This window comes from Cupriavidus sp. 01T418 (assembly GCF_056398885.1).
This window is the reverse complement of sequence record NZ_JBFTQG010000033.1, coordinates 1-55,548: the sequence shown is the minus strand read 5'-3', so window position 1 is coordinate 55,548 and position 55,548 is coordinate 1. Positions and strand designations below refer to the sequence as shown.

52 protein-coding genes, 2 tRNA genes and 1 pseudogene (1 of these 55 only partly in view) are annotated in these 55,548 nt (G+C 65.4%); 32 read left to right on the top strand and 23 right to left on the bottom strand.

The window, feature by feature from the left end:
• The 6 genes and pseudogenes from AC1DQ3_RS25775 to AC1DQ3_RS25750 all read right to left on the bottom strand — a co-directional run.
• On the bottom strand, positions 1 to 105 hold the 5' end (the start) of the coding sequence (locus tag AC1DQ3_RS25775; protein WP_477122991.1) for a polysaccharide deacetylase family protein. The gene continues 756 nt to the left of window position 1, outside the view; the window shows 105 of its 861 coding nt (coding positions 1-105); it begins with the start codon at positions 103 to 105; its stop codon lies beyond the left edge, outside the window.
• Positions 102 to 2,555, bottom strand: coding sequence for an MMPL family transporter (locus AC1DQ3_RS25770; RefSeq protein ID WP_477122990.1), 2,454 nt, complete (start codon positions 2,553 to 2,555; stop codon positions 102 to 104). The genes AC1DQ3_RS25775 and AC1DQ3_RS25770 overlap by 4 nt, the downstream gene beginning before the upstream one ends.
• Positions 2,552 to 3,133 carry a LolA-related protein gene (locus AC1DQ3_RS25765; protein WP_477123013.1) on the bottom strand — a complete coding sequence of 194 codons (582 nt, stop codon included), beginning with the start codon at positions 3,131 to 3,133 and terminating at the stop codon, positions 2,552 to 2,554. The genes AC1DQ3_RS25770 and AC1DQ3_RS25765 overlap by 4 nt, the downstream gene beginning before the upstream one ends.
• Positions 3,134 to 3,226: 93 nt before the next feature.
• On the bottom strand, positions 3,227 to 4,198 hold the full coding sequence (locus AC1DQ3_RS25760) for an LpxL/LpxP family acyltransferase (protein WP_477122989.1): 972 nt from the start codon (positions 4,196 to 4,198) through the stop codon (positions 3,227 to 3,229).
• Positions 4,195 to 5,969 (bottom strand): annotated as a pseudogene (locus AC1DQ3_RS25755) (AMP-binding protein). The gene AC1DQ3_RS25760 and the pseudogene AC1DQ3_RS25755 overlap by 4 nt, the downstream one beginning before the upstream one ends.
• A 35-nt stretch (positions 5,970 to 6,004) precedes the next feature.
• The gene (locus tag AC1DQ3_RS25750) at positions 6,005 to 6,787 is read right to left on the bottom strand and encodes a COG4648 family protein (protein WP_477122988.1); all 783 of its coding nucleotides are present in this window, start codon (positions 6,785 to 6,787) and stop codon (positions 6,005 to 6,007) included.
• Positions 6,788 to 7,162: 375 nt separating this feature from the next.
• Between AC1DQ3_RS25750 and AC1DQ3_RS25745 the strand changes: the two genes are divergently transcribed.
• From AC1DQ3_RS25745 to AC1DQ3_RS25710, 8 genes are all read left to right on the top strand, one after another.
• Positions 7,163 to 7,423 carry a phosphopantetheine-binding protein gene (locus AC1DQ3_RS25745; RefSeq protein WP_477123012.1) on the top strand — a complete coding sequence of 87 codons (261 nt, stop codon included), beginning with the start codon at positions 7,163 to 7,165 and terminating at the stop codon, positions 7,421 to 7,423.
• A gap of 136 nt (positions 7,424 to 7,559) precedes the next feature.
• The gene (fabG, locus tag AC1DQ3_RS25740) at positions 7,560 to 8,297 is read left to right on the top strand and encodes a 3-oxoacyl-ACP reductase FabG (RefSeq protein ID WP_477122987.1); all 738 of its coding nucleotides are present in this window, start codon (positions 7,560 to 7,562) and stop codon (positions 8,295 to 8,297) included.
• A gap of 24 nt (positions 8,298 to 8,321) precedes the next feature.
• Positions 8,322 to 9,698 carry an NAD(P)/FAD-dependent oxidoreductase gene (locus AC1DQ3_RS25735; RefSeq protein ID WP_477122986.1) on the top strand — a complete coding sequence of 459 codons (1,377 nt, stop codon included), beginning with the start codon at positions 8,322 to 8,324 and terminating at the stop codon, positions 9,696 to 9,698.
• 11 nt (positions 9,699 to 9,709) lie between these two features.
• A complete protein-coding gene (locus AC1DQ3_RS25730; RefSeq protein WP_477122985.1) occupies positions 9,710 to 10,804 on the top strand; it encodes a chorismate transformation FkbO/Hyg5 family protein in 1,095 nt (364 codons plus the stop codon).
• Between the two features lie 22 nt (positions 10,805 to 10,826).
• Positions 10,827 to 11,639, top strand: a complete 813-nt coding sequence (locus AC1DQ3_RS25725) for a lysophospholipid acyltransferase family protein (RefSeq protein WP_477122984.1) — start codon at positions 10,827 to 10,829, stop codon at positions 11,637 to 11,639.
• A gap of 114 nt (positions 11,640 to 11,753) precedes the next feature.
• Entirely contained in the window at positions 11,754 to 12,545 is a 792-nt protein-coding gene (locus tag AC1DQ3_RS25720) for a glycosyltransferase family 2 protein (RefSeq protein ID WP_477122983.1), read from the top strand.
• Positions 12,546 to 12,715: 170 nt separating this feature from the next.
• On the top strand, positions 12,716 to 13,807 hold the full coding sequence (locus tag AC1DQ3_RS25715; RefSeq protein ID WP_477122982.1) for a Rieske 2Fe-2S domain-containing protein: 1,092 nt from the start codon (positions 12,716 to 12,718) through the stop codon (positions 13,805 to 13,807).
• A gap of 7 nt (positions 13,808 to 13,814) precedes the next feature.
• Complete coding sequence (locus AC1DQ3_RS25710; protein ID WP_477122981.1) at positions 13,815 to 14,987, top strand: acyl-CoA dehydrogenase family protein; 1,173 nt, start codon at positions 13,815 to 13,817, stop codon at positions 14,985 to 14,987.
• A 184-nt stretch (positions 14,988 to 15,171) separates the two neighbouring features.
• On the opposite strand, the gene AC1DQ3_RS25705 is transcribed toward AC1DQ3_RS25710, so the two are convergent.
• From AC1DQ3_RS25705 to AC1DQ3_RS25695, 3 genes are all read right to left on the bottom strand, one after another.
• Positions 15,172 to 15,354 carry a glycine zipper 2TM domain-containing protein gene (locus AC1DQ3_RS25705; RefSeq protein ID WP_477122980.1) on the bottom strand — a complete coding sequence of 61 codons (183 nt, stop codon included), beginning with the start codon at positions 15,352 to 15,354 and terminating at the stop codon, positions 15,172 to 15,174.
• 215 nt (positions 15,355 to 15,569) lie between these two features.
• The gene (locus tag AC1DQ3_RS25700) at positions 15,570 to 16,430 is read right to left on the bottom strand and encodes an NAD(P)-dependent oxidoreductase (RefSeq protein ID WP_477122979.1); all 861 of its coding nucleotides are present in this window, start codon (positions 16,428 to 16,430) and stop codon (positions 15,570 to 15,572) included.
• Positions 16,431 to 16,735: 305 nt separating this feature from the next.
• Positions 16,736 to 17,488, bottom strand: a complete 753-nt coding sequence (locus tag AC1DQ3_RS25695; RefSeq protein WP_477122978.1) for a head GIN domain-containing protein — start codon at positions 17,486 to 17,488, stop codon at positions 16,736 to 16,738.
• Positions 17,489 to 17,829: 341 nt separating this feature from the next.
• On the opposite strand from AC1DQ3_RS25695, the gene AC1DQ3_RS25690 reads away from it, so the two are divergent.
• On the top strand, positions 17,830 to 18,285 hold the full coding sequence (locus AC1DQ3_RS25690; RefSeq protein ID WP_477122977.1) for a YccF domain-containing protein: 456 nt from the start codon (positions 17,830 to 17,832) through the stop codon (positions 18,283 to 18,285).
• Positions 18,286 to 18,485: 200 nt separating this feature from the next.
• Positions 18,486 to 18,908 (top strand): hypothetical protein, encoded by a 423-nt coding sequence (locus AC1DQ3_RS25685; RefSeq protein WP_477122976.1) that lies wholly within the window; start codon positions 18,486 to 18,488, stop codon positions 18,906 to 18,908.
• An 84-nt stretch (positions 18,909 to 18,992) separates the two neighbouring features.
• Here the strand turns inward: AC1DQ3_RS25685 and AC1DQ3_RS25680 are convergent, their stop codons facing one another.
• Positions 18,993 to 19,532, bottom strand: coding sequence for a hypothetical protein (locus tag AC1DQ3_RS25680; protein WP_477122975.1), 540 nt, complete (start codon positions 19,530 to 19,532; stop codon positions 18,993 to 18,995).
• 318 nt (positions 19,533 to 19,850) lie between these two features.
• Between AC1DQ3_RS25680 and AC1DQ3_RS25675 the strand changes: the two genes are divergently transcribed.
• The 6 genes from AC1DQ3_RS25675 to AC1DQ3_RS25650 all read left to right on the top strand — a co-directional run bounded on the left by AC1DQ3_RS25675 (position 19,851) and on the right by AC1DQ3_RS25650 (position 25,929).
• Positions 19,851 to 20,825, top strand: a complete 975-nt coding sequence (locus AC1DQ3_RS25675; RefSeq protein ID WP_477122974.1) for a 3-hydroxyacyl-CoA dehydrogenase family protein — start codon at positions 19,851 to 19,853, stop codon at positions 20,823 to 20,825.
• 17 nt (positions 20,826 to 20,842) lie between these two features.
• Positions 20,843 to 21,685: a beta-keto acid cleavage family enzyme gene (locus AC1DQ3_RS25670; protein ID WP_477122973.1), complete on the top strand. Its 843-nt coding sequence runs from the start codon at positions 20,843 to 20,845 to the stop codon at positions 21,683 to 21,685.
• A 463-nt stretch (positions 21,686 to 22,148) separates the two neighbouring features.
• The gene (locus tag AC1DQ3_RS25665; protein ID WP_477122972.1) at positions 22,149 to 22,628 is read left to right on the top strand and encodes a hypothetical protein; all 480 of its coding nucleotides are present in this window, start codon (positions 22,149 to 22,151) and stop codon (positions 22,626 to 22,628) included.
• Positions 22,629 to 22,634: 6 nt separating this feature from the next.
• Positions 22,635 to 23,030, top strand: a complete 396-nt coding sequence (locus AC1DQ3_RS25660) for a hypothetical protein (RefSeq protein ID WP_477122971.1) — start codon at positions 22,635 to 22,637, stop codon at positions 23,028 to 23,030.
• Positions 23,017 to 23,322 (top strand): H-NS family nucleoid-associated regulatory protein, encoded by a 306-nt coding sequence (locus tag AC1DQ3_RS25655; protein ID WP_477122970.1) that lies wholly within the window; start codon positions 23,017 to 23,019, stop codon positions 23,320 to 23,322. Before AC1DQ3_RS25660 ends, AC1DQ3_RS25655 begins: the two co-directional genes overlap by 14 nt.
• Before the next feature lie 222 nt (positions 23,323 to 23,544).
• Positions 23,545 to 25,929 (top strand): heavy metal translocating P-type ATPase, encoded by a 2,385-nt coding sequence (locus tag AC1DQ3_RS25650; RefSeq protein WP_477122969.1) that lies wholly within the window; start codon positions 23,545 to 23,547, stop codon positions 25,927 to 25,929.
• Positions 25,930 to 25,980: 51 nt separating this feature from the next.
• Here the strand turns inward: AC1DQ3_RS25650 and AC1DQ3_RS25645 are convergent, their stop codons facing one another.
• The 8 genes from AC1DQ3_RS25645 to AC1DQ3_RS25610 form a co-directional block, all read right to left on the bottom strand.
• On the bottom strand, positions 25,981 to 26,871 hold the full coding sequence (locus AC1DQ3_RS25645; protein WP_477122968.1) for a polysaccharide deacetylase family protein: 891 nt from the start codon (positions 26,869 to 26,871) through the stop codon (positions 25,981 to 25,983).
• Positions 26,872 to 26,884: 13 nt separating this feature from the next.
• Positions 26,885 to 27,937 (bottom strand): bifunctional UDP-4-keto-pentose/UDP-xylose synthase, encoded by a 1,053-nt coding sequence (locus AC1DQ3_RS25640; protein WP_477122967.1) that lies wholly within the window; start codon positions 27,935 to 27,937, stop codon positions 26,885 to 26,887.
• Complete coding sequence (locus AC1DQ3_RS25635; RefSeq protein WP_477122966.1) at positions 27,934 to 28,878, bottom strand: formyltransferase; 945 nt, start codon at positions 28,876 to 28,878, stop codon at positions 27,934 to 27,936. The genes AC1DQ3_RS25640 and AC1DQ3_RS25635 overlap by 4 nt, the downstream gene beginning before the upstream one ends.
• The gene (locus AC1DQ3_RS25630; protein ID WP_477122965.1) at positions 28,869 to 29,858 is read right to left on the bottom strand and encodes a glycosyltransferase; all 990 of its coding nucleotides are present in this window, start codon (positions 29,856 to 29,858) and stop codon (positions 28,869 to 28,871) included. Before AC1DQ3_RS25630 ends, AC1DQ3_RS25635 begins: the two co-directional genes overlap by 10 nt.
• Positions 29,837 to 31,000, bottom strand: a complete 1,164-nt coding sequence (locus AC1DQ3_RS25625; RefSeq protein ID WP_477122964.1) for a DegT/DnrJ/EryC1/StrS family aminotransferase — start codon at positions 30,998 to 31,000, stop codon at positions 29,837 to 29,839. The genes AC1DQ3_RS25630 and AC1DQ3_RS25625 overlap by 22 nt, the downstream gene beginning before the upstream one ends.
• Positions 31,001 to 31,032: 32 nt before the next feature.
• Complete coding sequence (locus tag AC1DQ3_RS25620) at positions 31,033 to 31,404, bottom strand: DMT family transporter (protein WP_035862867.1); 372 nt, start codon at positions 31,402 to 31,404, stop codon at positions 31,033 to 31,035.
• Positions 31,401 to 33,173 carry a glycosyltransferase family 39 protein gene (locus AC1DQ3_RS25615; RefSeq protein ID WP_477122963.1) on the bottom strand — a complete coding sequence of 591 codons (1,773 nt, stop codon included), beginning with the start codon at positions 33,171 to 33,173 and terminating at the stop codon, positions 31,401 to 31,403. The genes AC1DQ3_RS25620 and AC1DQ3_RS25615 overlap by 4 nt, the downstream gene beginning before the upstream one ends.
• A 476-nt stretch (positions 33,174 to 33,649) precedes the next feature.
• Positions 33,650 to 34,213: an HdeD family acid-resistance protein gene (locus tag AC1DQ3_RS25610; RefSeq protein WP_477123011.1), complete on the bottom strand. Its 564-nt coding sequence runs from the start codon at positions 34,211 to 34,213 to the stop codon at positions 33,650 to 33,652.
• Positions 34,214 to 34,412: 199 nt separating this feature from the next.
• Between AC1DQ3_RS25610 and AC1DQ3_RS25605 the strand changes: the two genes are divergently transcribed.
• Positions 34,413 to 35,237 (top strand): hypothetical protein, encoded by an 825-nt coding sequence (locus tag AC1DQ3_RS25605; RefSeq protein WP_477122962.1) that lies wholly within the window; start codon positions 34,413 to 34,415, stop codon positions 35,235 to 35,237.
• 109 nt (positions 35,238 to 35,346) lie between these two features.
• Here AC1DQ3_RS25605 and AC1DQ3_RS25600 read toward each other — a convergent pair whose 3' ends face one another.
• Together AC1DQ3_RS25600 and AC1DQ3_RS25595 are read right to left on the bottom strand one after the other, a co-directional pair.
• Entirely contained in the window at positions 35,347 to 35,655 is a 309-nt protein-coding gene (locus AC1DQ3_RS25600; protein ID WP_477122961.1) for an amino acid ABC transporter permease, read from the bottom strand.
• Positions 35,656 to 36,039: 384 nt separating this feature from the next.
• Complete coding sequence (locus tag AC1DQ3_RS25595) at positions 36,040 to 36,978, bottom strand: amino acid ABC transporter substrate-binding protein (protein ID WP_477122960.1); 939 nt, start codon at positions 36,976 to 36,978, stop codon at positions 36,040 to 36,042.
• A gap of 375 nt (positions 36,979 to 37,353) precedes the next feature.
• Here AC1DQ3_RS25595 and AC1DQ3_RS25590 point away from each other — a divergent pair, with 375 nt between their 5' ends.
• Entirely contained in the window at positions 37,354 to 38,535 is a 1,182-nt protein-coding gene (locus AC1DQ3_RS25590) for an MGDG synthase family glycosyltransferase (protein WP_477122959.1), read from the top strand.
• A 1-nt stretch (position 38,536) separates the two neighbouring features.
• Complete coding sequence (locus tag AC1DQ3_RS25585) at positions 38,537 to 39,061, top strand: hypothetical protein (RefSeq protein WP_477122958.1); 525 nt, start codon at positions 38,537 to 38,539, stop codon at positions 39,059 to 39,061.
• A 124-nt stretch (positions 39,062 to 39,185) separates the two neighbouring features.
• Here AC1DQ3_RS25585 and AC1DQ3_RS25580 read toward each other — a convergent pair whose 3' ends face one another.
• Together AC1DQ3_RS25580 and AC1DQ3_RS25575 are read right to left on the bottom strand one after the other, a co-directional pair.
• The gene (locus AC1DQ3_RS25580; protein ID WP_477122957.1) at positions 39,186 to 39,467 is read right to left on the bottom strand and encodes a ribbon-helix-helix protein, CopG family; all 282 of its coding nucleotides are present in this window, start codon (positions 39,465 to 39,467) and stop codon (positions 39,186 to 39,188) included.
• A gap of 72 nt (positions 39,468 to 39,539) precedes the next feature.
• The gene (locus AC1DQ3_RS25575; protein WP_477122956.1) at positions 39,540 to 39,743 is read right to left on the bottom strand and encodes a CopG family transcriptional regulator; all 204 of its coding nucleotides are present in this window, start codon (positions 39,741 to 39,743) and stop codon (positions 39,540 to 39,542) included.
• A 60-nt stretch (positions 39,744 to 39,803) separates the two neighbouring features.
• Between AC1DQ3_RS25575 and AC1DQ3_RS25570 the strand changes: the two genes are divergently transcribed.
• Positions 39,804 to 40,211 (top strand): HPr family phosphocarrier protein, encoded by a 408-nt coding sequence (locus AC1DQ3_RS25570; RefSeq protein WP_477122955.1) that lies wholly within the window; start codon positions 39,804 to 39,806, stop codon positions 40,209 to 40,211.
• Positions 40,212 to 40,400: 189 nt separating this feature from the next.
• Positions 40,401 to 41,537, top strand: a complete 1,137-nt coding sequence (locus AC1DQ3_RS25565; protein ID WP_477122954.1) for a DUF1275 domain-containing transporter — start codon at positions 40,401 to 40,403, stop codon at positions 41,535 to 41,537.
• Positions 41,538 to 41,632: 95 nt separating this feature from the next.
• Here AC1DQ3_RS25565 and AC1DQ3_RS25560 read toward each other — a convergent pair whose 3' ends face one another.
• Entirely contained in the window at positions 41,633 to 43,759 is a 2,127-nt protein-coding gene (locus AC1DQ3_RS25560; protein WP_477122953.1) for a putative bifunctional diguanylate cyclase/phosphodiesterase, read from the bottom strand.
• Positions 43,760 to 44,271: 512 nt separating this feature from the next.
• On the opposite strand from AC1DQ3_RS25560, the gene AC1DQ3_RS25555 reads away from it, so the two are divergent.
• The 11 genes from AC1DQ3_RS25555 (at position 44,272) to AC1DQ3_RS25505 (ending at position 55,122) form a co-directional block, all read left to right on the top strand.
• The gene (locus AC1DQ3_RS25555) at positions 44,272 to 46,089 is read left to right on the top strand and encodes a glycoside hydrolase family 15 protein (protein ID WP_477123010.1); all 1,818 of its coding nucleotides are present in this window, start codon (positions 44,272 to 44,274) and stop codon (positions 46,087 to 46,089) included.
• Between the two features lie 197 nt (positions 46,090 to 46,286).
• Positions 46,287 to 47,405, top strand: coding sequence for an acyltransferase family protein (locus AC1DQ3_RS25550; RefSeq protein ID WP_477122952.1), 1,119 nt, complete (start codon positions 46,287 to 46,289; stop codon positions 47,403 to 47,405).
• 242 nt (positions 47,406 to 47,647) lie between these two features.
• Complete coding sequence (locus AC1DQ3_RS25545) at positions 47,648 to 48,886, top strand: GTP cyclohydrolase II (RefSeq protein WP_477122951.1); 1,239 nt, start codon at positions 47,648 to 47,650, stop codon at positions 48,884 to 48,886.
• Positions 48,883 to 50,205, top strand: coding sequence for a URC4/urg3 family protein (locus tag AC1DQ3_RS25540; RefSeq protein ID WP_477122950.1), 1,323 nt, complete (start codon positions 48,883 to 48,885; stop codon positions 50,203 to 50,205). Before AC1DQ3_RS25545 ends, AC1DQ3_RS25540 begins: the two co-directional genes overlap by 4 nt.
• Positions 50,206 to 50,271: 66 nt before the next feature.
• Positions 50,272 to 50,931: a uracil phosphoribosyltransferase gene (gene upp / locus AC1DQ3_RS25535; protein ID WP_477122949.1), complete on the top strand. Its 660-nt coding sequence runs from the start codon at positions 50,272 to 50,274 to the stop codon at positions 50,929 to 50,931.
• Positions 50,931 to 51,611 (top strand): TetR family transcriptional regulator C-terminal domain-containing protein, encoded by a 681-nt coding sequence (locus AC1DQ3_RS25530; RefSeq protein ID WP_477122948.1) that lies wholly within the window; start codon positions 50,931 to 50,933, stop codon positions 51,609 to 51,611. Before upp ends, AC1DQ3_RS25530 begins: the two co-directional genes overlap by 1 nt.
• Positions 51,612 to 51,645: 34 nt before the next feature.
• On the top strand, positions 51,646 to 52,917 hold the full coding sequence (locus AC1DQ3_RS25525) for an amidohydrolase family protein (protein WP_477122947.1): 1,272 nt from the start codon (positions 51,646 to 51,648) through the stop codon (positions 52,915 to 52,917).
• 100 nt (positions 52,918 to 53,017) lie between these two features.
• Positions 53,018 to 53,104: transfer RNA gene (locus AC1DQ3_RS25520), tRNA-Leu, on the top strand.
• A 450-nt stretch (positions 53,105 to 53,554) separates the two neighbouring features.
• A complete protein-coding gene (locus AC1DQ3_RS25515) occupies positions 53,555 to 54,400 on the top strand; it encodes a hypothetical protein (protein WP_477122946.1) in 846 nt (281 codons plus the stop codon).
• A gap of 152 nt (positions 54,401 to 54,552) precedes the next feature.
• Positions 54,553 to 54,629: transfer RNA gene (locus AC1DQ3_RS25510), tRNA-Arg, on the top strand.
• A gap of 244 nt (positions 54,630 to 54,873) precedes the next feature.
• Complete coding sequence (locus AC1DQ3_RS25505; protein WP_477122945.1) at positions 54,874 to 55,122, top strand: H-NS histone family protein; 249 nt, start codon at positions 54,874 to 54,876, stop codon at positions 55,120 to 55,122.
• Positions 55,123 to 55,548 lie beyond the last annotated feature (426 nt).

Below are 55,548 nucleotides of genomic sequence, written 5' to 3'. Positions count from 1 at the left end.
GGCCGCGGCGGCGCCGGCATGTAGCGCCAGCGTACCGCTGACCAGGGCGCCGGGACGCCACGGACGGGCGTGCTGCATGCCAGGGGACTGGGTCATGGGGCTCATGGTTGGTTTCCAGCCGGCGCGGAAAGCAGCGCCGGCGGCGCAAGGATAGCCGAGAACAACAGTGCCAGCACCGCGCCGGGACCCACGGTCATGCCGAATGCCTGCAGCAATGGCAGGTTCGAGAAGGCGAGCAGGCCAAAGGCCGCCACCGTGGTCATGTTGGCCAGCACCAGGGACACCAGCGTATGGGGCGAAATGGCGGCAGCCTGCCGGCCGCCGCCATTGAAGAACAGGGCGTAGTTCGAGCCTACCGCGATCAGCAGCAACATGCCGACCAGATGCAGGATGGTGAGCTGCCGTCCGCTGGCGGCCAGTCCCGCCACCACCACGAGCGTGGCGGCGGCCAGCGGCAGCAAGGTGCCCAGCACGCGCCGCGGCGAGCGCAGCGCGATCGCCAGCAGCGCGGCAATGGCGGCCAGCCCGCCAAGCGACAGGCGCAACGCTTCGTGCATATAGCTGGCGTAGAGATGGTCGGATTCGTTTTTCAGATCGACAAAGAGCGTGTCCTGCAAGCCGGCGCGCGCAATGGCCGCGCGGATCGGCGTTGCGTCGAGGCTCGGTTTGCCCTGCGGCGACGCGGCGGGCGCGCGCAGCGGCAGCGTGGCGCTCCAGTGCCCGTCATGGCGGGCCAGCAGCCCGTCTATGGCTAGGGCCATGGAGGTGCCGCGCAGGTCTTCGCGGCGCAGCGGCGCCGCGCTGCGCGCCTGCTCGGCTTCGTCCAGGAACGGCGCGAACAGGCCAGGCTTCACGGGTTGATCGGCTACCGCCGCCTGCAGCCGTTGCGCCAGTTCCTGCCGCGGCGGCAGGCTGGCCTGCCGGGCGCGCTGGGTGGCCAGGCTGGGCAGGTAGCGCGCCGGGCTCTCATAGCCCGCGATGACGCCTTGCGCCACCAGCGGGTCCAGCTCTCGCGCGACCCGTTCGGCACCCTGCAGCACGCGCTCCTGGTCGGGGCCGGACAGCACCACCAGGTAGCGTACGTCCGGTGCGCCAAGGTCGGCGCGCAGCGAGGCGTCGAGTGCCTGCTCACGCTCGGGCACCGGGCTTAGCGAGGCGAGTTCCTGGCTCCACAGCGGGCCGCGCTGCATCAGCAGCAGCGCGCCGGCTGCCAGCAGCAACACGGCCATCGGCCAGCGCAGCCGGTGGGCCTGCGCGGCGATGCGGGCCAGGCGGGTGCCCTGCGGCGTGACGTCGCGCATGCGCAGGTTGGCTGGCGCCAGGCGCGGCAGCACGAAGCGCGTGACCAGGGCGGCCGTGGTCAGCCCGGCAATGGAATAAAGCCCCAACTGTGCCAGCCCCGGGAAGCCCGATAGCAGCAGCGAGGCAAAGCCGCAGATCGAGGTCAGCACGCCCAGCCGCACCGTGGGCCAGAACGCGCTGACCCAGGCCCGCTCGTCGCGCCGGCCGGCATGCGTGTACTGGGCGGATTGCACGAACAGGTAAATGGAATAGTCGACCGCCTCGCCGATCAGCGTGGTGCCGAAGCCCAGCGTCAGCCCGTGCACCGCGCCGCCAAAACCCAGGCTGACCGCAGCCACGCCGGCCAGGGCGCCCGATAACACCGGCACCAGCCCGAGCAGCAGCGTGGGCACCGAGCGGTACACCAGCAACAGCAGCGTGACGATCAGGCAGATGCCCAGCGTGGACAGGCGCTCCACTTCGCGCTTGATGGTGTCGCGGGTGCTCACCGAGAACACGCCAGGGCCGGTCATCACGAGGCGGTAGGCCTCGGCACCAGGCTGTGCTTGCCGGGCTTGCCGGGCCTGCTCAAAGGCCTGGCGGATGGCATTGATGGCGTTTGCCTGGCCGTCGGTGTCGGAGCCTGCGCTGGCGGTCTGCGCCAGCAGCACGGCACGCCGGCCGTCGCGCGAGATCCATGCGCCGTCGCGCAGCGGCACGCGCTGGCTGCTGTCGAGCTGGCTCAGCACGGCAGTGATTTCGCCGGTGGGGTCGCGTGGCAACAGCGTCTTGGTGAAGAGTCCGGCCGGCGAGGCGAGCAGGTCGAAGCTTTCGCCTACCGCCGCCTTCAGCCCGTCCGGCGAAAAGCGCTCGGGCGTGACCGTGGGACTGAGCAGGTAGCGATGTGCGTAGAGGAAACGCTGGTCGCTGGCCTGGTTGACCGGCTCGCCATTGTTGACCGAGGAAAAACGCGGGTCGGCACGCAGCTTTGCCGCCACGGCCTTGGAAAGCGCGGCGCGCCCGGCGGCGTCGCCGCCTTCGATGCCAAGCAGGATCAGCCGGGACACCAGTCCTTCGCGCAGCTGGTCCACCAGCAATTGCTGCTCCGCGCTGGGCGCGCGCGGCAGGAAGGCGGACAGGTCCGCGGTGAAGCTGGTGCGGCAAACCACCGCCGCGCAGGCCAGCAGGAACAGCAGCCACAGGCCGACCGCCACGCGCGCCGGCCGCCCGCACAGGCGCTGGCGCCAGCTGTCGCCGCGGGCCTGCCCGTTCATGGCGCGCCGGCCGTCTTGATCTGCATCACCGAGCGGTCGCCGTCGGCCTGCACGATCTCCACGCTGTCGAGCGTGTCCAGCGTGCCGTCGATGCGGATCCGCTTGACGATGCCCGCCATGCGCGCATCGGCCGGCGTCAGGGTCAGGGTCCAGCGCGCCGCGCGGCCCTCGATGCCGAGGCGATAGTAGCGCTCCAGCGCATTGCGGTTGCCGGCCAGGGTGCCGCGGATGCTTTCGATAAAGGCGGCGATTTCCGGGTAGTTCTGCAGCGGCATCACGAAGCGCTTGCCGCCGCGCTCCACCGTCATCATGTCGCCGTCGAGCACCAGGTTTTCCGGCTTGGGCGCGACGGTACGCTTTTCCAGATGATCCGGCGCCACGAAGACCAGCTCGCCCGACGACACCACCGGACGTTCGAGCATGGCGAGATACTTCGTCTCGGTAAAACGCACGCGCCCGGATTTACGCTGCGCCAGCGCGGACATCAGCTGGTCCACGCTCCAGGCCGCTGAAGCGGTGGCGGGCGGTTCCGTGGCCTGCGCGGCCTGCGCGGCCTGCGCGGGCGGCGGGGCTGCCATGCCAAGCGCGCCCGCAATGCAGGCAAGCACGGACAGGCGCGCAAGAAAACGCAGACGGTAAGACTGGCGAGCGTGCGGGGGTCGAGGCATGCGTCAGGGCTCGTTGCCGGGCGGCGGCTTGCCGGAAAGCGGCGGGCCGGACTGCCAGAAGTCGTAGAAGTTGAACCAGTTGTACGGTGCGTCGTGGCAGTGGCGTTCCAGCATGCCCACGTAGCGCGTCAGCGCGGCCTGGACTTCGTGCTCGCGCTGGCCGCGCGCCACGCGAGAGAAATCCGCCAGCGCCTCGAAGTGGATATCGTAGCGGTTACCGCCCCGGTACAGCCCGGTCATGAAGATCACGGGACGGCGCAGCATCGCCGCCATGCGAATCGGGCCGGTGGGAAAGCCCGCCGGCGCGCCGAGGAAATCGCACTGCTGCACCGGGTCGGTGGCGCGCTGCGAGAGGGTGCGGTCGGCCAGCATGCCGATCATGAAGCCGCGCTCCAGGTATTCGCGCACCTTCAGCATGGCGTCGATGCGGCCGAGCGCAATCACGTCCTGGCGCATGGCCGGGTTGATGGCTTCAAGCACGTCGTTGAGCTTGTGCGCGTTCTCCTCGTACATGGTGATCGCCACCCGCAGGCCGGGGCGCAGGCGGCCCACGGCGCGGATCACTTCGAAGCTGCCCATGTGCGCACCCAGCAGGAAGGCGCCGCCGCCCCGCGCCATGGCCTCGTCCACCAGCTCGCCGCCGTGCACGCGGATATCGAACAGGTCGAAGCGCTCGTTGAGCAGGTAGATCCGGTCGTGGATGGTCGAGGCGAAGGTGAAGACGTGCCTGAAACCATCGCTCCAGCCCGCGTAGCGTCCGAGCACGCGGTCCAGGTAGGCGCGCGAGGCATAGCGCGCGGTTGGCGAGAACAGCACGAAGTAGGCGGTGATCAGGCGCAGCACGGCGCGCCCGAACGGACGCCCCAGGCGCAACGAGAGCCAGCTCATGATGCGCAGCAGCGCAGTGTTGCTGCGCTCCTGGCGGCTGGACCAGTCCGCGCTGGTCGCTCGCCGCCGCTTGGCAAGCCACGTCATGCGCCGTTTTCCCCGGCTTGCGGCGCCGGCCCCGGCGGGGTCAGCGTGCCGCTTGCCACGGCACGGCCATTGGCGCTGAGCGCGAAATGGATCGTGCCGCGCGCATCGGTTGCATGCGTGAGGATCACCGGTTCGCCGGGCGACACCGGACTCAGGAACTTGACCGAACCGAGCTGGAAGATCTCCAGCGGTTGCGCCAGCGCCGCACCAATCAGCACGATCGCGTGATCCAGCAGGATCACCCCCGGTACCACCGGATGGCCGGGGAAATGCCCGGCCAGCGCGGGGTGGTCGGGCGCGATGACGAAGCCGTCCGTGGCGCGCGCTTCGTCTTGCTCGGGGCGGTGGCCGGGTTGGCGCGCGCGTATCATGCCGCCTCGCTGCCTCGTTGGGCTGCCTGCAATTTCGCCACCAGTGGCGCCAGGATCTCGTGCGGGAGCTTGCCGGTGGCGTTGCGCGGCAGGGTGTCCACGAACAGCAGCGGGCGCGGCAGGAAGGCCGGATCGATGCGCTCGCGCAGCGCTCGCTGGATCTGCGCAGCCTGCAGGCGCGGCGCCACCAACAGCGCGATCAGGCGCCGCACGTGGCCCTCGGGTTGGTCGTCGTCCGGCACGAAGAAGACGCCGTCTTCCACACCCGCGATGGCGTTGATCTGGTGGTTGAGGTAAGCCAGCGAGGTGCGCTTGCCGGCGATATTGATCAGGTCCGCCTTGCGGCCGTGCAGCAGGAAACGGGTTTCGTCCAGCAGTTCCAGCGCGTCGCCCATGGCGACCGGTTGCTCCACGTGGCCGCCCGCGGCCCAGACCTGTTCATCTTCTCCGGCATCTCCGGCATCTCCTGCTTCGCTGCGCGCTTCCAGCTTCACCCCGGGGAACAATTCCCAGGCGCTGGTCTGCGCGGTGCGGCGCGTAGCCAACTGGCCGGTCTCGGTGCAGCCGTAGATTTCCATCAGCGGCGCGGCCAGGCGCGCCTCCGCCTCGCAAGCCAGCTTCTCCGACAGCGGCGCGGTGGCGGACAGGACCAGGTCTGCGTGCGGCAGCTTGCCAGGAGAAAGCAGCAGCGCGCGCAGATGGACCGGCGAGGTCACCAGCACGCGCGGGCGCGGCACGGCTTCCAGCGCAGCGCGGATATCCGCGGGGTAGAAGGTAGGTGCCGCGCTCAGCGCGATGCCGCCCTGCAAGGCCAGCAATACCGTGGACTCGAAGCCGTACATATGCTGGGGCGGCACGGTGCCCACCAGCGTATAGGCGCGGCCGTCCTGCAAGCCCAGCCGTGCCGCCGCGGCACGCACATTGCTGACCAGGAAGCCCCAGGTCTTGCGGTGCGGCACCGGCTGTCCCGTCGACCCCGAGGTGAACACATAGGCCATGACACGCTCGCCGGGAATCGACGGTATGCGCGCCTCGGCCGCGGGTGCATCGGTGGCTTGCCCGACGAAGCCGGGAACGCGGAAGCGCGACAGCGCGATATCGCAATCCGGCGTGTCGTGCAGGCAGAAGGCGTCGGGTGCGAACGAGGCGAGCTGGCGCACCATCTCCGGGGTATGGGTGGACGGCAACAGGCTGATCTTGCCGGCCACCAGCGCGGCGCACAGGCCTACCGTGAAGCGATAGCGGTCGGCGCAGACATTGAAGACATGGCCGCCCGGCGGCAACTCGGCGGCAAGCCGCGTAACGTCGGCGAGGAAGCGGCGCACCGTCACTGCCTGGCCGAGATGGTAGGCAATGACGCTGTCCGGCGAGGCGTGCGTGACCAGCGGAAAGGCGGGCACGACGCCGGGCTGCCGATGTGCGGGAGCGGCTGGCATCAACGCGACAGCCCGGCGCGCGCGGCCATGGCCGCGCGGTAGCCCTGGAGCGCTTCCCGCACGCCCGCATGGGCCAGTCCCGGGAGCGCAAGACGGCGGCAGCCCGCTTCCACCACGAACATCAATGCCACCAGCAGCGGGCTGCACAGGTTGGCGAAGGTGGACCAGGTGGCGATAGGCGCGAGCGCGAACAAGGCCGTGGATACCGTTGCCATGACGGCGAAGAACAGCGTCCACGCCAGCGTGATGGCGCGCGTGTAGCGTTTCAGCGCAGGGGAGAGCGGTCCCCGCACGATGGCGGCGAACTGGGTGCACAGCGGCGTTTGCCCGCGCCGCAAGCTACGGCCGAACATCAATCCGAGCGCGGCGTTCGCGCCCATGTGCTGCAAATAGTAGGTCCACCCGAAATGCAGCGAGAGCGGCGCGCGCAGCAGCCACAGGCCGGCGCAAGCGAGCCCCAGCAAAATGAGCAGGGGGAGCCGCCAGGAGGAACGCCAGCTGAGGCTCAACCCCAGCAGGACAAAAGGCGCGGCACCCAGCAGCAAGCCGGCCACCTGAGCGCCGGGCTGCTGGGCCGCACGGTGCAAGGCGTATTCATAGCAGGCGAAGAGTGCAGCAACGATTATCCAGCCATGGCGGCGCAGCGGGTGTTCGCCAGCCGCATGTGCCGTGCCCGGCATCTGCTTGGGTGCGGCGGTTTGGCAGCCGGCGTGGCAGTCGTCCGCCGGCCTGGCGGACAGGTCGGCGGCACGGTGGGGAGCTAATGGATCACAAAATGACATTTGGGGGCGCTATATGGGTACGACAGTGGCGCTCGTCTTGCCGGCTGCAAGGATCGCATGCCCTACAATGACGCCCGACAGGACGAACCGGCACCTTTCCGGGCGCCCGGAAGCAAGACGAGAGCATATAGCGTGAAGACTGCTGAAGTGGACCCATGATTCCGGAAGTGGTGAACAATGTTGTTACCAAACTTCTCTTTTCTAGTGGGATTTACCCCGCCTTGGTAGCATCTGCCCCAAAGACGGTGCCGAAGTATACAGTAGCCGTCCGACTTCACCCATGCCCCGGCACGCATGTCCGGGCTGCCCATGATGCGTGGCGGACGGCTACCGTAGCGTGCATGCGGAACCTTCGATATTTCCAACGTTGCGATGATGACCGAACTGGAACATGAACTCGCCGAGTTGATCATCGGCGAACTCGATATCACCGATATCAAGCCGGAAGACGTCTGCGCCGAGACGCCGCTGTATGGCGACGGCTTCGGCCTGGACTCCATCGACATCCTGGAAATTGCCCTGCTGATCTCCAAGAAATACGGCTTCGAGTTGCGCTCCGACAATCCCGACAACCACGAGATTTTCTCCTCGCTCGGCAGCCTTGCCGCCTACGCGGCAGCGAACCGGTCCCGTTGAGGCATTGGGCCAGCGGCCGGGGATGTCAGAGGCAGGAGAACTGACAAACGCACACCGATGAGGGGTATCCGTACCGTACCGTACCTCGGAGGCGGTGCCTGTCACCGTAACGAAGCAGCCGCTTGTGGGAGCGTGGATGGAGCAGCAAGAGAAGCGGAAGTTGGCGCTGGTCACCGGTGGCAGCGGTGCGCTCGGACAAGCGATCTGCGTGGCGCTGGCACAGGCCGGCCACGAGGTCTGGGTCCATGCCAACCGCAATCCTGGCCAGGCCGAAGCGGTGGCCGGGACGATTCGCGCCGCCGGCGGGCACGCGCATGCCATCGCCTTCGATGTCACCGATGCCGATGCCACCGACGCTGCCTTGCAGCGCATCCTCGCGCACGGGCCGGTGCAGATACTCGTCAACAATGCCGGCATCCATGACGACGCGCCCATGGTCGGCATGACGCGCGAGCAATGGCGCAGCGTCATCGACGTCTCTCTCAACGGTTTCTTCAACGTCACCCAGCCCTTGCTGATGCCGATGATGCGCACACGCTGGGGCCGCATCGTCAGCATGGCTTCGGTGGCGGCGCTGATGGGCAACCGCGGCCAGGCCAACTATGCGGCCGCCAAGGCCGGGCTGATCGCGGCCACGCGCTCGCTGTCGATCGAGATGGCCTCGCGCGGGGTGACCGTCAATGCCGTGGCGCCTGGCGTCATCGAGTCGCCCATGATTGCGCAGGCGTTTCCGGTCGAGCGCATCCGGCAACTGGTGCCGGCGGGCCGGGCCGGCAGCGCGCAGGAAGTGGCGGCCATGGTCGCCTACCTCGTGTCGGACGCGGCGGCCTACGTCACTGGCCAGACGCTCTCGATCAATGGTGGGATGGCCTAGGACGGCCGCGGGATGCTAGAAGACATGATGGATAAGAACGCCCATTCCAGCGCCGGTGGCGGCATGCCGGCCCCGTTGCCGGGCTCCGGTCCGCGCCAGTGCGATGTGCTGGTGATCGGCGGCGGTCCTGCCGGATCCACCGCGGCGGCCTTGCTGGCGGAGCGGGGCTTCCAGGTCACGCTGCTGGAGAAAGCGAGCCATCCGCGTTTCCATATCGGCGAATCCTTGCTGCCCGCCAACCTGCCGCTGTTCGAGCGCTTGGGCGTGGCCGACGAAGTGCGGGCCATCTCCATCGAGAAATGGGCCGCCGAGTTTGTCTCGCCGTGGCACGAAGACGGCCAGGCTTTTGAGTTCGCCGATGCCTGGGACAAGTCGATGCCTTATGCCTATCATGTGCGTCGCTCTGCCTTTGACGAGTTGCTGTTCCGCAATGCGGCGCGCAAAGGTGCGCAAGTGATCGAGCAATGCCGGGTGCGGGAAGTGGCGTTCCTTGCGCAGGACGCGGGAGCCCTCGTGCATGCCGTGCGCGACGACGGCAGCCAGGCGGACTGGCAGGCACGCTTCGTGGTCGACGCGTCGGGCCGCGACACGTTTCTTGCCAACCGCTTCAAGACCAAGCTGCGCAATCCCAAGCACAACAGTTCCGCGTTGTACGGGCACTTTCGCGGCGCGCGGCGCCATCCTGGCAAGAACGAAGGCAATATCACGATCTTCTGGTTCGAGCATGGCTGGTTCTGGTTCATCCCGCTCTCGGACGGCACCACCAGCGTGGGCGCGGTGACCTGGCCGTATTACCTGAAACGCCGCGACAAGCCCCTGAAGGATTTCTTCGCCGACACCATCGCGCTGTGTCCGGCCCTGGCGGAGCGCCTGGCGGGCGCGGAACTGATCGCGGATGTGGAGGCCACCGGCAACTATTCGTACGTGACCGGGCAGACATTTGGCCCGAACTACGTGCTGCTCGGCGACGCCTATGCCTTTATCGACCCGGTGTTTTCCTCGGGCGTGATGCTGGCCATGACCAGCGCCTTTGCCGCCGCCGATGCCATCGAAACCTGCCTGCGCGAGCCCGCCAGGGCGCAGGCGGCGCTGCAGCGCTTCGACAAGGTCGTGCGCCACGGTCCCAGGCAGTACTCCTGGTTTATCTACCGCATGACGTCGCCGACCATGCGCGACCTGTTCATGGGGCCGCGCAATGTGCTGCGCATGAAGGAGGCGCTGCTGTCCGTGCTGGCCGGCGACATCTACGGCAAGACGCCGATCTGGCGCTCGCTGCTGGCCTTCAAGGTGCTCTACTACGGCGTGGCGCTGGTCAACTGCCGGCGCTCGTTGGGCGCATGGCGTCAACGCCGCCGCAATATCCGCCCGCTGGACGACACCGGCACGGTGGCCGGCCGATGAAGCGCGATGCGATGAACGCAACACCGCTGCGGCTGGCGCAGTACTCGGCCCGCGCACTGGCGGCGGCGCGGCCGGGCTGGCTGGAGGGCGCGCTGGGGGCCGTATGGTATGGCGACGGTACGCCACCGCCCGAGCTTGCCGGGACGGATTTGCCGCTGGCGCGCGTGGCCACGCCGCCGCTCGGCGAGGATCCGGTCGTTTGCGAAGTCTGGCACGGGAGCAACGCAGCCCCCGCCACCGGCCGGCACGGCGTGGTGGATTTCCGCGTGGATGCCACGCTGGGCCTGATGTTCGGCAGCGTCACGCTGCGCGAGGCGGAGTTCGACGGCGCCCCGGGCGCCACGCTGCGACTCGCGACCGAGCGGGCCTATCGCGACATCTTCGGCCTGCTGGATGCGCAGGGCTATCCCTATCTCGTGCGGGTCTGGAACTACGTGGCCGATATCAATGCCGAGGAGTCCGGCATGGAGCGGTATCGCCAGTTCAATATCGGGCGCCAGGATGCCTTCACCGCTTGCCGCCGGGAGATCGTGGGCAATGTGCCGGCGGCCTGCGCGCTTGGCGCGGTGGGCCAGTCCGTGGCGCAGCGCACGCTGTCGATCGGCTTCCTGGCCAGCCCGCGGGCGCCTGTCGCGGTGGAGAATCCGCGGCAGGTCAGCGCCTATCACTATCCTGCGCAATACGGCCTGCGCAGCCCGACCTTTGCGCGCGCCGGCTTGTGGCTGGCCAGTACGCAGGGGGGGGCGCAGGGCGAGCGCGCCGCGCCGGTGCTGTTCGTGTCCGGCACCGCCAGCATCGTTGGCCATCGCACGGTGCACGTCGGCGATGTGGCCGCGCAAACGCGCGAGAGCATCGCCAACATCGCCGCCGTGCTGGAGCAGGCTGCACGCGACGGCCATCCCGGTCTTGGTTTGCCGGAACTCGCCTACCGGGTCTACGTGCGCCATCCGCAGGAACGTGGCACCGTCGCCAGCGTGCGCGCGGAACTGGAAAAAGCGGTGGGTCCCGGCGTGCCGGCCGCATACGTGCAGGCCGATATCTGCCGCGGCGACCTGCTGGTGGAAATCGAGGCATCGGCCGGCCACGGACTGGAAGTGCTTGCGTGAGCGCGCCCAGGGAGGTGCCTTGATGTTCCGGCAACTGCGCGAGACCTTGCAGGGCCAGGCTACGGCGGCGGCCGAGTACGCCGCGTTCTATGCCGGCCTGCTGCTGCTGGCGCTGATCTCGCTGCTCTGGGCACCCTTTGCCGCGGCCTGTTACTGGCTGCTGCCGCCCGGGCTGGGGCAGCGCTTCGGCCGCTTCGTGATCATGGGCATATTCCGCTTCTATCTGTGGGCTCTGGCCGCCATGGGCGCTTGCCGCTTCGATCTGCGCGAACTGGACAGCCTGCGTGGCGGGCCGCCCCTCGTGCTGGCGGCCAATCATCCCGGCCTGCTGGACGCCTTGCTGGTTTTGTCCCGGTTGCCCGGGGCGGCCTGCGTCATGAAGGCCGAGGTGGTGGACAATCCCTTCCTCGGTGCCGCCGCCAGGCTGGCGCGCTATATCCGCAACGACACGCTGACCGGCCTGATCCGCAGTGCCGTGCGGGAACTGCGGCATGGCGGCCAGGTGCTGGTGTTCCCCGAAGGCACGCGCACCACCCGCCGCCCGGTCAATGCTTTAAAGGGCGGCGTCGGCCTGATTGCCAAGCGTGCGGGCGTGCCGGTGCAGACGCTGATCATCGAGACCGATTCGCCGTTCCTGGGCAAGGGCTGGCCGTTATTTCGCAAGCCCGAAATGCCGGTTTGCTATCGCGTCCGGCTGGGCCGGCGTTTCGATCCTCCCGGCAGCGAGCGCGGGTTCATGGCCGAACTGGCGCAGTACTATGAGGCGGAGTTGTCTTGCCCGGAGATGGCGCCGCTGCGTCCCGGTACGACTGGCCGTGCGGCGCATCATGTGTGATCTGCCGGGTTTGCGTGACCAGGATGGGCGGCGGCTTGCCGCGCTCTGCCCCGGTGCGTGTTTTTTCACTGTTTTCAGATTCACTTTCAGATTCACTTTCAGATTCACCTTCGCATGACCAAGCCTTCCACCACCCATCTCGTCCTGATTCCCAGCTATAACCCTGGGTCCAAGGTTCGCGACACGGTGCGCGAGGCGCGGCGCCACTGGTCGCCGGTGTGGGTGGTGGTGGATGGCAGCACCGACGGCAGCACCCAATGGCTGCAGCAGGAAGCGGCGGCCGACCCGGGCCTGCGCGTGCTTGTGCTGCCCCGCAACCAGGGCAAGGGTGCGGCGGTGCTGCACGGGCTGGAGCATGCCGCCGCGCAGGGGTTCACCCACGTGCTGACCATGGATTCCGACGGCCAGCATCCCGCCGGCCTGATCGCGCCCTTCATGGCGGCATCGCAACGCGACCCGCGTGCCATGGTGCTAGGCCGTCCGGTCTTCGATGCCAGCGCGCCGAAGGCCCGGGTCTACGGGCGCCGTATCTCGAACGCGTGGGCCAACCTGGAAACGCTCTGGGCCGGCATCGGCGATTCGCTCTATGGCTTTCGCGTCTACCCGATCGCGCCGCTGCGTGCCGTCATGCACAAGCAGCGCTGGATGCGGCGTTTCGATTTCGATCCCGAGGCGGTGGTGCGCATGTGCTGGCAAGGCGTGCGGCCGCTGAACCTGGATGCGCCGGTGCGCTATTTCAGCGCCGGGGAAGGCGGCGTATCGCACTTCAACTACTTGCGCGACAACCTCTTGCTGAGCGGGATGCATGCGCGCCTGCTGGCCGGCTTCCTGCTGCGCCTGCCACTGCTGGCATGCCGCCGCCTGCGCGCCAGGGAGAGCACGACTTCCCGCACTGCCGCACCCTGACGGCGCCCGGGCGGGGCATCCTGCCGCTGCCGGCCGATGGCGCTCGCTTGCCGTCGGGCGCAGCCGGCCATGCATGCTTGGGCTCACCTTCGGGTAGACTGATCCCCCAGTGAGTTCCAGTCCGTGCAGTCGGCCAATCGAGATTCGAGTCTTGCAAGGAGAAGTCCCCCATGCATGCAGTCCCGTTGCTAGATAGCAGTGCCAGCGATAGCTCCGCCGAAGTCCCGATCCGCGACCTGCGTCGCGTCACCATTCATCCCGATCACTGGTATCCGCTAGCCTGGTCGCGGGAAGTCAAGCGCGGCAAGGCGCATGGCGTGCGCTTCGCGGGCGACCCGATCGTGCTGGTGCGCACGGAGTCCGGCGCGGTATTCGCGCTGGAGGATCGCTGCGCGCACCGGCAGGTGCCGCTGCATGCGGGCGTGGTCGAGGGTGAATCGATTCGCTGCTGCTATCACGGCTGGACCTACGACTGCACGGGCAGTTGCATCGACGTGCCATACCTGGGCCGCGACCGGCTGCCGAACGGCGTGCGCTCGTATCCGTGCCGCGAGGTGGAGGGCCTGATCTTCGTGTTTCCCGGCAGCGCGGTGCTGGCCGAGGAAACGCCTTTGCCCAACCTTGCCTCGGTGGCCGACAAGGCGTACAAGACGCGCCGTTTCGGCCGTGAGGTCAAATGCCACTACTCGTTCATGCATGAGAACCTGATGGACATGAACCATCAGTTCCTGCACCGGCGGCAGATGGGCCAGATGCGCGCGCGCTCGCTCGGGCGCCGGCGGGGTCCGGGGTGGGTCGAGGTCGACTATACCTTCGCGCGGGAGGACGGCAAGCAGCCGGTGGGCGAAGCCCTGGTGTTCGGTGGCGGCAAGAACGGCGGGCAGGCCGGCAAGGATGTCATGACGGTCCGTACCTGCTACCCCTACCAGACCTTGCAGATCCGCACCTCGGAAGCAACGCTGGTGATGGATCTGTGGATCGTCTACGTGCCGCTGGACGCGGAGCAGCGCACCAACCGCACTTTCGGGCTGCTGTCGATCAAGAAGCCCGGCATTCCCGGCGTGCTCAACCTGGCGTGGCCGCTGCTGGTCTGGTTTACCGAACGGATCTTCAAGGAAGACCGCTGGATCGTCGAGGCGGAACAGGAAGCCCACGACAAGCAGGGCGCGGACTGGAACCACGAGGTATTCCCGGTCATCAACGAACTGCGCGACCTGCTGCGCGAGTGCGGGGCACCGGAAGCGCCCGCCCAGCCGGAATGAGGCAGGCATGAACTTTGAAAGGACTCCCGATCAGCGCGCCATCGTCGAAGCGGTGACGCAGATTTGCAGCGACTTTGGCGCCGACTACTGGTCCGGGCTGGACGATGAGGGCAAGTTTCCCCATGCCTTCCACCAGGCCATGGCGAAAACCGGCTGGCTCGGCATCGCGATGCCAGAGGCCTATGGCGGCGCCGGACTGGGCATTACGGAGGCGGCGCTGATCATGCAGACGGTGTCGGCCTCCGGCGCGGGGTTTTCCGGCGCGTCGGCCATCCATATGAATGTGTTCGGCCTCAATCCGGTAGTGGTGTTCGGCAACGAGCGCCAGAAGGAAGCCGCGCTGCCACCGCTGATCGCCGGTCAGGAGAAAGCCTGCTTTGCCGTGACCGAACCCGACGCCGGCCTTGATACCACGCATCTCAAGACCCAGGCCGTACTGTCGGCCGATGGCCGCAGCTATCGCGTGGATGGCCGCAAGATCTGGATCTCCACTGCCCAGGTGGCCGAGCGCATGCTGCTGCTGGCCCGCACCACGCCGCTGGAACAGGTGGCCAAGCCGACCCAGGGCCTGAGCCTGTTCTATACCGCGCTGGATCGCAAGCACATCGAGGTGCGCGAGATCCACAAGATGGGGCGTGCCGCGGTGGACTCGAACATGCTCTTTATCGACGGGCTGACGGTACCGGTGGAAGACCGCATCGGCGAAGAGGGGCGCGGCTTTGAATACATCCTGCATGGCCTCAACCCGGAGCGCATCCTGATTGCCGCCGAAGCCGTCGGCCTCGGCCGCGTCGCGCTGGAAACCGCGACCCGCTACGCGAAGGAGCGCACCGTGTTCGGCCGCCCGATCGGGCAGAACCAGGGCATCCAGCATCCGCTGGCGCAGGCCTGGATGGCGCTGGAAGCGGCGGACATGATGGTATGGAAAGCGGCGTGGCTGTACGACCAGGGCAAGCCCTGCGGCGCCGAAGCCAATACCGCCAAATACCTGGCGGCGGAAGCCGCCCACCAGGCGTGCCAGACCGCCGTGCTGACGCTGGGCGGCATGGGCTATGCGCGCGAGTACCAGGTGGAGCGCTACCTGCGCGAGTCGTATATCCCACGGATTGCACCGGTCAGCGCGCAGCTGATCCTGTGCCATATTGCCGAGCGGGTGCTGGGTTTGCCGAAGTCTTACTGACCCCGTTGAGACGCCGGCGACGAGACAATCCCGCGCGGGGAAGCCGCATTCTTTCAGCGATGAAAATAATGAAGGGCGCGCCCTTGTTTCCCTGAGCGAACGCTGTTGTCTACAGGCCAAAAGGACAATAGGCCGACAGGTCGGCAGGCGACCCATCACGGTCCGGACCCGGGCAACTTGACTTTCACTTGCCCAGTTCGTGGCCGATGACGCCGCCAGCCACCGCGCCGCCCACGGTCGCCGCCGTATTGCCATGCGACAGTTCATGGCCTGCCACACCGCCGGCCACAGCCCCGGTTGCGGTACAGCCGTTCAGCCCGAGCAGGAGTACGGCGCCCGCGATCAGCGCGCTTGCGAGTCTCAGCATGGTGGTTCTCCTTGGTGATTTCCCTTGCGAAGTGCCAGTCACTGGGGAACGGGCACGGCTGCCATGGCTACAAGATAGCCGGGCACGGCGGCGGACCCAGTGGGGCAGCCGCTGATATCGATGTAGGAATTGGATGACGCCGCGAGCGCGGCGTCAGCAGAGGAGGGGGGCGCAGGAAGGGGGGCAGGCAGCGGGCAGGGACTGCCCGCTCACCGTTACCGCAGGCGCTTGATCAGCGCGGAGGTGTCGGCGCGGCCGCAGCCGTCTTGCTGCAGGTCCGCGTAGAACTGGTCGACCACGGCCGTGACGGGCAGGCTGGCGCCGTTGCGGCGGGCTTCGTCCAGGCAAAGGCCGAGATCCTTGCGCATCCAGTCCACCGCGAAGCCGAAGTCGAACTTGCCTTCGAGCATGGTGGGGCCGCGATTCTCCAATTGCCACGAGCCCGCTGCGCCCTTGCTGATCACGTCGAGCACCACCTTCATGTCCAGCCCGGCGCGCTCGCCAAAGGCGATGGCTTCCGACAGGCCCTGCAGCAGGCCGGCAATGCAGATCTGGTTGACCATCTTGGCCAGTTGGCCGGCGCCCGCGCCGCCGATCCGGGTGACGGCACGCGCATAGGCGCCCAGCACCGGCTCGACCTGGTTGAAGACGGCTTCGTCGGCGCCGCACATGATGGTCAGAACGCCCTTTTGCGCGCCGACTTCGCCGCCCGAAACCGGGGCATCGACAAAGTGCAGCCCGCGCTGGCTGGCGGCGGCGTACAGTTCGCGCGCCACATTGGCGCTGGCGGTGGTGTGATCCACGAACACGCAGCCCGCCGGCGCCGTGCCGAAGGCGCCTTCGGCACCGGTGAGCACCGCGCGCAGGTCATCATCGTTGCCCACGCAGGAGCAGACCACTTCGGCGTCCTGAGCGGCCAGCGCCGGGGTGGCCGCCGACTTGCCGCCGAAGGCCGCGGCCCACTGCTCGGCCTTGCTTGCCGTGCGGTTGTAAACGGTGACCTGATGCCCCTTGGCGGCGAGATGGGCCGCCATGTGATAGCCCATGACACCCAGGCCGATAAAAGCAACACGCATGACTTAAGAACTCCAAGGCCCGCGGTGACCGTAGGCGTTTGTGACCAGGTGGGTAGTAGTCCACCGAAGGCCGGAATCCTGCCACTCTTGCACCGCAGCGTCAACCAGCGTTGTTGGTGCTGCCGGTCGTCAGCATCTGGCAGATCGACGCGGCTGTCGCGGGCGCAAATTGTTGCACGCATGCGCGTGTCGACGCCAAGGTGCAAGCCGGCGCCATGACCCGATTGTCGACCGTCCGGTCGCGCAGGAAATGCGTGGCGATCGCGGTGCCATCGGCAGGTTTGCGCAGCCGGACCGGCCGCCGGCTATTCGAAATACACCTGGCCCGACCCGGTCCGGCTGACGGCGCGCTGGGGCGGCTTGCCGGCGACGACGATATCGCCCGAGCCCGACAGCGCCACGCTGGCGGCATCCGATGCGTAGCCGAGGATACGGCCCGAACCGGTCAGCTGCGCGTCCAGCCTCTGCGCATGCAATGCGCTGGCGTCCACCTCGCCCGAGCCGGAAATGGCGGCGCGCACGCTGCCTACCTGCCCCTCGGCCACGATCAAACCGGAACCGGACAGGTGCAGGTCGATGGATGCCTCGCGCAGTCCGGATGCCCGCAGGGTGCCGGCGCCGGGGATGCTGACCGCCTGCAACGACGGCCCGGTAATGGTCACCTTGAGCGGCGCAGCCAGCACGACCGGTGCCGAGAGGCCGATCGACAGCTTGCCGTCGACAACGGTGGCCACGATCAGCGGCAGGATATCGGCAGGGCCGGTGATGGAAACGGAAACGTTGGGCGACGCCGAGAATACCGCCTCGACCGGCGCATTGAGCTGCACGCCTGAAAACGCCCCTACCGAGCGCCGCTCGGTCCTTTGGGGCCCCGTTCCCTTGGTGGCGTCATTGGAGGAGACCACCTGGCCGTTGACGATGACGACACTGCTGCCGGATATCCCCGAGGCGGCGACGCCACTCTGGTTGATGACGACCAGGCCTTGCTGGGCCAGTGCCGCACCGGCAGCGCAGATGGATGCCAGCGAGGTTGCACAGAGCGTGTTGAAGCGGGTCATGGCGATCCTTTTGCGCTGGGTGGCGGCGCATGCTCCGGGAGACATCCGGCCTGCCAGTGGCGCCCCGGTCGACAGTGCTTTCGCCGGCCGCGCGGATTGCCGCGCCGGGCGTGCCGGCCTACTGGTGGAAGGTGTATGAATCCATTAATCCCTGACGATCCTTTTTGAATCATAGAGCGCCTCGCCGGCTTTGATGAGGGCTTTGATGAGGGCTTTGGTTAGTTCCTGGATGGTGTTCGGCGATGCGCTTGCGAGGTCTTGAACCGGCTTGGGGCAGCGCCACTCAGGCAAGTTGCGTTCGCGTATCATCGCGCCTGGCTTCACTGTCTTGAAGGAGAGTCATGCGTGCTATCGGCAATTTCATCTGGTTCATTTTCGGCGGCGTATTCATGGGTCTGGCCTGGTGGCTGGCCGGGCTGCTCGCCTTCCTATCCATCGTCGGCATACCGTGGGGCAAGGCTTGCTTCGTGATCGGCAAATTCACCTTCTTCCCGTTCGGCAAGCAGGCCATCAGCCGCCGCGAACTGCGCCAGCGGGATGACATCGGCACCGGTGCCCTTGGCCTGGTCGGTAACGTGATCTGGTTTATCTTCGCCGGTCTCTGGCTCGCGCTTGGCCATGTGGCATCCGCCATTGCCTGCTTTGTCACCATCATCGGCATTCCTTTCGGTATCCAGCATCTCAAGCTGGCTGGCATGGCGCTGGCGCCGATCGGCCAGACCGTCGTGACCAACGAGGTTGCCGAGGCCGCGCGGCGCGACCAGGCGCGCGCGCACGTGGACGGGCTGCGCCGTTGACGCTAGCCGCCGCGCTCGTTGGTGGGGCGACGCTCACAAAATTTTCGCGCCGGGCACCGATGCTTGCTATCGCTGGCTATTCTAAAGATGGCGGTTGATCGCCATGGTCATCGCGGCGTTCAACGGAGGCTTGAAATTGCGTTTGCGCCGGGAGGGACCCGACGTGAGCGTCTTGCGATGGCAGTCGAGCAGGAGTGGATATGAGAACGCTGGGCTTGCTGTTCGCCACGTCGGTGGCGATAGCGTTGCCGCTGCACGCGAATGCAGCGGGTTGCCAATATGACATGCAGTGCAAAGGGGAGCGAATCTGCCAGAAGGGCCAGTGCGTTTCCCCCGATGACGACGAGCAGGACGCCGCCGCCCAGTCCTCCAAGCCGCCAGCCACTCGCTTCTCTCCCGCTCCGCCGCCGGCCGCAAGTCCGGCGCAAGCACCCGCCTCCGGCCGCATGGCGAAGAGCGTGTTGCCGCCGCCGCCCCCGACGGAGCCACGTTTTTGCTGCACGGTAGCGGGCAGGCTCAAGCCATATAACAGCGCTGCCTTCGATGCCGAGACCAGTGTCGGCGACGCGTGCCAGGGCGTGACCAACTCTGGCAAGCCCGTGCCCGGTACCGCCTGCCAATGACGCGATGACGGCTCGTGCCGCAAGGCGGGGTAGCCCGGCCGCCGGTGACACCGCACCGGTAGTCGGGCTGGATAGTAACCAGGCTTATTCCGCCGCCTTGCCGGGCTCGTCGTCTGCCGGTGCAGGAAGCAACACTGACTTGCGCTGCCCGGGTTCGACCGTCTCCACCGGCAGTGGCTTGGCGCCCGGCAGGCAGGTCGAAACCCATCCCGCCATCGCCATGCGCATATTGGGCAGGGTGCCGCCATAATCCGGCAGGAAATCCCGTCCCATCAGGCACCATTGAAACGGATCCTGGCCGGTCATGGTGGCGAACTGGCGTTGCACCTCGCTGGCAAGGTCGTTGTGCGCGCCGTACAGGATCTCGTTCAGTCCGTGTGTATAAGCGGCGATGTGCTGCGCTATCACATCGGCCAGTTCGGGCCGGAACGTGCCGAAGGTGAAGGGCTGGGTTGCCGCTTCGAGGAAGAGTTCGGTGCTTTCCGCGATCGCTGTCCGGGCCGTTTCCAGGTTCAGCGCGGCGATCTTCTGGGCCAGCTGCGCCCATGCGCCGGTCAGGCCGAAAGCCATGTCCGGGGAAGGCGTGAGCGCCTCGACGGCTCCGGAGTGAGAGGGGGTGACCATAAGCGTCTCCGATAAACGATGCCACGCGTCCGAAGGGATTTCGCCGGTGGCAATCGTGACTTGCTGCGCCGCAGCATCGCGTCACCATAATAGGCGCAATCATCGGGGTGTCAAGAGGCGAAACGCAAGGCGCCCACGCCGTCACATGCGCGACGGGCGGGCAGCTTGATGCGACAGGCGGGCCGTCACACTGGCGCTTAAACTTGCAAGATCGGGGCCGTGATACGCTGCAAAGAGCCGTTTGCGATACATTCACTTGGTAAATGTGTTCAAAGCGCCCCATCGACAACCGCCCGCCCGACAGTACAAAGGAACGCCATGCCAGAAGCCCCCGCAACCTCTTCGCTAACCGCTCCCGGCGCCGCCCATGCCGTGGTGGTGGGTGGCGGCACCATGGGCGCCGATGTGGCCGTGGTGCTCACCCGCGCGCATTGCCGTACCACGGTGGTGGAGCCCGAGACGCAGCGAGCAGCCGCGGTGACGGCAAGAGTTGCCGCCAACCTCGCCGCCATCGGGCCGGCGGCCGAGGCTGGCCTGGCCGGGCTGACCGTCGCCACATCGCTCGAAGCCGTCGACTGGAGCACGGTTGACCTGGTGATCGAATGCATCCCCGAGCGTCTCGATATCAAGCGCGCCCTGTTCGCCGACCTGGTGCAGCGTGCCCGCCCGGACACCATCCTCGCCAGCAATAGTTCCAGCTTCCCGATCAGCGCCATCGGCGAGGGCCTGTCCACGCGGGAGCGCATGCTCGGGCTGCATTTCTTCATGCCGGCGCATCTGGTGCCGCTGGTGGAAGTGGTGCTGGGAGGCGTCAGCGCCGAGGCAGGCGCCGACGCCCTGATCGCCTTCATGCGCCGTTGCGGCATGGTGCCGGTCAAGGTGAAAAAAGATCTTCCCGGCTTCCTCGCCAACCGCCTGCAGCACGCCTTGTCGCGCGAAGCCTTCGACCTGATCGACCGCGGCATCGCCTCGCCGGAGGATGTGGACGCGGCGGTGCGCTTCGGCTTTGGCTTTCGCTTCCTGGCCGCGGGTCCGGTCATGCAGCGCGACCATGCCGGCATCGACGTGCACGCGGCGGCCGGCGCTACGATGTATCCCACCTTCAACAACTCGGCGGAGCCGGCCCGGTGCCTGAGCGAGCGCGCGGCGGACGGTCGCCACGGCATGAAGACCGGCGAAGGGTTCTACAGGTGGACGCCCGAAACCATCGCAGCCGAGCGCGAGCGCTATGATCGCCTGTTGCGCGCGGGGCTTGACCTGATCGCGCCGGAACTGCCCAAGATCGAACCCTGAACGACACAGAGCGCAATATGAGTGAACACACCTTCCTGGCGGATTCGCCGCTGATCATTACCGTGGCGCCCAACGGCGCCTACAAGACCGCTGCCGACCACCAGGCCGTGCCGCTGACCGCGGCGGCGCTGGCGGCCGAGGCGCGGGCCTGCCTCGAAGCCGGCGCGGCCATGATGCATATGCATGTGCGCCAGCCCGATGGCCGCCACTCCCTGGATGCGCAGATCTATCGCGACGCGCTTGCCGCCGTGAAACAGGAGGTGGGCGATCAATTGCTGGTGCAGGTCACCAGCGAAGCCGCCGGCATCTACCGCGCCGCCGAACAGATCGCGATGGTGCGCGAACTCCGTCCCGAGGCGGTTTCCGTCGGCCTGCGCGAAATCGCGGTGCCGGACATCCCGGAGGCGGAACTGGCCGATTTCCTGAGCTGGCTGGCACGGGAGCGGGTGATGACGCAGATCATCCTGTACGACGCCGCCGACGTGGCGCGCTGGCAAGCATTGCGCGCGCGCGGCCTGGTGCCGCCGGGCGCGTGGTCGGTGCTGTTTGTGCTGGGCCGGTATTCGGCGGGGCAGGTATCGTCGCCGAGCGACCTGCTGCCGTTCCTGCGGGTCTTCGAAGGCACGCTGCCGTGGGCGATCTGCGCCTTCGGGCGCGAGGAAAATGCCTGCGTGACCGCGGCCGCCGCCTTCGGCGGCCATGTGCGGGTAGGTTTCGAGAACAACCTGAAGTTGCGCGACGGCAGCACCGCGCCAGGTAATGCGGCGCTCGTCGGGCAGGCGGCAGAGGGAGCGCGGACGCTGGGCCGCCCGCTAGCCTCGGCCCAACAGGCCAGGCAAATCTACAGCGAGATCCGCTGATTCCTGGCGCTCAGCGGTGGCGTTCATGCGCCGTCGCTGAGCGTGTCCCGCGTGCCGTCGGTGGCGCCGTCGCTGGTCTCATGAATTATTGCGAAGTGACGTAAACGCGCAATATCAGGCTATGCTTGCTCGATTGTCGGGAGCGCAGCACACCGGCCCGGCGCCATGGGAGGCAGACGGCGGCGGGGCAGGGAGCCGGCATGGCCGGCTGCCTCGGGTGCAACTCCGCCGGGCCCGCGCCAGCGCGGCGCCGCACGCCTGACCGTCTTCCCAACCCGTGGAGTGATGCTACGTGGATGTATGCTGCGCGCTTGGCTACTCGCGCGCGGGATGCCGGACAGGCGCTGGCCTTGCTGCGCAAGGGGCGGCCCCAGCCGTGGTGCCGGGCCCGGACAGCGTGGCCGCGCTGTCGCAATTTGTTGGCCGCTGGCAGGCGGCTGCACAGTCTTCAGGGGAGCAGGCAATGTCGGTCCCGATGCATGATGACACGCACCTCGACCTTGCCGCGCAGCGCTGGGTGGCGCAGGCCGCGGTGGGCGGCCTCGACGGCGCGGCCAGGCTGATCTGGGCCGGGCTGGTGCTCGCGCTGATCAATGTGCTGCTGGCCGGCACGCTGGCGCCGGCGGGCCAGGCCTATCTGATATTGGGCATCGTGGCGGCCTTGCTGGGCGCCTTGCAGCTATGGCTGCTGGTGCGGGTGGCGATCGATCGCCGTCTGTTCGGCGCGCTTGCCGATACTTCGCAACAGGGTGAACACGCCGATATGGCCGCGATGCTGGGCGCGCTGGACCAGGCGCTCGTGCGGTTGGGCTGGGCCAGGCCCGAGGCCGGCGGGCGGTCAATGGCGCAGCGCGTTCGCGGCGCATTGCGCTGCCTCCACTGGGCCGCGGCGCTGGCCGCCCTGCAATTGCTGGTGGCCTTGCTGCTACTGCTGCTGAGATAACACACGATGTGGTATTCCAAACGGTTGGCGCGCGCCATCATCCTGTTCGCCCGCTTGCTGACCGGCATGCAGGCGCGCTCGAACGGCTGCCTGCCTGCCGCAGTGCAGTGTATCTACTTTGCCAACCGCAGCAACCACGGCGACTTCGTGCTGATCCGGGGCGGCCTGCCGCCGGACCTGCGTGGGCCGACGCGGCGGGTGGCTGGCGCGGATTGCAGCGACGATTTCCAGGTGCGCGGCACCGGAGATGATCGCTTTGGAAATGTCTGCGACAGCTTGGACGCAAGACCCTGTAAAATCGCCTGCTGCAGGCGGCTCGACCCGCCGGATTACCCCCTTCCTCCGCTTTGCCGGCCATCCTTTGCCGGTAAAGTCAATTACGAAAGTCATGCCAGAGTCTGATGAAGCCAAAGTAGCCGCGGCGGTGTGGGTCCGTGAGCAGATGGACCGCCACGGCCTAACGCTCGACGATTTGCTTGAGGCGGGTTGTTTCGCGGCACCCCCGGCGCCTGCCCCGGCTACGCCGGCGGCCGCACTTGCCGATCCCGCCCCGGCGCCGGAGGCGGAAAAGCCCGCCCGGCCGCTTTACCGCAATGCCATGGGGCAGAGCTGGGATGGCACCGGGGAGCGCCCGGAGTGGCTGCAGCGGGCGGTCAATGCCGGACAGACGATCGACTTTTTCCGCGTCGGCTAACGCTCGCCCGCCGGCAGTCCGGCATTCAACCTGCCCGTTGTGTCCCTGCGCTAGCGGTTGCACCCCAGCGTGGTCGCCGTGCACGCGAAAGGATCGGGCGGTTGGCCGTGGCGAGATGGCCAAAGCGGATGCACTTGGGGAAGGATGCACAATGCGCTTGACCCTGTAGTCGCTCCAGGGTCTTAAATGGACGGCAAGCAAAAACAAGCAGGAAACACCGCCATGCCTAGCGCAACGCCAGAACAGGCCTCGCTCCGTAGACAGGAGGATGCAGATCATGGGCATTCGCATGCACATGCACGCAAACACGAGGACGCTCACCACCATGGCCATGGGCACGATCACAAGGACGATCACGGTCACGCGCATGCCCACGCTGCCAGCCCGGCGTGCTGTGGCGGCGCCAGCGCCGCACCGGCGGCTCCCGTGGCGGTGCCGGCCGGCGCAGCGGCGGCCAGCTATCGCATCGACGCGATGGACTGCCCCACGGAAGAGACCCTGATCCGCAACAAGCTGGGCAGCATCGTCGGCGTGGCCGCGCTGCAGTTCAACCTGATGCAGCGCGTACTGACGGTGCACCACACGCTGGAGTCCCTGGAGCCCGTGGTGCGCGCCATCGAGAGCCTCGGGATGAAGGCCGAACCGCTGTCGGAGCATGCCGCGGAGCTGCCGCCGCAAGCGGCCAGGCCGTGGTGGCCGCTGGCGCTGGGCGGGGTGGCCGCGCTCGGCGCCGAGGCGGTTGGATGGCTGCATGTGCCCGCCCAGGAATGGCTGGCGCCCCTGCTGGCGCTGGCGGCCCTGGCCATGGCTGGCCTGGGTGTCTACAGGAAGGGATGGATTGCGTTATCCAACGGCAACCTGAATATCAACGCATTGATGAGCATTGCCGTCACCGGCGCCATGCTGATCCAGCAGTGGCCGGAGGCGGCCATGGTGATGGTGCTGTTCGCGCTGGCCGAGCGCATCGAGGCGGCGTCGCTGGACCGTGCCCGCAACGCCGTGCACGCCCTGATGGCGATGGCGCCGGAGCAGGCCACGGTGCGGCAGCCGGACGGCAGTTGGCTGCCCGTGGAGGCTGGCGCGGTGGCCGTCGGCGCATTGGTGCGCTTGCGTCCGGGCGAACGCGTGGCGCTCGACGGACGCGTGTTGCGCGGCCAGTCCACGCTGGACCAGGCACCGATCACCGGCGAGAGCGTACCGGTGGACAAGGGCGTTGGCGACGCGCTGTTCGCCGGCACCATCAACCAGTCCGGCGAACTGGAATACGAAGTCACCGCCCCGGCCAGCGGGTCCACGCTGGCGCGCATCATCCATGCGGTGGAGGCGGCGCAGGGCAGCCGCGCGCCCACGCAGCGTTTTGTCGACCGCTTTGCCCGCGTCTATACGCCGCTGGTGTTTCTCGGCGCCGTGCTGGTGGCGGTGGTGCCGCCGCTGGTGCTGGACGGCGGCTGGAGCGCCTGGATCTACAAGGCGCTGGTCCTGCTGGTGATTGCCTGCCCGTGCGCGCTGGTGATTTCCACGCCGGTGACCATCGTCAGCGGGCTGGCCGCGGCTGCGCGGCGCGGCATCCTGATCAAGGGCGGCGTCTACCTGGAGCAGGGCAAGGATCTCAAATGGCTGGCGCTGGACAAGACCGGCACCATCACGCATGGCAAGCCGGTCCAGACCGATTTCCAGCCGTTGGACGCGACCGCCGCGGCTGGCGAGGCCGCCAGCGGTGCGGCACGCTTGATCGCTGCCAGCCTGGCTGCCCGCTCCGACCATCCCGTTTCCATGGCCGTGGCCAACGCCGCGCGCGCCGACGGCATCGTGCCGCTGGAGACGCAGGACTTTGCCGCGCTTCCCGGATACGGTGTCAGCGGCAGTGTGAAGGGGCGCAGCTACTACCTGGGTAACCACCGCCTGATTCATGACCTTGGCCTGTGCTCGCCGGCACTGGAAGCGACACTGGAAGCGCTGGAGCGGCAAGGAAAGACTGTCGTGCTGCTGGGCGCCGACCACGGCGTCGAGGCGCTGTTCGGCGTGGCGGACACGGTCAAGGAGAGCAGCCGCCAGGCGGTGGCGGAACTGCACGCGCTGGGTGTCAAGACGCTGATGCTGTCGGGCGACAACCCGCACACCGCGCAGGCCATCGCCGCGCAGGTGCAGATCGACGAGGCGCGCGGCAATCAGTTGCCGCAGGACAAGGCAGACGCCATTGCGGCCCTGAGCGTGAAGGGTGCGCAGGGCGCCCAAGACAACGGCGGCAAGCGCGTGGCGGTCGGCATGGTGGGCGACGGCGTCAACGACGCGCCCGCGCTGGCGCGCGCCGATATCGGCTTCGCCATGGGTGCGGCCGGGACCGATACCGCCATCGAGACCGCCGACGTGGCCCTGATGGACGACGACCTGCGCAAGATCCCGGCGTTTATACGACTCTCGCGCCAGACCTCGGCGATCCTGAAACAGAACATCGCGCTGGCGCTCGGTATAAAGGTGGTGTTTCTGGCGCTGACAGTAATGGGCCTGGGCACCATGTGGATGGCGGTGTTCGCCGACATGGGGGCGAGCCTGCTGGTGGTGTTCAATGGCCTGCGCCTGGCGAAGGCCGGGCGGGCCCGAAACTGAAACGGACGCGCCCCCAGGGAAGGGGGCGCGTCGATGCTTTGAAGCGGAGCGTCAGGGCTGGATGATCAGCTCGCCGCTGCGGCCTTCGATAGCGCCCCAGCTAACCGGCGCCGTCGGCAGGCTGGCACGATCGAGGTGGCGGTAGAACGTTCCCATCGACACCAGCTCGTGGCCCTGCGCGCGCCAGCCATCCAGCAGCCGGTTGAACACAGGCGCCAGCTTGCCGCCTTCCAGCTCGGTATGCAGGGTGAACACGTGGTCGCGTCCGTCTTCGCTCAGGCGCAGCACGGCCTGGTGGACGTTGTCTTCCGTCAGGCCATCCACGCCGATCAGTTCGTCCAGTGTCGGCAGCGTGGTCGGCATCTGCACGTGCCGGCATGCCACACCGTCCACGGCGGGGATGTACGGACCGGTGCCGCGACCGTCCGAGGCATAGACCATGCCCCAGTCGTCGATCTGGCGGAAGGCCTCGTCGTTCATCTGCCAGCCCGCTGCCCCATGAGTGGGCGGCGCTTCGCCGAAGATCTCGACGTAGCGGTCGAACGCGCTCTGCATCTGGCGCCGCGTCCAGGCCGCATCGCGCTCGCGCACATTGTCCTGCCAGTAGACGTGGTCCCAGGTGTGGATGCCGCATTCATGGCCGGCCGCGCGCGCGGCGCGCATCTCGGCCGCACCCTTGCGGCCGATGTCGGGGCCGGGTAGCAGCACGCCGTACATCAGCGTGCGCAAGCCATAGTTCGACACCACCGAGGTGCGCGACACCTTCTTCAGAAAGCCGGGCCGGAACACGCGCCGCAGCGCCCACCCGGTGTGGTCGGGGCCGAGGCTGAACAGGAAGGTAGCCTCGGCCCGCACGCGGGCCAGCATGGAGAGCAGCGCCGGCACGCCTTCGCGGGTACCGCGCAGCGTGTCGACGTCGACCTTGAGGGCGATACGGGCCATCGGGTGCGTGCGCTCAGTTGGCCGAATCGACCAGGGTGCGCGCCTCGATCACCTTGCAGCGGTAAGCCTCGAAGATGGCCCGCAGCGCATCTTCCATGGTGACCTGGGGCTTCCAGCCCAGCTCTTCCACGGTGTTGTCGATCTTCGGCACGCGGTTCTGCACGTCCTGGTAGCCCTTGCCGTAGAACTCGCCGGAAGAGGTCTCCACGATCTGGGTCTTCTTGGCTTCCTCGGCGTACTCGGGGTAGTCGCCGGCCATCTTCAGCATCATCTCGGCCAGCTCGCGCACGGAGTGGATGTTGCGCGGGTTGCCGATGTTGTAGATCTTGCCGGTGGCAATGCCGTTCGGGTTCTCGATGATGCGCATCAGGGCGCTGATGCCGTCGGTGACGTCGGCAAAGGCACGCTTCTGCGCGCCGCCGTCGACCAGCTTGATCGGCTCGCCGCGCACGATGTGGCCGAGGAACTGGGTGACCACGCGCGAAGAGCCTTCCTTCGATTCGAAGATCGAGTCCAGGCCGGCGCCGATCCAGTTGAAGGGGCGGAACAGCGTGTAGTTCAGGCCCTGTTCCATGCCGTAGGCGTGGATTACGCGGTCCATCAACTGCTTGGAGCAGGCATAGATCCAGCGCGGCTTGTTGATCGGGCCGCAGATCAGCTCGGAGGTCTCGGGGTCGAACTCGTCGTCATGGCACATGCCGTACACCTCGGAGGTGGACGGGAATACCAGGTGCTTGCCGTACTTCACGGCGGCGCGCACGATCGGCAGGTTGGCCTCGAAGTCGAGTTCGAACACGCGCAGGGGCTGGCGCACGTAGGTAGCCGGGGTGGCGATCGCCACCAGCGGCAGCACCACGTCGCACTTGCGGATGTTGTACTCGATCCACTCCTTGTTGATGGTGATGTCACCTTCGAAGAAGTGCATGCGCGGATGGTCGACCAGGTCGCCAAGGCGGTCGCTGGACATGTCCATGCCGTAGACTTCCCACGACGTGGTTTCAAGAATGCGGCGCGTCAGGTGGTGGCCGATGAAGCCGTTGACGCCAAGAATCAGGACCTTTTTCATCGGTTTTCCTCTTTGGACAATGCAGTAAGAAATGTGGAAAGCGCGGCAGGCGAAACCGGCGCGGGGCGGGCCCCGTCTTCCAGCAGTTCGCGTACCAGGATGTGTCCCCCGTCGCCGCACACGCCGACGATCTGCTCGTCGATCACGTGCAGGCCCGGGCGGGCGGCGCTGGTGGACTGGGATGGGGTGGCGGCACGCAGGCGGCGCGCCTGCGCCACCACGAAACGGCGTGCACCGATATCGGTGAAGGCGCCAGGGTAAGGCGGTGCCACGGCGCGGATCAGGTTATAGACCTGCGCGGCGGGCTGTTGCCAGTCGATGCGGCCATCCTCGGGCTTGCGCCCCGAGAAGTAGCTGCCTTCGGCCAGGCGGTTGGGCAATTGTGCGATGTTGCCGGCCATCATGGCGGGCAACGCGCGCCACAAGGTTTGCTCGGCAGCCACGGTCACCTTCTCGAAGACTTCCCCGGCGGTGTCGTCGGGGAGAATCGGTACCGAGGTCTGGTCGACGATGTAGCCGGCGTCCGGCTTGGCTTCCATGGCATGCAGCGTGGCGCCGGTCTCGTTCTCGCCGTGCAGCACCGCCCAGTTCACCGGCACGCGGCCGCGATACTTGGGCAGCAGCGAGCCGTGCATATTGAACGCACCCTGCGCAGCCAGCGCCAGCACCGCAGCCGGAATCATCGCGCGGTAGTAGAAGGAGAAGATCACGTCAGGGCGCGCGGCGGCCACTGCCGCGGCCAGCGCCGGATCGTTGGGGTCTTCGCCATAGGTGACGGGCAGGCCGAGTTCGGCGGCGGTATCGGCAACGCGGCGGAACCAGATGTTTTCATCGGGACGGTCGCGGTGCGTGACGACCAGCGCCACCTCCACGCCGCGCGCATGCAGCACGCGCAGGCAGCGGTCGCCGACGTTGTGATAAGCGAAAACGACTACGCGCACGAGGGCTCCGAGGATTTCTGCTGTTCCGGCGTGCCTTCCAGCACGGCCTGGATGCGGTAGCGCGGGCGGTTGCGCACTTCCTGGTAGATGCGGCCGATGTATTCACCCAGCAGGCCGATGCCGAACAGCATGATGCCCACCAGGAAGAAGTTGAAGGCGAGCAGGGTGAACACACCCTGCACTTCCGCGCCGAACAGGAAGCGGCGTGCCAGCAGTACCGCCACCAGACCGGCCGAGGCCAGCGACAGCAGGGTGCCGATGGCCGAGAACCACTGCAGCGGCACGATCGAGAAGCCGGTCACCAGGTCGAAGTTCAGCCGGATCAGCTGGAACAGCGAGTACTTGGATTCGCCGGCGTGGCGCTCCTCGTGCTCCACTACGATCTCCACCGGATTGGAGGAGAACGTATAAGCCAGCGCGGGAATGAATGTGTTGACCTCGCGGCACGCGTTGATGGTGTCGATCACATTGCGGTCGTAGGCGCGCAGCATGCAGCCCTGATCGGTCATCTTGATGCGCGTAATGCGCTCGCGCAGCCGGTTCATGGCCCGGGAAGCAATACGGCGGAAGGCGGTGTCGTTGCGCTCGCGGCGGATGGTGCCCACGTAGTCGTGGCCTTCGCGCATGGTCGCCACCAGCCGCGGGATTTCTTCCGGCGGGTTCTGCAGGTCGGCGTCCAGGGTGATCACGATCCTGCCACGGGTGTGTTCGAAGCCGGCCAGGATGGCCATGTGCTGGCCAAAGTTGCCGTTGAACAGCACTACGCGCGTGACGTCCGGGCGCTTGTGGAACTGGCTGGCCAGGATCTGCGCCGAACGGTCGCGACTGCCGTCGTTGACGAAAATGATCTCATAGCTGCAGCCCATGCTGTCCATGGCCGGGTAAAGCCGGTCGAACAGGGCTTGCAGGCCATCTTCCTCGTTGTAGACAGGGATGACGACCGAGACTTCGACTGGGCTCATTTTAAGAGGCGTTTGCATGTTTCGCTAAGAGTTGCGCATACCCGCTCCACATCGGCGGCTTGCATGGCAGGGAACATCGGCAGCGTGACGATGCCCCGTCCGATGCGTTCGGCATGCGGCAGCATGCCCTCGCGCCAGCCCAGGGAGCGGTAATAAGAAAACAGGTGCAGGGCGGGGTAGTGCACACCGGTGCCGACGCCACGCTCGCGCATGGCTTCCATCACCGCGGTGCGCCCGCCTTCGATACGTTCAGCCGGCAGCACCACCTGGAACATGTGCCAGTTGGTGGTGGCCGCTTCGCCGTCGCGCGGCAGCGGCAGTTCGATGCCGAGTTCGGCCAGGCCGCTGTCAGCCGCGCAGCGGAAATACGTTTCGGCAAGTTCCGCGCGGCGCGCCGTGATGGCGTCGAGGTGCGCCAGCTGCGACAGGCCGATGGCGGCGTTGACATCGGTCAGGTTGAACTTGCCGCCGGGCTCTTCCACGTCCATGCCGTCCATGCCGGTGCGGATCACGCCTTGCAGGCGCAGGCGCTCGGCACGCACGGCCTCCTCGGGCGAGTTCATCACCAGGCAGCCGCCTTCGACGCTGGTGATGTTCTTGTTGGCCTGGAAGCTGAAGCTGACCAGGTCGCCGAAGGCACCGATGCGCTGGCCGCGCCAGCGCGAGTCGATGGCCTGGGCGGCGTCCTCGATCACGCGCAGGTTGTGCTTCTTCGCAATGGCGTAGAGACGGTCCATGTCCACCGGCAGGCCCGACAGGTAGACCGGCATGATGGCGCGGGTACGCGGCGTGATGGCGGCTTCCACGGCGTCGAGATCGATATTGCGCGTACGCGGGTCGATGTCGACGAAGACGGGCCTGGCGCCCACCGTGATCACCACATTGGCCGTGGCCACCCAGGTAATCGGGGTGGTGATGACTTCGTCGCCGGGGCCGATATCGGCCACGCGCAGCGCGATTTCCATCGTCGCCGAGCCATTGGCAAAGGTGCGCACCGGGCGGCCGCCGAACAACTCGGACAGCGCAGCCTCGAAGGCGTGCATCTTCGGGCCGGAGGTGATCCAGCCCGACGCCAGTACCTTGCCGACCTCGGCGATGGCTTCGGCGTCAATATTCGGCTTGACGAAGGGCAGGAAGGCTTGCGCAGCGGGAGCGGTCATGACGATCAGGCTCTTGGTACGGTGTGAGGTGGTCAGGAACGGGCAACGAGGAACACGCCGGCGAGGATCAGCAGCATGCCGGCCACGCGCATGGGGCCGATCATTTCGCCGAACAGGTACCAGGCTGCCAGGGCATTCACGACATAGCCGAGCGACAGCATCGGGTAGGCGATCGACACGTCGACTCGCGACAGGCCGACGATCCATACACCGACGCTGACCACGTACAGCGTCAACCCGGCCAGCACCGGCCACTGCGTCAAGACGCGCAGGGCCGTGGTGAACAGCGTGGCGCGATCGAGCGTGATGGCGCCCACGGCGTTGGTGCCGGCCTTGAGCAGCAACTGCGCACAGGCGTTGAGCAGCACGCCGGTAAAGATAAAAGCGAAGGTGGAAAGCGTCATTGCGCGCGGTTCTGTTCTTGCCGGGGTGCTGCCGTTACGTTGCCGGGAGGCGGGAAATTGGTGACCGCCACKCGGCGCTTGTCTTGCCCGATCTTGTACATCGGTACCTTGCGCTCCTCAAGCTGCTTGTAGGTGGCAGCCGACATGATACCCACCGCATGCTGGCCATCCTGCCATTTTGCAATAAAGGCATCCAGCGTGGGCAGCCATTTCCCGGGCTCCTGCCTGGTGCCGAATTCCAGTTCGTCAGGCCATTCCACCATGATGGTGGTGCGGCGCAGGTAATAGGGCAGGGTATGGTCCAGCATGCGCACACCATAGATCGGCATGTCATCCGTGAGGACCGCCTCGATGGCCGGCACCATGTCCACGCCCGAAGTCGGCCGTCCCATCACCTCGTGGCCGAGCAGCGCCACCGTGAAACTGCTGAACAGGCCGAGCGCGTAGACCGTGATGCTGACCATCAGGCCCTTGCTGGCCAGCAGCTTGCGGGCCAGGAAGATAGCCGCCAGCATCAGCACGAAGGCGGCGCCAACCCACACCGCGAACAGCCGGTACAGCTCATTGGGCGTATTGTCGGAGTTCAGCGTAGCCACCACCGGGCTGGCCAGCAAGCCGATCGCCGCGATCACCAGCATGCCGTTGAGCTGGCGCTTCCAGGCTGTTTCGTCGATCCGGGCGAGCGCGACCGCTCCCAGGATAGCCAGCGCCGGGAAGATCGGCACGATATAGCCGGGCAGCTTGGAGCCGGACAGGCTGAAGAAGACAAAAATGGCAATGGCCCAGATCCCCGCCAGCAGCGCCGGCTGGAACGGCTTGACGGTGGCCGTGCGCGCCGCGGCGGCGCCGCCGCGCATCACCTGCCACATGCGCGGCATCAGGCCCAGCCAGGGAATGAAGCCGGCCACCAGCAGCGGTATGAAGTACCACAGCGGCCCCTTGCGGGAGTGCACCGTCGAGGTATAGCGCTGCCAGTGTTCGTGGATAAAGAAGAAATTGAGGAATTCCGGATTGCGTTCCGACACCAGCCAGAACCAGGGCACCGTGACGATCAGCATCAACGCGATGCCGGTGACCAGGTGCAGGCGGCGCCAAAGCCCGAAATCACGCGAGACCAGCGTGTAGATCACCAGCACCAGCCCCGGCAGGGCAATGCCCACCAGGCCCTTGGTCAGGATCGCCACGCCCATCGCCACCCAGCAGGCCCACATCCAGTAGCGGCGGGCGGCGGGCGTGGCGCTGGGATGCTGGGCCAGCAGCATGAAGGCCAGCACGCAGGCCATGGCGCCGGACAGGGTCATGTCCAGCGAGTTGAAGTGCGAGGCCACGCTCCACATGGGCGCGGCCACCAGGATCAGGCCGGTCAGCAGGGCGACGCGCACGCCATACCAGCGATGTGCCGCCAGCATGGAAGCCAACAGGCCGACCATGCCCGACAGCGCCACGCAGAGGCGGGCCTGCCAGTCGCCCACACCGAACAGGGTGTAGGACAGGGCCGTCACCCACATATGAAAGGGCGGCTTCTCGAAGTACTTGAGCGCGTTGTAGCGAATCGTGACCCAGTCGCCGCTGGCAAACATCTCGCGGGCGATCTCGGCATAACGCCCTTCATCGGAGCGCAGCAGGTGGCGCGCATCCAGCGTGCCGAACCAGACCAGGAGAATAAACAGGCAAACCAGCGCAATTGCGCCAATCGGCAGACCGGCAGATTGCGAAACACCTTGTGCGGCGCTTCGCGAGGTGTCTCGCGAGGTCACGGAACTACGCATACGTCTCCTGGAAACGGGTGGATGGCCGTCGGGCTTGCGCTCTGGACGGCCGATTCTCGGGCCTGGCGGGGTGTTGCTGGCGTCCCTGGCTGGTGCCGGTAGCCCACGCCGCAATGGATGCTCGGTTTGCCTCGCCTGATGCCATGCAGGCACGTGTACCGGCTGGCAATGGCGCCGCTCCGGCGGCGGCAGCCGAGCCGGTTCGCGCCACCCTGATCGCCAGGCGGCTCCGGCCGGGCCGGCGAAAACATCACAACGCTGCAACCACTGCTTCGGTAGACACAAAATAAAAGCAATCGATCGTGCCCGCCGCCTTAGTCCTTCGTGTCTTTCACGCGCCAAGCCTTCCACGCCACTTGCCACATGGCCAACCGTGGTTGTCATGTGGCGCGGCGCGCAATGTTAGCACGACCGCCGGAACCCACAGTCGCGGGCAGGGTCTGCCGCCGCGGGACGATTCGCGCAGGCCGCGTGTTTCAGGTGAAAAGTGATGCATTTGGCATGTTTCTGGCGCTTCGCAAACGCAGCGCGACGCCGACCAGCAGGATGCCGCATACCACCGCCCATGCACCGATCATCCACAGCAGTGCCAGTGCGCCGGCAAGCGGTTGCCACAGCAGCAGAAATGCGAAAACGATGCTGACCAGCCCTGCCAGCACCAGCCACCATTCATTAGGCAGGTCCTTGCGCAGGCGGATCGCAGCGACAATCTGCAAGACTCCCGTGGCGAGCGTCCAGGCGGCAATATATAACAGCAGGGAGAACGCGGTCACGACGGGGCTGAACCAGGTCAGCAGGCCCACGCCGATGCCGAGCAGGCCCTGCAAGGCAAGGATGCCGCGATCGCTGGCTTCTCGCTGGCTGCCCGAGATCGCCATCAGCAGGGTCGTGATGCCGTCGGCGGCGGCAAAGGCGCCAAACAGTAGCACGAGCGCGGCCAGCGTCGCGATGGGGGCGAAAAAGGCACAGAATCCAAAAATGATGGCGAGAACGCCGCGTAGTGCCACGACCCACCAAAGCTTGGCGTAATACTGAAGCATGGAAACTCCCTTGCAAGATGCCCGCGCCGGGCTGGCCGCCATGAAGACCGTCGATGATCGGCAAGACACGCACGCAAAAAAGCGCTAATTTCTAGCCAGCGATGCTCCGATGGAACGAGCGGGGCGCGAAATCATTCTAGACAGGAATCATGTGAGGACAAAGGCGCAATTAGCGAGGACTGTTGCCGTTGCCGGGGCTGTGTGGCTGGCTGCGGGCAATCCTGCGCCGGCCCAGACCGCCGCAGTGGCCGCCGCGGCTCCGGCCGAGGGTGCGCCGGTGCGGCCCCTCGCCGTGCTTTGCGACGCGCCCTGGTTCCGTTCCGGTTCGCGGGTGCAGATGGAAGGTGATGGCACCATGCCCATGTCGGTCACCATGACGCTGCGCCATGCAACCAAGAGCCCGACAGGTTGCCGCGCGCAACTCGAGGTGCGCTCCAAGTCGGCACTGTCCGCGCTGATGGGGCCGCCGATCATCATGGCGCAGGTCCACATGCTCAATATCGACCGCAGCACCAGCGCGGCCAAGACCAGCATCGAGAGCGAGCATGCCGTCATCAACGCGCAGGGGCGCTATGCGCGCATGTATGGCGAAGCCGCCTTCAGGGGCCAGGGCGTGTTCAGTTATGCCGGCATGGATATCCACGAGGGCAGCACGATCGAGGGCGAGGCGTTCGAGTCCAGCGTCTCGCTGCAGATATATCCAGTGGGCGCGGATAAGGTGGTGGGAAGCATGCGCGCGCTGTACGCCTCGATCAGCGTCGGCTCCCGTCATGTGGGCAAGCGTCAGATGATCGATACCGTGCTGGGGCGCAAGGAGTGCATGCCGATCACCTACGAGAAGCGGACCTCGCTGGGGCCACTGATGGTGGGAGAGGAGGTCGTGCAGGTCGAACCCTCCGTGATGCATGTGACGGATTGGTATTGCCCTGCCGAGGCGTTCGTGCTCCGCACGGAGATCCGCCAGCAGGACAAGGTGCAGCGCATCGACGTGACCGGGATGGAACTGGACACTACCGCGCCCTGAGGCCCTCCCGGTGCGGCAACGCACGGCGTCCAGCCAGCAGCAAAAAACCCGCCGATGGAGATGGCGGGTTTTTTTCTGGCGAGCGCCGGAGTCCGGCGCGGCTTGCCGATCAGCTCGCGGCTGCGGCCGATGCGGCGTGCTTCTTGGTTTTCTTGCTCTTGCTCTTCTTGGCCGGCTTCTTGGCCTCCGGCGCCGAGGCGTCGGTCAGGTCCGTGCGGGTGCTCTTGTTCGCGCCCTGGGAATACGGGTCGAACTTGTCACCGGACTTGGCGCCCTGGGTGTACGGGTCGAACTTCTCGCCCGACTTGGCACCCTGGCTATACGGGTCGAACTGCTTCTTCCCGGTGGATTGCGCCTGGGCTGCTACGGAGACAGCGCCAATGCACAGCGCGATGGCTGTCGCGACGAACTTATTCATGTTTTCTCCTGGAAAGTGCCGCCTTCCGGCGGTTCGAGTACACGGAAACTGTCGGGAAAGGTCGCCTTGCCAAGGCTTGGCTACCGTGCCGGGTTTATCCGTTTGGGTAGCAGTGTCGCCAACATTTCGCCCAGCTGTCAACACGCGCTGTATTTTGAAATGCACGCTTTGTGCTGACTTATGGAAAGCCGCTATTGCCTTTGCTGCCAAGACTTGCTCGACGGATAGCGGGGAATATGTCGCATTGGGCACTTTATCGGTTTATGGCGCACGCTGTTGCACCTCGGATGTCGTCGGGCAGCGACCCCACCTTGCCTGAAAAACGCCCGCGAAACTGACGGGCGCGGGGGCTTTGGATGCATCGACAGGCATCGCCGGGATTTATCAATCCGTGGCAACGTCCGAAGGATGTTGCCAGGCATCGCGCACTTGCGCGCTCGGCGCCAGCGCAAGGTTGATCTTGCGCGCGCCGATCGGCTGCTGGAACCATTGCTTCTGCAAGGTGATGACCTGGGGACCGGCGAATACCGATGCGAGGGTCTGGTCAACAAGCTGCTTCCACTCCGGGTCAGCCCTGGACATCATCAGCGCATTCTGCTCGATCGACAGCGCCGGACCCACGATCACGAATTGCGAGGGGTCCTTGGCGCGGGCGCGCAGCCCTGACAGCAACACGTCATCCATCACAAAGGCCTGGGCACGGCCGGATTCGAGCAGCAGGAACGACTCGCCATGGTCCTTGGCGTAGATGTCATGGTAGCCGTACTGGCTCTTCAGGCGGCGCACGTGACGGTCGCCGGTGGAGCCGGCGCTGGTGACGACGTTCTTGCCGCGCAGGTCATCGAACGACTGGATGCCGGAGTCCGCGCGCACCAGCATGCGCACTGTGGAGATGTAATGCGAGACGCTGAAAGCGACTTGTTTCTGGCGTTCCAGCGAATTCGTATTGGGCGCGCAGTCGAGATCCACCAGCCCGTTGACCACGGCCGGGATACGGTTCTGCGGCGTTAGCGGCAGCCAGCGCACCGTGATCGTTTTCAGGCCGAGCTTCACACGCGCGGCCTCGGCGACGCGCAGGCACAAGTCCACCGCGTAGCCAGCGGGCTTGCCCTTGTCATCGGCAAAGGAGAAGGGCAGGGCCGACTCACGATAGCCAAGCACGATGGTGCCGGTATTGCGGATCTTGTCCAGTACCGGGCTTTGCGCCTGGGCCGCTTGCGGGGCGGCAATCGACAAGGCGGCAGCCGCGGCGAAAACGAGCCTGGCCAGCAGGCGGGAGGCGCGTGTTGCGCCGGCGCTGGCCAATGTGGATAACGGGAACATATGTTGAGTATTTCAAAAATGGCAAGGCTACGCCGATGGCCTTGAGAGGCAAAGAACATCTTTGTCATAAGCAAATGCTTAGCCGGAAAACCGGGAAGCCGCCTGTGGCACCGGTTTTGACCCCTAACGCCCCGCTTTTCGGCGCCTTGGCGAGAACCGCCCCCAATGAAAAGCAGCAGTGATTCCGCGTGCCGATGCGCAAGCCCGGCGAGCTGGCGCTGATCAGTCAAGTCCTTTGTCATGAAGTCATCCGGGCGCGGGCTTCCCGCGTTGGGCGATCCGGTGCCGCAGCGGGCGTATACACTGCTACCCGCCATGGGCGTCAGCCTGACATTCCGATCAACCGGGGGCCTTCCCCCGGAAACCCGAATCCACATGTCGCAGCAAAAACTCCTGTTCCTCAGCGTTTCCGCCGGCGCCGGCCATATGCGCGCCGCCGAAGCGCTGCGCCTGACCGCCGAAGCCGAATTCCCGGACGTGCAAACACGGCATCTCGATGTCATGGAGTATGTTCCGGCCACTTTCCGCAAGCTCTACACGGATTTCTACATCAAGCTGGTCAACACCTACCCGGCCTTGTGGGGCATGCTCTACCAGCGAACCTCCGAGGCCGACCCGGCCGCGCCGATGCAAAAACTGCGGCGCGCCGCCGAGCGCCTCAGCACGCGCGCGCTGCGCCGCGCGATTGACGAATTCGCGCCGGATGCCATCGTGTGCACGCATTTCCTGCCTGCCGAGATCCTGATGCATGAGGTACGACGGCTGCGCCTGGCGGTGCCGGTGTGGGTGCAGGTGACCGATTTCGATCTGCACGGCATGTGGGTAATTCCCCATATGACGGGCTATTTCGCCGCCAGCGAGGAAATCGCTTTCCGCATGCGCGCCAACCGTATCGAAGCCGGCCGCATCCATACCACCGGCATCCCGGTGGTACCTGCGTTTTCCCACCCGCAGGACCGCCTGGCCTGCGCGCGGCATTTCGGGCTCGATGCGGCCCGGCGGACCATCATGCTGATGGGCGGTGGGGCAGGGCTGGGCGGCCTTGACGAAGTGACCGATGCGCTCATGCGACTGGACCACGATTTCCAGCTGATCGTGCTCGCCGGGCGCAACGAGATCGCGCTGGCGCGGCTCAAGACCCTGGCCGCAGCGCATCCCGGACGGCTCTTCCCCTTTGGATTCACCAACGAGGTGGAGCGCCTGATGGCGTGCTCCGACCTGGTCATCACCAAGCCCGGCGGCCTGACAACCTCCGAATGCCTGGCAATGGGCGTGCCGATGGTGCTCAATGCGCCCATCCCCGGGCAGGAAGAGCGCAATGCCGATTACCTGCTGGAGCAGGGCGCGGCGCTCAAGGGGGTCGACCTGGTGTCGCTCGAATACCGCGTCCGGCTGTTGCTGGCGGAGCCGGCGCGGCTCGACCGGATGCGCGCGCGAGCCCGCGCGCTGGGTCGACCGGCGGCGGCACGCCGCGTGCTGGAAACCGTGCTGGGGCAACTGGCGGGGTGCGGCCAGCGGGCCGCGCACGCTGCCGGCGCCACGCCGGCGGGACGCTGAGATGCGTGCCCTGAACCTGTCGGCTTCGCGTCAGCGCGCGCAGGCCTACCCGTCGCGGCATCCACTGGTGCTGATGCTCACCGTGGCCTGGACTGTGCTGCTGGCCTATTTTTTCGCCAATGTGGAGATCCAGATCGAAGGATCCGCGGGGTGGGCAGCCAATCTGCCCACCTGGCGCATCGAACACCACTGGCTGCTGGACATATTCTGGGGCGGCCGCCCGATGACCGGCTATCACGCGTGGATGTTCCCTTGCGTGGCGCTGTTCTTTCATTTCCCGCTGCTGTTCGGCGGGCGCTGGAACTGGCGCGCGCAGGCGCGCGTGATCGCCTGCATCATGGTGTTCTGGATCACTGAGGATTTCCTCTGGTTCGTGTTGAACCCGGCGTTTGGCGTGGCACGTTTCGCGCCGAGTTTCGTGTCCTGGCATATCCATTGGTGGGCCGGCGCGCCGACCGATTACTGGGTTTCGCTGGGTGCGGCAGTGGTGCTGCTCTGGCTGTCGTGCCGGGTGCCGCGCCACTAGAACGCGAGACACCGGGGTCAGCCGCTACAGCGCCTGCGGCCCCGACCATCGACCAAGCCCCCACAACAACAAGCATCCAGTCGATCGGGAGCCATTGTGCGACAGGGGGCGCCTGGCTCATGGTCTAGGCCTTGCGACTTGTGGCGCGCCGTTTGGTGAAACGGGGAGGCGCTTCGGGCCGAGCCGGCGCCGGTACTCGCGGCGTTGTCCCGTCGCCAGCAGGCACGGTATCGCCGGCATTCACCCCGCTGGGCACATACTGGACCCCATGCTGCGCGAGGTATTCACGAATGAGCTGACGCACCACCTGCGATGCTGTCAGATCCTGTTGTGCGCAAAGGCGCTCGAAGGCGGCCTTCTTGTTTGGATCGATGAGCAGCGTCAGCCGAGCAGTCTTGATCTCCATTGAGCCTCAACTTGCCAATATGATGGTCCGATGCGTCACATCACACATAAACAAATGCACGGAGTGACGCGGTCACTCAGGGTCCTTCTCAGGCAGAGCCGCAGTGCCAACCTGGGGCCGGGTGGCGTAGGCGACCCCATGCTGCTCCAAATAATCGCGGATTAGCTGCCGGACGACCTGTGATGGCGTTTGATCCTGCGCCGCGCACAGTGTTTCGAAGGCTTTCTTCTTCACGGGGTCGATCAACACGGTGAAACGGGCGGTCTTGGATTCCATGCGCTTTGAAATAGTGTTGTATGATAATGCGGTTATCATTATATACAACTGAACTGTGTGATGCAGCCCGTGATTGCAAGGTTTTGCCTTCCGGGGAATGTGGTTTTAGATGCGCTCACGGGCGCTCTTGGGGCATACCTGGTCACCCCAAGACTGCTCGACATAGGGATCGTTGTATGGAAGTTGTTTATGGGCCGCTTTATCTTTGAGGGCGACGTGGTAGACACGACAGTTGAAATGACCAACCGCATGGGCTTGCAAGGTCGCGGCTCTGCGCGGCTTACCTTTACCGCTGTTCAGTTCGAGTCCGAGATCCTGCTTGTCAGCAATGGTTTCACGGCGAACGCCAAGAATGTGATGGAGGTGATGCGACTCTCTGCGCGGGCGGGGAGCCAGGTGCATATCCAGGCCATCGGGCCGGACGAAGTTGCTGCCGTGAAAGTCATCGCCGCCCTGCTGACAGAGTGACGAATCGAATACCAGACTGGTCGAACTCACCCGATGGATTCTGATATCCCGGTCTATATGGAACGAGCTCGTTCGGTCAGCAGCGACTCATCTTCCATGTCCATTTCCATGTCCATTTCCGTGTCCGAGGACAACTGCAATGTTGGATAGAGACGGTCTGAACCGAAGGTAACGCTCATCGATGCGACCATGCCGATCCCATACTTGCGCAGACTGACCGGGAGGGAGCGCAGTCCAGAAGCCAACCGGCAACTGGCGCGCTATCTTGCCTTTGTGGCAGGCGCCACTAACGCAGGCGGATTCCTGGCGGTGCGGCAGTACACCTCCCATATGTCGGGCATCGTGTCCGCGATGGCCGACAATCTGGCGCTCGGCAGTATCGGCCTCATCCTGGACGGCCTCGGTGCCTTGTTATCGTTTCTGGCGGGGGCGGCCTGCTCTGCGATTTTGATCAACTGGTCTCGGCGCGAGCGCCTGCACAGCGAGTACGCGCTGCCGTTGATGCTGGAAGCTGCGTTGCTGGTGTGTTTTGGTTTGCTGGGCAGCAATCTCGAACTTCGCGAATGGCTGTTCGTGCCGGCGACGGTCATGGTGCTTTGCTTCATCATGGGATTGCAGAATGCCATGATCACCAAGCTCTCGAAGGCCGAGATCCGCACCACGCACATAACGGGGATGGTCACCGATATCGGCATTGAACTGGGTAAGCTGTTCTACTGGAACCTGGCCAAGGCCAATGCCGCGAAGCCCATTGTGCTGGCCGACCGGAGCAAGCTGCGCGTGCTCGTTACGCTGGTCGCACTGTTCTTTACCGGCGGTGTAGTTGGGGCGGTGGGGTTCAGGCATGTCGGGTTCAGCGTCACCCTCCCATTGGCCACGTTGCTGCTCGCCCTTGGTGCGGTACCAGTGATGGATGATGTACGGATCCACATGCTGCGCTCGGATTTTCTCCCGCGACTCGCTGCTCGTGCGCGTGCATGGGCACGCGAGGTAAAGCAAGACGTCCATGCGGTGTGGCTGGCAACGCACGATCCTCGCACGCCTTGGTATGCGAAAGCGCCAGCCTTGTTGGTTGCCTCGTATGCCTTGTCCCCCATTGGCCTGATTCCGGTTTTCATTCCAGTTCTGGGCTATCTGGAGGATGCGGTGCTGGTGCCCCTCGGTGTGTTGCTGGTGGTTCGGTTGATCCCGGCTGAGGTGATGGAACAGCATCGCGCCGCCGCCGCGCTCGCTGCGGAGCGTCCTGTCAGCCGCGTTGCAGTGGTCGTGATTGTTGCGCTCTGGCTTGCCGCGGCTGCCGTGGCGGTGGCCTGGCTGGCTGGCTGATTTGAAGCGATTTGTTTTTCCGCCTGATCCTGTCTCGGCTTGTTGGCATTTTTGCTTTGTTCTACGCCCGAGCCCCTGCAGTCCCCCGGTGACTCCTAACACCTCGTTACCTGGAGTCCGCCAGCGATTCCGGCCGATGCAGCAAGCTGTTCATTATCCTTGGCAGGATCGGCGATTGAACGCAGAAATTGCTGGAACGCCATTGCCGGTAGCGGCTTGGCCAGCAAGAAGCCTTGTGCCTCATCGCAGCCCAGCGCAATGAGCTTGTTCAGTTGGGTATTCGTTTCAACGCCCTCGGCGACGACCTCCATGTGCAAAGCATGTGACAGCGTGACGATAGCGCTCAGGAGTGCATGGCCCTCGGCTTCATGCAGATCCAGTTCGTGCGTAAAGAACTGGTCAACCTTGATCTGCCTGACTTGGAATCGTTGCAAATAGGCGAGGCTTGAGTATCCGGTTCCAAAGTCATCGATGGCCATCTCGAAGCCCCTCGCGTGAAACTTCCGGATGGTCTCGGTCGTCTTCGCAGCGTTCTGCATGGCGACGGATTCGGTGATCTCGAACATCACTCGCTTTGCCGACACCCGCGCCGCACTCACGATGGCATCGATACGCTCGACCAGATCCGGCACATTGAACTGTACCGGCGACAAATTGATGGAAATCTGCACCGCCGGCAGCCCTTGCGCATCCCAAGCTGCAATCCAACGACATACTTCCTTGATCACCCATTCCCCGATCTGGATAATCTGTCCGGAACGTTCCGCGATGGGAATGAACTCGAGAGGCGGAATGTTGCCGATCTCGGGATGACTCCATCGGATCAGCGCTTCCGCGCCGCTCACCAGGTTCTGGGCCGTACTGAATTTTGGCTGAAACGAGACGCTCAAATGGCCCTCTTCCAAAGCCCGCTGCAGATCGCGTTGCAGCGTTAATGTCCGGGTCGCATTCGCGTGCATGGCAGACTCGAAGAATCGGTATGCATTGCGCCCTCCCTGCTTCGCGCTATACATCGCCGCGTCAGCGCTGTGCAGCAAGGCCTTTGCATTGCTTCCATCCTTGGGAAACAGTGCAATGCCTATGCTTGCGCTGACGCGTAGCCGGACGCCGTTGATGACGGTCTCCTGACGTAGCACGCGCAATAGACCGGTGGCGATGGAGGCAGCAACCGAAGCGCCGGTCAAGCGATGCAGAACGATGGCGAATTCATCTCCGCCGACACGTGCCACCATGTCATCTGTTCGCACGCCTGCGCTCAGGCGAGTCGCGCACAACTTGAGCAGATCGTCGCCAACTGCATGCCCTAGCGAATCGTTGATGGTCTTGAAGCCGTCGAGGTCCAGGAAAAAAACAGCGAATTCGGATTCGCCGGTCGCGGAAGTCTTGACCGTCTGTTCGATATGTTCAGCTAGCGACAGGCGATTGGGGAGATTGGTCAATGCGTCGTGCGTCCCCAGATGCTGCAACTTGTGGTTCGCACGTTTCAATGAATTCGCCAGACTGCTGGTGTGCCAGCCGAGAAAAAACAGCGTCCCGGTCAACACGATCAGGGCGGCCGCCGACACAACCATCGCGAGCCAGCTTGTGTCAAGCTTGTTGGCCGAAAGGCAGACGCTGCCCGCTTCGAAGTTCGCTGCCGCCATGCCGATATAGTGCATGCCGGTAATCGCCAGCCCCATGATCAGTGCGGATCCGAGCCGTTTAGGAACGATATCTTGTGCTTCCGAAGCGCGTAATGTGAACGAAATCCACAGCGCGGCAATGGAAGCTGCGATGGCAACAGCGATCGACACTGCCACAATCCACGGCGTATAGTGAATCCGAGGCGACATCTGCATCGCCGCCATGCCGGTGTAGTGCATGCCGGCAATACCCAGTCCCATCGCTGAACCACCTACGCCGATCCGCATTGCGGAGAGGTGACCGCGGGTCACCGTGGTGAGTGCGAAGAAGGAAACCACACTTGCGAGCACAACCGATACAAAGGTGATGCCGAGATCGTAACCGACCGCAATGGGCAGCGAGAATGCCATCATGCCGATGAAATGCATCGACCAGATGCCGATCCCCATGACAATGGCACCGCCAACCAGCCAAGGTTCCCGCTGCCACCGCCCTGACAGAGACGTAATCCGCCCGGCGAGTTCCAGGGCTGTGTACGAGGCAAGCGAAGCCACAATGAGCGACAGGAAGACCAGCAACGGGTTGTAGACGCCACTCATGACCGTGATTCCCCTGGAATGCAATGCGCAACGACTACGTGGACCGGACTGCGCCTGATGTCTCTGCGGACATAACCTGCTGGGGCATTTTTATGCGATTCTCATTTTTTATTCATACCCCTTTCGTTGGGTGTCGTCATCGGTACACACATTCCACGTGAGTCGGTCCGCGCGCTGTTGGTATCTTGGTCGGAGCTGGAGTTGGAGATGTGGCCGCAGATCCACAGTGGAACTGAATCCTGCCTGCTCGGCAATGCGTGCCGGCGCCCACTAAAAACGCCTTGCGTTCATCCTTCGAGGCGCTCATCCAGTCGCTGCCATCCTCGATTGCACTAATGAAAGTTGTGGCCTGCCGCATTGCGATTTGGTGATGACGTTGCACGGTGGCACTGGCGCGAGGGAACCACAGCGCCGCATCCGGCATCCAATTAATCAGATGCAAGGCCTACATAAGAGAGATCGCGACTGCGACGTTGGAGGCCGTCGTGTTCCTCACTATTTCCGAAAGAGCCATGCCTGCACGTCTTGAAGACTACGCGCTGATAGGCAATTGCGAAACCGCAGCGCTCGTCGGCCGCGACGGCAGCATCGACTGGCTGTGCCTGCCGCGCTTCGACTCTCCCGCCTGCTTTGCCGCTCTGCTCGGCACTCGGGAGCACGGACGATGGCTGCTCGCGCCGGTCACGCCAGGATACGAGGTACGGCGTCACTACCGCGCGGGTAGCCTGGTACTTGAGACAGTCTTCCAGAGCCAGGAGGGCGACGTCAGCGTTGTCGATTTCATGGCGATTCATCAGGGGACACCGGCCGCCAGCGAGCGCACGGACTTAATCCGAATCGTGTGCGGCCGACGCGGCAGGGTACGGATGAAAATGGACATGACCCTGCGGTTTGACTATGGTTCCGCAGTGCCATGGGTCATGCGCCTCGACGATGACGAGGGCATCCGCGCAGTCGCGGGCCCGGCAATGGCCATGCTGCGCACGCCGGCTCCCCTTCGGGGCGAAGGCTTGTCGACGACCTCGGAGTTTTCTGTCGAAGGGGGTCAGGTCGTTCCTTTCGTCCTCACGTACGCACCGTCGCATCTCGCCGCCCCCGTCCCCGTGGATGCCTGCCGAGAACTCGAGCGAACCCAGTCGTGGTGGACGAACTGGTCGCGAAGGTCCTCGGCCGGTGGCGAATGGAAGGGGCCTGTCAGGCGATCGCTGCTGACGCTGAAGGCACTCACATACTGGCCTACCGGTGGGATCATCGCCGCGCCCACCACGTCGCTGCCGGAAGAGCCAGGCGGCGTACGCAACTGGGACTATCGCTATTGCTGGCTACGCGACGCCACCAGCACCCTTATCGCACTGATGGCTGCCGGCTACTACGAGGAGGCACAGGCCTGGCGTGACTGGCTGACGCGGGCGGTTGCCGGAAGTCCCGAGCAAGCACAAATCATGTATGGGGTTGGCGGCGAACGTCTCCTGTGGGAGCGTGAACTGGGTTGGTTGCCCGGATACCGGGGAGCTCGCCCGGTGCGCGTGGGAAACCTCGCTGCGACCCAGCTTCAACTGGATGTCTACGGGGAAGTGCTGGATGCCCTCTATCAGGCACGCGAGGGAGGATTGCCGTGCGATACCGCGTCCTGGGCGCTGCAGCGGGCGCTGGTGGATCACTTGGCGTCCATCTGGACGCAGCCCGACGAGAGCATCTGGGAGGTTCGCAATGGTCGTCACCAGTTCACCTATTCGAAAGTGATGGCCTGGGTGGCGTTTGATCGGGCAATCAAGACCGCCGATGCGCGTGGCTGGTCCGGCGCCGTGTCTCGCTGGCGTGCACTGCGCACCGCCATCCATGCCGATGTCTGTGCTCATGGTTTCAACACTGCGCGGAATACCTTCGTTCAGGTCTATGGAGGCGATTGCACGGACGCTAGCCTGCTGCTGCTCCCCGTGGTCGGATTCATCGATGGCAAGGACCCCAGAATGTTGGGGACAATCAGAGCCATCGAGCAGGAGTTGCTAAACAACKGGTTGGTGTGTCGGTACGCGCACGCCAATACGCCGGATGGACTGGCAGGCGGGGAAGCCACTTTCCTGGCCTGCAGCTTCTGGCTGGCCGACGCGTATGCACTCGCCGGGCGGTGGACGCAAGCTCGGGAGTTGTTCGAAAGGCTCCTTCTGCTTCGGAACGACGTCGGTTTGCTAGCCGAAGAGTATGACCCAGTGACGCGCAACATGGCTGGGAATTATCCACAGGCCCTGTCGCACATCGCACTGATCAACACTGCCCTGCTACTGGACAGCGGAACCGGGATGTCCTTGAAGGATCCTGAACGGAGATAGTTTCGTGGCGTATTCGGCATAATTTCCAAGTCGAAGTGTTATTAAGGTGACTTCTCAGGTCCATATTGCGCGTAAATGTGGTGATTGCGACTCATTGAAGCATCTCGTTACCGTCCATCCAGGCATGCTTCAGCATCAAGGCCTACTCTTAGGGGTAGAATCCGCCCCCTGCGTACTTTGTAGCCTTTCTATAACAAATGAGCCCCCGTCCTTCGCGCATGGCGTGCATTGACGCACTCAAGGCGATCAGCTCCCAGTTGATCGTGCTGCACCATCTTGCCTTTTACGGCCCCATGTCCGATGCGGCGCATGTGCTGGCCCCCGACCTGCTCGATTGGTTCTCGCAATACGCGCGCATCGCCGTGCAGGCATTTCTCGTCATCGGCGGATTCCTGGCGGCGCGCAGCCTCGCGCCGGACGGGCATCTGATGGAGCCGCACCCCTTGCAAGCAATCTGGCGCCGCTACCAGAAGCTGGTGGTGCCCTATACCGTGGCTATCGTGATTGCGATTGCCGGTGCCGCCGTTGCGCGCACCTGGATGCATCACGATTCCATTCCCGCGGCCCCTGGCCTGCCTCAGTTCTTGGCGCATGTGCTGCTGCTGCACAATGTGCTCGACTTCGACGCACTGTCGGCCGGCGTCTGGTACGTGGCCATCGATCTGCAACTGTTCGTGCTGCTGATCCTGGCGCTGTGGGCTGCGCGCCGCTGCGCGCAATGGTTCGAGGTTGGCGGGGGCCCGTTCGGGGCGTTGGTGGTGGTGGGGCTGGTCCTGGCTTCGCTGTTCTGGTTTAACCGCGACGCCACCTGGGATATCTGGGCCATTTACTTCTTCGGTGCCTATGGCATGGGCACGCTGGCTTATTGGGCCTCCGCGCCAGAGCGCTCGCCGATGGCGCTGCTTGTGCTGGGCACCGTGGTGCTGGCGGCTCTGATGGTGGACTTCCGCTTGCGCATCGCCGTGGCGTTGTCGATCGCGCTGCTGCTGGGTCTTGCGCGGCGCGGTGGCTGGCTGGAGCGCTGGCCGCAAGCCCCTGGCCTGGCACTCTTTGGGCGAATTTCCTACTCGGTCTTCCTGGTGCACTTCCCGGTATGCCTGCTCGTCAACGCGCTGGTGTTCCACCTCGCGCCGAATCGGCCTTTGCTCAACGCGCTGGGCATGATCCTGGCGTGGCTGTCGAGCAATGCCGCCGGTATTTTGTTCCATCGTTACATCGAGAGCACCCACCCGCTGCGAACCCTGCGGCTGGCATTGTGGCCGGCTCGTGCGCAGCCGTCCCAGCCGCGACAGGCCGGGCAGCAACGGTCGACCTGATTCTTCACAGGCGTATCCAATGAAGCGGCACCCCGCCCCAGCGGCCGGGTGCCACTGTTACATGGTGCCAATGCACCATGAGCCAGCCATGGGCCGCCGGCGTGCGCACGCCTACGGTGCAGCCGGTCATCGTGCGGCACCCAACAAACGGTATAAACGAGCATTGGGATATGGCACGAAGGTTGCCTACTATGGAATAGCGAACCTGACCGTTTGGTCAGGATTTCTGTTCCGAGGCTGCCATGTCCGACCATATTGTCCTGACCTCGCACGCGCGCCGCGACAAGCCGGCCGAGCCCATCCACTGGGGGGCCGGCACGGCGGTGGAGCGCGGGCCCGTGATCGCCAGCGTGACCAATCCGGCCCAGCGCAATGTGATCGGCACCCACTCCGGCGCCTACGCGGTGTACCGCGCGCTGGCCGTGGCCTCCGGCAAGCTGCAGCGCGATCACCGCGCTGACCTGACGGACACTTCCCCGGCCGAATCCATCGGGCCGCATCCGCAATGGAGCGACCCGGACAGGATCGTCTCCCTGGATCCCTGGGGACACCTGGTTTCGAGTGCCTTTGCAGACCGCATTCTGGCGGGCATCGATATCCGGCCCACGATCGCCATTACGCGCGCCCACATCAATATGCCGGAACTGATGGGTGCCATCGCAGCCGGCCGTCTCACGCCCGACGGCCAGATCCTGCATGCCAACGGCGACGTACGGGTCACCAAGGCCGCGATCGATCCGGTCTGGTACCTGCCGGGGCTGGCGCGCCGCTTCGACATCAAGGAGAGCATGCTGCGCCGCAGCCTGTTCGAGCAGACCGGTGGCATGTTCCCCGAACTGGTGACGCGGGCCGACCTCAAGGTGTTCCTGCCACCGATCGGTGGCATGACCCTGTACTTTTTCGGCGATGTCAGCCAGTTGGGCAAGCCCGAAACCAAAGTGGCCTGCCGCGTGCACGACGAGTGCAACGGCTCGGACGTGTTCGGCTCGGATATCTGCACCTGCCGCCCCTACCTGGCGCATGGCATCGAGGTTTGCATCGAGATGGCACAGCAGGGCGGGGTGGGTCTGGTGGTCTACAACCGCAAGGAAGGCCGGGCGCTGGGCGAAGTGACCAAGTTTCTGGTCTACAACGCCCGCAAGCGGCAGGTCGGCGGCGACCGGGCCGAGACGTATTTCGCGCGCACGGAGTGTGTGGCCGGGGTGCAGGACATGCGCTTCCAGGAGCTCATGCCCGATGTATTCCACTGGCTGGGCATCAAGCGTATCGATCGCTGGGCTTCGATGAGTAATATGAAACATGGGGCGCTGACCGCTCAAGGTATCGAGGTGATCGAGCAGGTAGCAATTCCCGATGCACTGATCCCGGCCGATGCCCGCGTGGAAATCGACGCCAAGGTGGCGGCTGGCTATTTCACGAGCTATACCCCGCCCGGTGCCGAAGAACTCGCGCTGGCGAAGGGTAGAGGACTGAACGAATGAACGAAAACCCCGAAGTGGGCGGCCCGCAGGGCGCCCCCGATGCGTTCACGAACGACCCGGATCACCGCGCCGGATGGGCCAGCCCCGTGCCACCGGGACATCCGGCCGCGGCGCTGCTGACCGGCCCGGCGGTACGCACGCGCTGCGCCGCCGTGACGGACCATGTGGCGGCTGGCGCGTCCGGACTGTTTACCTGGCACCCGGAGCGCATTCCGGCGGTGGCCGATTATGTGGCGACCACCATCCGCCAGCGTTATCCGGACCTGAATGTGCCGTACCACAGCCGCTGGCGCCATTTTGAAAGCGGCGGTCCTGGAGAGAAGCTGGACCGCTGGCAGATCCTGTGCGAACGCGGCGGGCTTTCCGGCGAGGCCGACCGCGAGGAACGTGCCCGTATCGGCATCGACCTGGTCATCCCCAGCGTGCTGCTGGACGCTGGCGCCGGCCCGGACTGGCGCTACCGCGATCCGGCCAGCGACCTGCTGCTGACGCGCTCCGAGGGGCTTGGCGTTGCCAGCTTCGACCTGTTCGCGCGCGGCGGTTTTTCCGCCCAGCCGGGCCAGCCGCTGCGCTCCGATGCCGAGCGGCTGATGCGCATCGATGCGTCTTCCATCGCGACCGCCTTCCAGGTGGCGCAGCACAATCGGCTGGTGGGCCTGGACGGCCGTGCCGGCCTGCTGCGCCGGCTGGGCGAAGTGGCGCAAGCCACGTCGGCCGTGTTCGGCACGCCAGCGCGGCTGGGTAACCTGTACGACTACCTCAAGGGGCACGCCGTCGACGGGCAGATCGAGGCTGGCTTCGTGCTGTCCACGCTGCTGGTCGCGCTCGGGCCCGTGTGGCCGGGGCGCGTCAGCCTGGGCGGGGTGTCGCTGGGGGACTGCTGGCACCATCCGGCCTGCACCGATGGGCTGGTGCCCTTCCACAAGCTGACCCAGTGGCTGACGTACTCGCTGCTGGAACCGCTTGAAGATGCCGGCCTGACTGTGACCGGGGTGGAGGCGCTGACCGGCTTGCCCGAGTACCGCAATGGTGGCCTGCTGTTCGATTTCGAACTGATGGTGCCGCGCGATCCCGGTTTTGCCGCCGTAGCGCACACGGTCGATGAGCCGGTCATCGTGGAATGGCGTGCCCTGACGGTGACCGGGCTCGACCTTGTGGCCGCGTCGGTGCGCGATGCGCTCGGCCTGTCGGCCGCGGCGTTCCCGCTTGCCCGCGTGCTGGAGGGCGGCACCTGGGCGGCGGGACGGCGCATTGCCGCCAAGCGCAGGCCCGGCGGACCGCCGCCATTCGCCATCAACAGCGATGGCACGGTGTTCTGACCGATATCGCAGTCACGCGTCGAGCCGCAGGCTGACCCCTTCACGACCGCATTCCAGGAGCGCATCATGACCGACCTCTCCGCTGTGCCGCCTGTCACCCCGTCCGTGATGGTGGTGGACCATCCACTCGTGCAGCACAAGGTCACGCTGGTACGCAGCGAAGACACCACCACCGACAATTTCCGGCGGCTGGTGCGCGAGATCAGCCAGTTGCTGACCTACGAGGCGACCCGCGACCTGGCGATGGAGACCATCGCCATCAAGACTCCGATCGCGCCCATGCAGTCGCCGGTGCTGTCGGGCAAGAAGCTGTGCCTGGTTTCGATCCTGCGGGCCGGCAATGGCTTCCTGGATGGCATGCTGGAGTTGCTGCCGGCCGCGCGGGTAGGGCATATCGGCTTGTACCGTGACCCCGAAACGCTGGAGCCGATCGAGTACTACTTCAAGATCCCGGAGGACATCCATGAGCGGCTGGTGATCGTGGTCGACCCCATGCTGGCCACCGGAAACTCCGCCATCGCCGCGCTCAACCGCCTGAAGGAAGCCGGCGTGAGCACCCTCAAGTACGTATGCCTGATCGCGTCGCGGCAGGGGTTGCGGGCACTGCAGGCAGCGCACCCCGACGTGGCAATCGTCACCGCCGCCATTGACGAGGAACTCAACGAGCACGGCTACATCGTGCCCGGCCTGGGCGATGCCGGCGACAGGCTCTACGGCACCAAGTAATGGGAGCGCCGGCCACGGCGCCGCCGCCATGCTTTCCGCCACTGCGGGAGAGGGCGGGCGGCCGTATCCGCCAGGAAAACGAGGCGCTCATCCTGCGCGCTGCGGAGTCTGTGTTCGCGCGCGCCGGGTTCGCCGGCGCCACCATGAATGAGATCGCCGCGCGCGCCGGCGTCCCGAAGTCCAACCTGCATTACTACTTTCGCACCAAGCAGGCGCTGTACAGGGCAGTGCTGGCGCATACGCTGGCGCTGTGGCTGTCCGAGACCGACATTATCGGCGCGGAGCAAAGCCCGCGGGTCGCCCTTGAGCAATACATCCGCGCCAAGATGCGGCTGTCGGCCAGCCATCCCGACGCCTCGCGCGTGTTCGCCAACGAACTGCTGCACGGCGCGCCGGAAATCCGCGACGTGCTCAGCGGTGCGCTGCGCGCGCTGGTGGCGCGCAAGGCCGGCGTGATCCGCGAGTGGATCGCGCGCGGCGAGATGGCCAGCGTGGATCCGCTGCACCTGTTCTTCACCATCTGGGCAGCTACCCAGACCTATGCCGATTTTGAGTCGCAGGTATGCGCCGTGCTCGGGGTGAGCCACCTGGGCCAGCGCGATTATGAACAGGCCACCGATCATCTCGTGCAGCTTTTGCTGCGCGGTTGCGGGCTGGAGCCGGCCGGCGTGGCCATGTAGTTATCGTTCGCCCGGGCGCCATGAGACAACCAATATGCTCGACCTTATCCTTCGTAACTGCGCGCTCCCCGACGGCCGCACCGGCATCGATATCGGTATCGCTGGCGACCGCATCAAGGCTGTCGAGCCGGCGCTAAAGGCGCCGGCGGCCACCGAATTCGACGCAGCGGGCCAACTCGTCACCCCGCCCTTCGTCGATGCGCATTTCCACATGGACTCCACACTGTCCTACGGCTTGCCGCGCATCAACCAGTCGGGCACCTTGCTCGAGGGCATTGCGCTATGGGGCGAGCTCAAGCCGCTGCTGACGCAGGATGCCATCGTCGAGCGGGCACTGGCCTATTGCGACTGGGCGGTGGCCAAGGGCCTGTTGGCGATCCGTTCGCATGTGGATGTGTGCGATCCGCGCCTGCTTGCCACCGAGGCGCTGCTGCATGTGCGTGAGAAGGTCCGGCCTTACCTGGACTTGCAGCTGGTCGCCTTTCCGCAGGACGGCGTGCTGCGTGCGCCCGGTGCGCTCGACAACCTGAAGCGGGCGCTGGACATGGGCGTCGACGTGGTGGGTGGCATACCGCATTTCGAACGCACCATGGCCGATGGCGCCGAGTCCGTGCGCATCCTGTGCGAGCTGGCCAGCGAGCGCGGGCTGCGCGTGGACATGCATTGCGACGAGAGCGACGACCCGCTGTCGCGCCATATCGAGACCCTGGCCTACCAGAGCGTGCGGCTCGGGATGCAGGACAGGGTTGCCGGTTCGCACCTGACCTCGATGCATTCGATGGACAACTACTATGTGTCCAAGCTGATCCCGCTGATCCGCGAATCCGGGGTGGCCGCCATTGCCAACCCGCTGATCAACATCACGCTGCAGGGCAGGCACGACACCTACCCGAAGCGGCGTGGCATGACCCGCGTGCCGGAGCTGCTGGCCGGCGGCGTGCCGGTGGCATTCGGCCACGACTGCGTGATGGATCCGTGGTACAGCCTGGGCTCCGGCGACATGCTGGAGGTGGCGCATATGGGGCTGCATGTAGCGCAGATGACCGGGCAGGAAGCGATGCGTGCCTGTTTCTCTGCTGTCACCGAGACGCCGGCGCGCATTCTTGGCCTGGACGGCTACGGCATCGCGCCGGGCTGCCGCGCCGACCTGGTGCTGCTGCAGGCGCGCGACGCGGTCGAGGCGATCCGCCTGCGCGCTACCCGCCTGCTGGTGCTGCGCGCCGGGAAGGTGGTGGCGAGCACGCAACCGGCTACCGCGACCCTGCACCTTGACGGCAGGCCTGGGAACGTCAGCTTCCAGTCTTGAAGAAGGCTGGAGGGAATATGCTGGGAGGGTGTTGACAGCGGATTCTGCTATCAGCATAATGTCGTTCTTCGCAGCGCTGCAGCAAAAACAGCGCAACGAAGCCCAGATGGCGAAATTGGTAGACGCACTAGGTTCAGGTCCTAGCGGTGGCAACACTGTGGAGGTTCGAGTCCTCTTCTGGGCACCAAGACTCGATGAAAAAGGCCGTTGCTGACGCAGCGGCCTTTTTCTTTTGGTGCGCCCGGCAGGGCGCACAACCGCTAATCCTTTGTTTCGCTTCTTCTTGTTCTGCCGCGGGCTGGCGCGCTGCCCGTCCCGGATGCCAGCCGCGATCCTGGCGGAGCGATCTGGATTCGCATGGCAAGCTGGCTGCGGCTGACACGCTGCCGCCAGGCTGCCATGCCGCACTGTGCGGCACCCCACGCAAGGCGCGCCCGGGCCCTAACGGCTGCACCATGTTTGGCCTATGCTCCAGCAAAGCAGGCATGGTTCATTTCAGCCAGGGGTTGCAGTCATGGCCAGGGGCGTGTCAACTGCGAGCGCGACGGGAGGGGGCGCCAGTACCGCTGGGACTGGTCTTTGCGCACACGCAGCCCACCCTCATCCCTGCCGCCAGTTCTGTTGCTCGATCCTTGCGATGCTGCTGGCAGCGCTGGCGCAGGCCGAAGAGCGTTCCTCGGCCGGCAATGCCAGTCTCGGCTGGGACCAGCTCGAATCCGATTCGCTTGCGCAGGTGGCCAGCAATGCGCCGGAGCAGCCTGCGCAGGTCGCCAGCAGCAATGCCTTGGCGCTGCCTCCGCGAATCGCCGGAGACGATCTGCCAGCGCCGCCCGCGCCGACAGCCTGGCCCAGCGTGGAGGACGCGCAGGTGCCCTTGGTGGCATCGATCAGCAAGTGGTACTGGACCGGCGGGTCGCCTCCACCCGGCGCGGACAATGACGTCCCCGGCCTCGGCGCGGCTGTGCCCCATCCCCTGTATGCCGAACCCGCCAACCCTTCGCGGCCCGTTCAATTATTCCTGCACCTGGACGATGTCACTTCGGCCACCGGGTTTGTCGGCGGCGGGGTGCAAAGCATGGCCGTCGCGCTGGATACCGTGGTCCCGCGCAGCGGCGGCTTGACGATACAGCCGCGCTTGCAACTCGCCTATCAGCCTGGGGCGCAGAAGAGCGCGCCCGGCTTCCTGGCAGGGCAGCCGGCGGATGCGAGCGCTGCCGAGGTGGTCGTGCGGGTCTACGGCACCCAGCCGACCCGGCTCACCGGCGCCAACGGGGTCTATCCATTCGTCGAAGCCGACCTGTGGCAGGACCGCAAGCAGGTGATCAATATCAACGGCACTCGCATCGATCCCGATATGCTGCGCGGGCTTCTCTCACTCAACCTGGGCGCGCATGGCAGCACCAACGGTGGCGTCAAGCTTTGGCTCAAGCTGAAGGCCGGGCACAATCCGGGTGGCACTTTTGGAGCGCGCTATCGCTGGTAACGGATCAGCTTCCCCGCATCGACGCCGTGGCGCGCCCGCATTATGCTGCGCCGGCCTAAGCCGGTTCACCGCAGCATGACGGGATCTGCATGCCACGAGAAAAGAGGGGGGTTGCATTCCTGCGCGGTTGCGCTAGAATGCCGTCTTCGCGTGCGGCTGTAGCTCAGTTGGATAGAGTACTTGGCTACGAACCAAGGGGTCGTGGGTTCGAATCCTGCCAGCCGCACCACCGATATGAAAAGGGCTAGCACGTTTGCGCGTGCTGGCCCTTTTGTCTTTCCAAGGCCGCGAAGGGAAGCCGAGGGGGATGCGCATAGGATGCCGCATGCGCGCAACGCGGCGCCGTTGTCGATTCCCACCTTGGGCACTCGTCAGCGCCGTCACAAGCTGCAGGAACGATCTTTCCCTCTTGTTGCTGTACGGCGCGAATGTCAGAGGCAGAATCTCCTGCCTGCCCCTACCATCTCTCGTCCATGTCCTCCGAAATCGATAAAGCCGCCGCCATAGTCTGGGTCAAGATTCAAATGGCGAAGCACGGCCTTTCGTTGGCGAGCCTGGAGGAAGCGGGATGTTTCCCGTCGCCGGCGACAGGGCCGAAGCCGGCCGTACGGTATCGTGATGCAGAAGGACGAAGCTGGGACGGGCAGGGTGAGATGCCGCAATGGCTGCAGCGGGCCGTTAGCGCTGGCCAGAGCGTTGAGCATTTTCTGATCGCCCGTTGAGCTTGTCAGCGCGCATATGCCTGCGGGCCACGAAGGCCGTAAGTGCCTTACGATGGGTGATCGAAAAGACCGTTTCGAGATTTTCCAGAAAGAGCCTTGTCAGGCGGGCGCGGACGCATTAGTATTCGCCCCCTTGCAACACACACGCCGCGCTGCATTGCAGACGGGGCAAGGGTTGCGGGATTTGCTGGAAAGGTGGGTGGCGCAAAAATAGCGAAGCTTGCCGAAGCAAAAAAAGATTAAAAATATTTGACGAAACGCGGATTGCTCTTCATAATCTCGTTTCTCTGCTGCGGACAACGCAGCGACGCGGTAAGCAAAGCGAACCGGGTGAAGTTCTTTAACAAACAAACAACCGATAAGTGTGGGCGCTTGATAGCGGATGCGGAAGGCTTCGGTCTTTTAGCTTACAAGTTATAAAGTGCT

Bases quoted from the DNA above. Each gene is read 5' to 3' on its own strand.
- AC1DQ3_RS25660 (WP_477122971.1), top strand. From the start codon at position 22,635: ATGTGGTATTCCAAACGGTTGGCGCGCGCCATCATCCTGTTCGCCCGC.
- AC1DQ3_RS25730 (WP_477122985.1), top strand. From the start codon at position 9,710: ATGAACGCAACACCGCTGCGGCTGGCGCAGTACTCGGCCCGCGCACTG.
- AC1DQ3_RS25650 (WP_477122969.1), top strand. From the start codon at position 23,545: ATGCCTAGCGCAACGCCAGAACAGGCCTCGCTCCGTAGACAGGAGGAT.
- AC1DQ3_RS25695 (WP_477122978.1), bottom strand. From the start codon at position 17,488: ATGACCCGCTTCAACACGCTCTGTGCAACCTCGCTGGCATCCATCTGC.
- AC1DQ3_RS25565 (WP_477122954.1), top strand. From the start codon at position 40,401: ATGCCGATCCCATACTTGCGCAGACTGACCGGGAGGGAGCGCAGTCCA.
- AC1DQ3_RS25735 (WP_477122986.1), top strand. From the start codon at position 8,322: ATGATGGATAAGAACGCCCATTCCAGCGCCGGTGGCGGCATGCCGGCC.
- AC1DQ3_RS25585 (WP_477122958.1), top strand. From the start codon at position 38,537: ATGCGTGCCCTGAACCTGTCGGCTTCGCGTCAGCGCGCGCAGGCCTAC.
- AC1DQ3_RS25705 (WP_477122980.1), bottom strand. From the start codon at position 15,354: ATGCTGAGACTCGCAAGCGCGCTGATCGCGGGCGCCGTACTCCTGCTC.
- AC1DQ3_RS25645 (WP_477122968.1), bottom strand. From the start codon at position 26,871: ATGGCCCGTATCGCCCTCAAGGTCGACGTCGACACGCTGCGCGGTACC.
- AC1DQ3_RS25530 (WP_477122948.1), top strand. From the start codon at position 50,931: ATGGGAGCGCCGGCCACGGCGCCGCCGCCATGCTTTCCGCCACTGCGG.
- upp (WP_477122949.1), top strand. From the start codon at position 50,272: ATGACCGACCTCTCCGCTGTGCCGCCTGTCACCCCGTCCGTGATGGTG.
- AC1DQ3_RS25750 (WP_477122988.1), bottom strand. From the start codon at position 6,787: ATGTCATTTTGTGATCCATTAGCTCCCCACCGTGCCGCCGACCTGTCC.
- AC1DQ3_RS25675 (WP_477122974.1), top strand. From the start codon at position 19,851: ATGCCAGAAGCCCCCGCAACCTCTTCGCTAACCGCTCCCGGCGCCGCC.
- AC1DQ3_RS25760 (WP_477122989.1), bottom strand. From the start codon at position 4,198: ATGACGTGGCTTGCCAAGCGGCGGCGAGCGACCAGCGCGGACTGGTCC.
- AC1DQ3_RS25590 (WP_477122959.1), top strand. From the start codon at position 37,354: ATGTCGCAGCAAAAACTCCTGTTCCTCAGCGTTTCCGCCGGCGCCGGC.
- AC1DQ3_RS25745 (WP_477123012.1), top strand. From the start codon at position 7,163: ATGACCGAACTGGAACATGAACTCGCCGAGTTGATCATCGGCGAACTC.
- AC1DQ3_RS25715 (WP_477122982.1), top strand. From the start codon at position 12,716: ATGCATGCAGTCCCGTTGCTAGATAGCAGTGCCAGCGATAGCTCCGCC.
- AC1DQ3_RS25600 (WP_477122961.1), bottom strand. From the start codon at position 35,655: ATGAATAAGTTCGTCGCGACAGCCATCGCGCTGTGCATTGGCGCTGTC.
- AC1DQ3_RS25550 (WP_477122952.1), top strand. From the start codon at position 46,287: ATGAGCCCCCGTCCTTCGCGCATGGCGTGCATTGACGCACTCAAGGCG.
- AC1DQ3_RS25575 (WP_477122956.1), bottom strand. From the start codon at position 39,743: ATGGAATCCAAGACCGCCCGTTTCACCGTGTTGATCGACCCCGTGAAG.
- AC1DQ3_RS25685 (WP_477122976.1), top strand. From the start codon at position 18,486: ATGAGAACGCTGGGCTTGCTGTTCGCCACGTCGGTGGCGATAGCGTTG.
- AC1DQ3_RS25770 (WP_477122990.1), bottom strand. From the start codon at position 2,555: ATGAACGGGCAGGCCCGCGGCGACAGCTGGCGCCAGCGCCTGTGCGGG.
- AC1DQ3_RS25765 (WP_477123013.1), bottom strand. From the start codon at position 3,133: ATGGCAGCCCCGCCGCCCGCGCAGGCCGCGCAGGCCGCGCAGGCCACG.
- AC1DQ3_RS25505 (WP_477122945.1), top strand. From the start codon at position 54,874: ATGTCCTCCGAAATCGATAAAGCCGCCGCCATAGTCTGGGTCAAGATT.
- AC1DQ3_RS25700 (WP_477122979.1), bottom strand. From the start codon at position 16,430: ATGCGTGTTGCTTTTATCGGCCTGGGTGTCATGGGCTATCACATGGCG.
- AC1DQ3_RS25725 (WP_477122984.1), top strand. From the start codon at position 10,827: ATGTTCCGGCAACTGCGCGAGACCTTGCAGGGCCAGGCTACGGCGGCG.
- AC1DQ3_RS25580 (WP_477122957.1), bottom strand. From the start codon at position 39,467: ATGGAGATCAAGACTGCTCGGCTGACGCTGCTCATCGATCCAAACAAG.
- AC1DQ3_RS25525 (WP_477122947.1), top strand. From the start codon at position 51,646: ATGCTCGACCTTATCCTTCGTAACTGCGCGCTCCCCGACGGCCGCACC.
- AC1DQ3_RS25710 (WP_477122981.1), top strand. From the start codon at position 13,815: ATGAACTTTGAAAGGACTCCCGATCAGCGCGCCATCGTCGAAGCGGTG.
- AC1DQ3_RS25570 (WP_477122955.1), top strand. From the start codon at position 39,804: ATGCAGCCCGTGATTGCAAGGTTTTGCCTTCCGGGGAATGTGGTTTTA.
- fabG (WP_477122987.1), top strand. From the start codon at position 7,560: ATGGAGCAGCAAGAGAAGCGGAAGTTGGCGCTGGTCACCGGTGGCAGC.
- AC1DQ3_RS25625 (WP_477122964.1), bottom strand. From the start codon at position 31,000: ATGACCGCTCCCGCTGCGCAAGCCTTCCTGCCCTTCGTCAAGCCGAAT.
- AC1DQ3_RS25670 (WP_477122973.1), top strand. From the start codon at position 20,843: ATGAGTGAACACACCTTCCTGGCGGATTCGCCGCTGATCATTACCGTG.
- AC1DQ3_RS25720 (WP_477122983.1), top strand. From the start codon at position 11,754: ATGACCAAGCCTTCCACCACCCATCTCGTCCTGATTCCCAGCTATAAC.
- AC1DQ3_RS25610 (WP_477123011.1), bottom strand. From the start codon at position 34,213: ATGCTTCAGTATTACGCCAAGCTTTGGTGGGTCGTGGCACTACGCGGC.
- AC1DQ3_RS25640 (WP_477122967.1), bottom strand. From the start codon at position 27,937: ATGAAAAAGGTCCTGATTCTTGGCGTCAACGGCTTCATCGGCCACCAC.
- AC1DQ3_RS25665 (WP_477122972.1), top strand. From the start codon at position 22,149: ATGTCGGTCCCGATGCATGATGACACGCACCTCGACCTTGCCGCGCAG.
- AC1DQ3_RS25560 (WP_477122953.1), bottom strand. From the start codon at position 43,759: ATGAGTGGCGTCTACAACCCGTTGCTGGTCTTCCTGTCGCTCATTGTG.
- AC1DQ3_RS25540 (WP_477122950.1), top strand. From the start codon at position 48,883: ATGAACGAAAACCCCGAAGTGGGCGGCCCGCAGGGCGCCCCCGATGCG.
- AC1DQ3_RS25515 (WP_477122946.1), top strand. From the start codon at position 53,555: ATGCTGCTGGCAGCGCTGGCGCAGGCCGAAGAGCGTTCCTCGGCCGGC.
- AC1DQ3_RS25620 (WP_035862867.1), bottom strand. From the start codon at position 31,404: ATGACGCTTTCCACCTTCGCTTTTATCTTTACCGGCGTGCTGCTCAAC.
- AC1DQ3_RS25655 (WP_477122970.1), top strand. From the start codon at position 23,017: ATGCCAGAGTCTGATGAAGCCAAAGTAGCCGCGGCGGTGTGGGTCCGT.
- AC1DQ3_RS25545 (WP_477122951.1), top strand. From the start codon at position 47,648: ATGTCCGACCATATTGTCCTGACCTCGCACGCGCGCCGCGACAAGCCG.
- AC1DQ3_RS25690 (WP_477122977.1), top strand. From the start codon at position 17,830: ATGCGTGCTATCGGCAATTTCATCTGGTTCATTTTCGGCGGCGTATTC.
- AC1DQ3_RS25595 (WP_477122960.1), bottom strand. From the start codon at position 36,978: ATGTTCCCGTTATCCACATTGGCCAGCGCCGGCGCAACACGCGCCTCC.
- AC1DQ3_RS25680 (WP_477122975.1), bottom strand. From the start codon at position 19,532: ATGGTCACCCCCTCTCACTCCGGAGCCGTCGAGGCGCTCACGCCTTCC.
- AC1DQ3_RS25630 (WP_477122965.1), bottom strand. From the start codon at position 29,858: ATGCAAACGCCTCTTAAAATGAGCCCAGTCGAAGTCTCGGTCGTCATC.